Origin of the sequence: Exiguobacterium sp. s192 (assembly GCF_018618795.1) — a bacterium.
GTDB lineage: Bacteria > Bacillota > Bacilli > Exiguobacteriales > Exiguobacteriaceae > Exiguobacterium_A > Exiguobacterium_A undae.
Map to the genome: position 1 here is coordinate 56,910 of NZ_JACSMS010000010.1, position 57,222 is coordinate 114,131.

The window sequence follows — 57,222 nt, forward strand, 5'->3', positions numbered from 1 at the left end:
CGGCCATCGATCTCGTCAAACGTTACATGCGGTCACAGCTCGAAACCGGCACACCGTACATGTTCTTCCGCGATGCGGTAAACCGCGCTAACCCAAACAAACATGCGGGCATGATCTACTCGTCGAACCTCTGTTCAGAAATCATGCAAAACATGAGTCCGACGACAGTGACGGAAGAGTACACGGAAGACGGCAAGATCATCATCACCAAGACGCCAGGCGATTTCGTCGTCTGTAACTTGTCTTCGATCGCACTGGCGCGTGCCGTCCGCTCGGACGTCTTGGAACGGTTGATTCCGATTCAAATGCGGATGCTCGATAACGTCATCGATCTCAACACGATTGATGTGCCGCAAGCACAGATCACGAACCAGAAATACCGGGCAGTTGGACTCGGAACATTCGGCTGGCATCACCTGCTCGCACTCGAAGGCATCCGCTGGGAATCGGTCGAGGCTGTTCAGTACGCCGATCGTCTCTACGAAAAAATCGCTTACTTGACGATTGATGCATCGATGCAACTGGCGAAAGAAAAAGGGGCTTACCGTCTCTTTGAAGGGTCGGAGTGGCAAACAGGGGAGTACATCGCCCGCCGTCACTACAAAACGACTGCTGAACTCGATTGGGATCGCCTGCAAGCCGACATCACGGCACATGGAATGCGAAATGCCTACTTGATGGCAGTCGCACCGAACTCGTCGACGGCAATCATCGCCGGCAGTACGGCTTCGATTGATCCAATCTACAAAAAAGTTTATGCGGAAGAAAAGAAAAACTATAAGATTCCAGTGACCGTTCCCGACCTTACGCCGGAGACGAACTGGTTCTATAAATCAGCGTTTGAGATTGATCAACTGTGGAGCATCCGTCAAAATGCGTCACGTCAACGCCACATTGACCAGGCGATCAGTTTTAACCTTTACGTCAAAAACAGTATCAAAGCAAAAGAGTTACTCGAGATGCACATGGAAGCATGGCAGCTTGGTATGAAGACGATTTACTATACACGTTCGACGACTGTTGAAATCGATGAATGTGAGTCGTGTTCATCATAAGAGAAGGAGGACGATATCATGAAGGCAGCAATCGTATATGCGTCAATGAGCGGAAATACAGAGGAGGTTGCGGAACTGATCGCGAAAGCGTGTTCCGACATGCAGGTTGAACCGACGATGATCTTTGCCGATGACGTAACGACGTATCAGCTGGTCCCTTATGATATCGTCTATTTTGGTTCGTACACCTGGGGGGACGGTCAATTGCCGGATGAGATGCGGGACTGTCTGAAGCTGGTTCTAAAAGAAAGTCCGCACAAGATTCCACAGGCTGCCGTTTTTGGGACGGGCGACAAGATGTTCGTCAAATATTGCCGTGCCGTCGATGAGATGGCCTATCATCTCTCGAAATTTGGTGTCCCACTCGCAGGTGAACTACTCAAAATCGAACAATCCCCACGAAACCGGCCGCATCTGGTGAAGGAGTGGGCACGTCGAACGTTATTGCAATTACAGCAAGAGGGAGCCGAACAACATGGAACAACTACAAAAAATCAAACTGCTTGATGCCCGTCATCCAAATCGGGCGACCGCAATCATTGGCGGCGAAACGAGTTCGATCGTCAACTGGAACGATCTTGCCTATCCTCAGTTTTATTCCATCTATAAACAGCTATTATCGAACTTCTGGATTCCGGACGAGATCTCGATGTCAAAAGACATGCAACAATGGAATCAATTGAGCGAACGGGAACAGGATGCCTTTAAGCGGATCATCGGTCTGTTATCGATCCTTGATTCCGTCCAAACCCGCTATATTTTGGAATCAGCGATGTTTACATCAGACGCCTCGATTCATGCGATCCTCGCGATTGTAGCCCAGCAGGAAGTCGTGCATAACCAATCGTACAGCTACGTGCTGTCGAGTCTCGTGCCGCTGTCGGAACAAAACCGGATCTTCGACATCGCAAAAGATGACGAGATGGTCATGAAGCGGAATGCTTTTATTTTAGATCTGTACGAAGATTTCCAAAACGACCGGACGCCGGAAAACTTTGCGAAGTCACTCGTCGCTTCGATCGTTCTGGAAGGGATTAACTTCTATTCCGGATTTGCTTTCTTCTATAATTTAGCGCGTCATCAAAAAATGGTCGGTACCTCGACGATGATCAGTTACATCCAACGTGATGAACTGCAACACTCGTACTTCATCAGTCAATTGTTGCGTGCCGTTCTGACGGAACATCCATCCATCGACGCCGATGGTTCATTCACGAAGTTCGTCTACGCGACGTTCGAACGTGCCGTTGATCTTGAGATCGAGTGGAGTGAATACGTGTTACGTGACTTGGACGGACTTGATGTCAGCGAGATGCGTGACTATGTCAAATACCTGGCCAACAAACGTCTCCGTGTCATCGGACTTGACGACCTGTATGAAGGACATGATGAAGACGTCATGCCATGGATCCGGGCGTATTCCGACGACTCGATGAATGCGACGAAATCCGATTTCTTCGAGCAGAAATCACGGTCGTATGCGAAAGTAACGGATGCGAACGGATTTGACGATTTGTAAGTCGTCAACTACTCTTTAAATTTTTATTGCTTCAACATGTAATTTCCTTTACGCTAGGACAGGTGAGGTCCTGCTCGACTCTTGCGGAAAAACAAGCCAATCATGCCCCTGAAAGATGCATTCGCATCTGAAGCGGCATGATGGCTTGTCCGTAGAAAGTGAGCAGACCGGACCGGTCCTTTTTACATGTTTTTGTCTTTTTTCTCTCGTGAAAAGAGTAAGAAAACAAAAAAAGGGCCGGACTCGAAAAGTCCGGCAGAATCAGGGGGAATACTTGAAGTCTTGCTACTAATTTGTTCCCTTGTAAAATAAAAAATAAACAATTTGAAAAATATTTTTTACCATCCGTAAAAAGTATGTTATTATAAGTTGATGAATTTAGTTAGGGAGTGTATAAACTATGGCAAACTTTGAAAAAGACCAAGTTGTTACTGGTAAAGTAACTGGTATTCAAAACTTTGGTGCTTTCGTAGCACTTGACGAGCAAACACAAGGTCTCGTCCACATCTCAGAAATCTCACACGATTACGTAAAAGACATCAACGATTACGTAAAAGTTGGCGATGAAGTAACTGTTAAAGTTCTCGACATCGACGAAGCTAACAAAAAAATGAAGCTTTCGATCAAAGCAACACAAGAAGCTCCAAAACGCGAAGCACGCGCTAAAGGCCCACGCAAAAACGCTGGCCGTCGCGATGCAGGTCCTGCTTTCAAACAAGAAGAAGCTCCTGGCTTCAACGTGTTAAAAGGCAAATTGGAAGAATGGATTGAAAAATCAAACTTCCAAAAATAAGTTTTTGAAAGGGAATCGACATCGGTCGGTTCTCTTTTTTTTGCGTTATAAGCATTAAAATAGATGCAAAAGGGGAATGTGTGGATAATGTAAGGTGTTCATTACTTATCAAGGGGGCAACACACAATGGAAAACTTTGAATATCGTAATCCAACGAAACTTATTTTTGGTGACGGTCAAGTCAGCAAGATTAAAGACGAACTGAAAACATTAAATGCGAAAAAAGTCATGCTCGTCTTCGGCGGCGGCAGCATCAAGCGCAACGGCGTGTATGATGACGTAACGCGTGAATTAAACGAAGCCGGCATCGAATACGTCGAATGCGACGGCGTTGAACCAAACCCACGGATTGAAACAGCAGAGCGTGGCATTAAAATTGCTCGCGAAGCGGGTGTTGATGCATTGCTCGCACTTGGTGGCGGTTCCGTCATCGACTGCACGAAATTGATTGCAGCCGGTATCCCGTACGAAGGTGAAGCATGGGATCTCGTCATCGGGAAAGCAACACCAGAAACCGTCATCCCGTTCGGAACGGTCTTGACGCTTGCAGCAACCGGTTCAGAGATGAACGCAGGTTCTGTCATCACGAACTGGAAGACACAAGAAAAATACGGTTGGGGCAGCCCGTTAACGTTCCCGACATTCTCAATTCTTGATCCGAAGTACACGGTCAGCGTTCCGAAAGACCAAACGATTTATGGAATCGTCGATATGATGAGCCATTGCCTCGAGCAATATTTCCATACGGCACATGCACCGGTTCAAGAACGGATGACAGAAGGCGTCATGAAAGCAGTCGTCGAAGCAGCACCGAAACTCGTCAACGATCTTGAAAACGTCGAACTTCGCGGTACAATTCTCTTCGCAGGTACGATGGCACTCAACGGTGTCCTGCAAATGGGCGCACGTGGTGACTGGGCATCGCACAACATCGAGCATGCGGTCTCAGCAGTGCATGACATCCCGCACGCAGGTGGTCTGGCGATTCTCTTCCCGAACTGGATGCGCCACGTTCTCGACGAGTCAAATGCCCATCGTTTCGTCACACTCGGTGAAAACGTCTTTGACGTCGATACGACAGGAAAATCAGAGATGGAAGCGGCTCACGCGACAATTGATGCAATCAGCGCGTTCTGGACATCACTTGGTGCACCAAACCGTCTCGCGGACTATGATATCAAGGAAGATACAATCGATTCGATCGTGAAGTCAGCGATGACACGCGGAGACTTCGGTAACTTCAAATCACTTGGTAACGAAGATGTCCGTCAAATCGTAACGGCTGCTTTATAAGCGCCGTAACATTTGCTAATCTTTTCACAAAAGACTTGAACGACCTTCCTTCTTGCGTTTTAATGAAAAGGAAGGTCGCATTTGTTTGCGAATGAATAAGGAGGACGAGTGAATGACAACAGTACGTTTTGATTATTCGAAGGCCCTACAATTCGTAGGACAACATGAAGTGGACTATATGGCGGATACGGTAAAAACATTACACGGAGCGATTCACAACGGTACAGGTGCCGGCAGTGATTTCCTCGGCTGGGTCGACTTACCGACAAACTACGACAAAGCGGAATTTGAGAAAATTCAGGCGGCCGCAGAAAAAATCAAGTCGGATTCAGATGTCTTGTTAGTCGTCGGAATCGGCGGATCGTATCTTGGTGCACGTGCGGCAATCGAGATGCTTGGTCATTCGTTCCATAACTTGTTATCAAAAGAAGAACGGAAAGCACCACAAATCATTTATGCCGGACATAACATTTCTTCAACGTACTTACACGATTTGTTCCAAGTACTTGAAGGGAAAGATGTGTCGGTCAACATCATCTCGAAATCAGGCACGACGACAGAACCTGCGATTTCGTTCCGTCTCTTGAAAACGTTTATGGAAGACAAGTACGGAAAAGCCGGCGCGAAAGACCGGATTTACGCTACGACGGATAAAGCGCGTGGTGCCTTGAAGACGCTTGCGGATTCGGAAGGCTATCAAACGTTTGTCATTCCGGATGACGTCGGTGGACGTTTCTCTGTCTTGACGCCGGTTGGACTGTTACCGATTGCGGCGGCAGGCATCTCGATTGAAGAATTGATGGCTGGCGCACGTGACGCTCAAGTTCAGTTCTCAAACGAAAACTTGGCGGAGAACGAAGCGTACCAATACGCAGTCGTCCGTAACGCGTTATACGCGAAAGGGAAAACAATCGAACTCCTCGTCAACTACGAACCGGCCCTGCATTATGTTTCGGAATGGTGGAAACAGTTGTACGGTGAATCAGAAGGAAAAGACTTCAAAGGCATTTTCCCGGCAGCGGTTGATTTCTCAACGGATCTCCACTCGATGGGTCAATACGTGCAAGAAGGACGCCGTGACTTGTTTGAGACGGTCATTAAAGTCGGACAAGCACGTCATGCTTTGACGATCGAAAAGGATGCGCAAGACTTGGACGGTTTGAACTTCCTTGAAGGAAAATCGATTCAATTCGTTAATGATAAGGCAGCTGAAGGAACGCTACTTGCCCACACAGATGGACAAGTGCCGAACTTAACGGTTGAATTACCAGAAATGACGCCGTACCATCTTGGATTCTTGTTCTACTTCTTCGAAAAAGCGTGTGCGATGAGCGGTTACCTGCTTGGCGTGAACCCGTTTGATCAACCAGGAGTAGAAGCCTACAAGAAAAACATGTTCGCTCTACTGGGTAAACCAGGATTTGAAGCGGAAAAAGCAGAGCTCGAAGCTCGCTTGAAATAAGCATCTTGACATCTCTCGGATTCGAGAGATGTCTTTTTTTGTCATTCTGACAAATTCCTACGCACTTTCACTTTTAGAATGCTTTCGAAACAGGTAAAGTGAAGAGAGAAGAAGAAATGAGGTGCACGCACGTGATTACGTTTTTAGATTATTACCAAAATCGGGTTGAACTGAGTTTTGAGGACCATCCCTTCTCGATTCATCCGCTTCATGTCTGGGTCATTGCCGTGTACGAAGGGAAATGGTTGCTGACACATCATAAACAGCGCGGGTATGAGTTTCCGGGGGGGAAAGTCGAGCCCGGAGAGACAGCTGAGGAAGCGGCGTACCGAGAAGTGATGGAGGAGACCGGGGGACGGATTGAACGTCTCCAATACATTGGACAATACCGTGTTGAAGGACGGGGAGACACCATCATCAAAAACATTTATTTTGCCGAAATTAAGTCCCTTGTCCCGCATCTTGCAGTGGATGAAACAGACGGTGCTTACTTGCTGGACGACATCCCACCTCGTCTTGATACGAACCGTCAATACAGCTTCATGATGAAGGACCGCGTCCTTCCGGAGACATTGCGTGTACTCGCCGAACGCCGATTGGTTTGAATTGCCGCGGCAGGGACCGTTCCGGACGTTTCGGATTTTTTATGAGACATCTGACGGCGAACAGGTCGGTGCGTACGTCATCCTGCCGGTCCGTGCCAACGGTCAGGGATTGTTGTACTTGCGTGGTGGGACACGGAACATCGGAATGGTCCGACCGACGCGTCTGATGCAGTTTGCTCAAGCCGGCTACTTGGTCATGGCTCCCTTTTACCGGGGAAACCTGGGGGGGACGGGCAAAGAGGATTTTGGTCACCACGATATTCGTGACGCGATTTCGGCATTTGACTGGTTGGATGAACGAGTGGACCGGACGTCGGTCTTTGGTTTTTCCCGGGGGGGACAGATGGCGTTACTGCTTGCGCATCATCGTCCCGTCACCCGGACTGTTTCCTGGGCCGGGGTGACAAACCTTGTCTGGACGTATGAAGAGCAGCAGACGATGCGGAAGATGTTGCGACGCTTCACGGGTGGGTTGCCGGATCAACAAAAAGAAGCTTATCAAGTTCGTTCTCCGCTCTATTTTCCGCCGCAAGGCGATGTCTTGTTGATTCACGGCTTGTACGATCAAAATGTCCGATTGCGTCATGCGACGAATTACGCCGCCCGTTATCCAAAGCAGACGCATTTAAAAGTGTATCAATATGCCCATCAATTCCCGATTCGTCAAAAATTCGAAGTGACGGATGACGTCATCAACTGGATGATGACGTGACAGAATTTAATGTTGTAATCACCTCAATGCGTATCATTGAGGTGATTTTTTTCTTTAGATATTTGCAACATTGATATCTTTTAAAAAACTGATTTTTTAAGATAAATGGATATTTGATATACTGGAACATATAAAATTAGCCTGACTAACGGATCGAGAAGGGGAACATGAGATGGAAATCTTACTTGCACGACAACCAATCGTTGACCGGTTCGGTTCGATTGATGCTTTTGAATTACTCTATCGTTCAGTCGATGCACCGGCTGTTTTTGACGGCGACTTAGCGACGATGGATGTGTTGACCAACACACTTGTCCATCTCGGCGTAGACCGTGTGGCAGAAGGAAAACGATTGTTCATTAACTTTACGGGAGACTTGTTGCAGTCGGAGTTAATCGATCACTTGGATCCAACCCGTTTTGTGATTGAGGTCTTGGAGACCGTTCACATTGACAGCGCGATGTTACACACGCTGAAAAAATGGAAAGAAGCAGGATTCATGCTGGCACTCGATGATTTTGTCACAGATCTTCTGCGACATCATGGTGCTGAATTATTTGATTTGATTGATTTGATCAAAATCGATATCGAAGCCATCAATCCACGAGAACAAAGTGCCATTCTGCATATCCTGAAACGAAATTATCCCCACATGCGTTTTCTGGCGGAGCGGGTGGAAACCCATGAAGATCATACACGAAGCCTTGAAATGGGATACGACTGGTTTCAAGGATATTTTTATGCCAAACCGATGTTGATGAAAGGAAAGGCCGTCCCACCGCAATTACCGGTCTTGCTGAAGATGTTGAAATGGCTCGAAACAGATGAATATTATGACGAGGTCATCGATGAGATTGAACGAAACCCATACATCAGTGTTCAAGTCCTCCAATTGATCAATTCTCCCGGGATTGGCTTACGGAATACAGTCAGTTCGGTGCGGCAAGCCATTTCCTTGTTAGGCTTCTCTCAACTGAAAAGCTGGATTTCACTAATTGTTTTACGCGAGATGAAACTGGCCAGTCCGTATAAGTGGTCGGATGAATTATTGCGTTCGTCTTTACACTGTGCCAAGTTATGTGAACTATTTGCGACGGAAACAAAAACGTTAAAAGCAGAAAGTGCCTACATGATTGGATTACTTTCGCATATTGATGCCCTGTTATCGGTAGATATCGATGAAATCATCGATCAACTGCCGATTGAGCCTGCATTAAAACATGTCTTGCAAGGAGAGGATCATCCGTTTCGGGATTGTCTGCTGCTTGCGATCAGTGCAGATCGCGGCGAATTCGAACGGTTTGAGTTGCTCAGTAACCGGTTTGGTATTTCCGAACGACGTGCCTATGAGTTGCTGAAAGAAAGCCAAGAATGGTTGGCTCAAAAAGAATCACATCTACAAGACAAAACAGATTCGATTGTTTGAAGACAAAAAAAGTTGAGCCCCTCAGCAGAGGCTCAACTTTTTTTATCTTGGAGATGGCTTAAACACGAGGACCGGCTGATTTAATCGCATCGGTCGCACTGACGAAGCGGGTGAAGTTTTGTTTGAATTTATGCGCGAGAGCTGTTGCCTGCTCTGTATAAACAGCTGGATCTGCCCAAACTTTAACAGGATTCAGCAAGTCGCTTGGAACACCTGGTACTTCGATTGGCATGTGCAATCCGAAGATTGGGTGTTCTTCTGTCGGGATGTCTGCAAGCAGACCGTTGACGGCAGCGTTGACCATCGTGCGCGTATAGGCCAGTTTCATGCGGCTGCCTGTTCCGTAAGCGCCGCCGGTCCAACCGGTGTTGACGAGATAAACCGTCACGCCGTGGCGATCAATCAGTTCACCGAGCATCGTCGCATATTTTTCAGGAATCAACGGCAGGAACGGTGAGCCGAAGCATGTCGAGAACGTCGCTTCCGGTTCCGTGACACCCCGTTCTGTCCCAGCCAGTTTCGACGTGTAGCCGGACAAGAAGTGATACATCGCTTGCTCTTTCGTTAATTTACTGATCGGAGGCAACACACCGTATGCATCAGCCGTCAAGAAAACGATCGTTTTCGGATGGCCGGCACGTGACGGGATGGCAATGTTGTCAATTGCTGTGATCGGATAAGCCGCGCGTGTATTTTCAGTCAACGATGTATCGTCGTAATCCGGAGTCCGGGTGTCGTCGAGGACAACATTTTCAAGGACGGTGCCAAAACGGATCGCATCAAAGATTTGTGGTTCTTTTTCACGCGACAAGTTCACCGTCTTCGCATAGCAGCCGCCTTCGATATTGAAGACACCGTCATGAGACCAACCGTGCTCATCGTCCCCGATCAATTGACGACTGTCATCTGCCGATAAGGTGGTCTTACCAGTCCCGGAGAGTCCGAAGAACAAGGCGACGTCGCCGTCATGTCCGACATTGGCGGAACAGTGCATCGATAAAACATCTTGTTGCGGCAACAGATAGTTCATGACCGAGAAAATCGATTTCTTGATTTCTCCCGCATATTCCGTTCCGCCGATCAAGACGATACGATGTTCGAATGACATGGCGATGAACGTTTCCGAATTAGTGCCGTCAACAAGTGGATCGGCCTTGAAATGTGGTGCGTAGACGACCGTAAATGGTTCGAAGGCCGCAACCGTAGGATATTCACGTAAGAATAATTGTTTCGCAAACAGATTATGCCAAGCGTACTCTGTCACGACGCGTACCGGGAGGGTGAAATGTGTATCGGCACCAGCAGCTGCCTCTGTGTAGTAGAGTTGATCTGCTTCGTTCATATAACGAAGAACTTTTTGTAACAGTTGTTCGAATTTGTCCGACTCCATCGGCTGATTCACATGGCCCCAATCGATATGTGTCTCACATGATTGATCACGGACGATGAACTTGTCTTTCGGTGAACGACCTGTAAATTTCCCCGTTTCTACAGACAAAGCACCATTTTCTGCAAGAACTCCTTCGTTGTTGCGAATCGCATGTTCGACTAGTTCGGCAACAGATAGTTGTTTGAACACATGCTCCTTCTTGAGTAGTTCTTCGATATTCAGGACCGTCATCGGCATCCTGACCCCACCTTTCCCCTACGTTGGTTTTGGCTCTACAATTAGTATGACACATTCATTATATATGACATACTAAAGATAGGGCAATCATTTTTCGTGCGCTGATTTCTATTTATCTGGAAACGCTTTCAGCATAAACAGTTTAACATCTCTTTCGAAATTTTTCGACTAGAAATTAAAACGTTGCTTGACAGAGTGGGCACAAGTTTATATCATGTAATTCGTAACGGATACTCTTATTCTGAGCAGGTGGAGGGAACAAGGCCCGAAGAAACCCGGCAACCGTCTTATATTAGTTTCATCATTAATATAGGAAAAGGTGCTCTCCTGAAGCGAAGTAAACACTTCGAACGATAAGAGGGTAAAGGAAGAACGCACAACCTTTCCCTGACCATTTTTGGACATGGAAAGGTTTTTTTCATTTTACCGTCCCACTCAACTAGGGGAAATGAGTACACCGTCAAATTCTTTTTTGGGAGGGTCAAACATGACAAACCTTAATCGCCGACTATTTACGTCGGAATCAGTAACTGAAGGTCACCCGGATAAAATCTGTGACCAGATTTCGGATTCAATTTTGGATGCGATTCTTGCAGCGGATCCAAACGCACGTGTTGCGGCAGAAACTTCTGTCACGACAGGACTTGTTTTAGTCGCAGGAGAAATTACGACATCGACTTACGTGGATATCCCGAAAGTCGTTCGTGAAACCATTCGCGAAATCGGCTATACACGCGCTAAATACGGTTTCGATGCAGACACATGTGCTGTATTGACTTCAATCGATGAGCAGTCAGCAGACATCGCTCTTGGTGTCGACCAGGCGCTTGAAGCACGCGAAGGAAACATGTCAGATGAAGAAATCGATGCGATCGGAGCAGGAGACCAAGGTCTGATGTTCGGTTACGCAACGAAAGAAACACCTGAACTGATGCCACTTCCGATTTCACTTTCACACAAACTTGCCCGTCGTCTTGCAGAAGTCCGCAAGACAGGACAACTCGATTACCTCCGTCCGGATGGTAAAACGCAAGTTACGGTTGAATACAACGAGAACAATGAACCTGTTCGCGTCGATACAATCGTCATCTCAACACAACATGCAGAAGAAGTAACGCTTGAGCAAATTCAAGCTGATCTGAAAGAACACGTCATCGCTCCGGTCATCCCGACGGAATACATCGACGCTGAAACAAAATTCTTCATCAACCCGACTGGCCGTTTCGTCATCGGTGGACCACAAGGTGATGCTGGATTAACAGGTCGTAAAATCATCGTTGATACGTATGGCGGTTACGCACGCCACGGCGGTGGTGCATTCTCTGGTAAAGATCCAACCAAAGTTGACCGTTCTGCTGCGTACGCAGCACGTTACGTCGCGAAAAACCTTGTCGCATCTGGTCTTGCGGAAAAAGCAGAAGTTCAGCTTGCTTACGCAATCGGTGTTGCGCACCCGGTTTCAATCGCTGTCGATACGTTTGGAACAGGTAAGCTTCCAGAAGCTCAACTCGTCGAATTGATTGCAGAAAACTTTGATCTTCGTCCTGCAGGCATCATCAAGATGCTTGATCTCCGCCGTCCGATTTACCGTCAGACAGCAGCATATGGTCACTTCGGTCGTACAGACATCGAATTGCCATGGGAGCAAACGGATAAAGCTGCTACTCTTGAAGAGCAGGCAAAACGTTTCGCATAATCCTGAGTTCAGAAACGCCCTTTTGAAGGGTGTTTCTGAACTTTTTTTGTTTCTCCGGAACTTTGCAGGGAAACGACTGAAATTTCTAGAAAAGGGTAAAAGAAGATGAGTCTGTAAAAGGAAAAGGGGGATTTCGGTATGGAGATACGCGAAGCAGTTCCTGCTGATGCAGCACGCATTCATGATATTGCGCTCACGTCTTGGATGGATACGTACGAGGAAATCTATTCTGAGCGCTCGAAAGCCCATTTCGTTCAGGAAGCCTACCCGCAAGAAGAAGTCGTTCGGGCAATCCGGACAGCAGAAGAAGCGCGCGGAGAATATTTTAATGTAGGTCTGATCGATGGGGAGATTGTGGGATTCATTCATGCAATTGATGTCGACGGGACGTGGGAAATCGTCCGCCTCTATGTCCTGCCGAAATACCAACAGAACGGAATCGGGCGGCGACTGATTCGAGAGCTCGAGCGCCAAGGTGCTTCTCCCATCGAAGTGTACGTCGAATCACGCAATTATAAAGCCCGTCACTTTTTAACCTCGTTCGGCTTTAAAGAAGTCAGTGAAACGACGGAAGAAGTGTTTGGACAGGTGGAACCTGTGACGCGGCTGCAACGTATATATGAATAAGGAAAAGGAAATCCGACTTGAGGCGGTTTTGCTGAAGTCGGATTTATTGCATACTAAATGGATATCTGATGAAGAGGTGAGCGTGTGGTAGAACAACCAACCGGAGTGATTGTCCTTGTGTATCCACTCCAATTACGTGCCCGGCCGAGCGAAGCATTGATTCGCGTCTTGGAACGGGAATATGAAGTGCTTTTGGTCGATGCACCACGTCGTGTATCGTTTGAAGAACATCAGCAATTATTAAAAGAAGCGTTACGGGAAGCCGGTAAACGAAAGCTTCCGATTCATATCATCGCCTGCAGCATGGGAGCACTCGTCGTGAACCGGCTGTTGCAGGAATATGAATTGCCGATCGCCAGTCTGTCATTCATCTCGCCATTGTTTGATTGGCACAATTCGAAACAGCTCGGCGGCGTCAAACAAGTATTTGCGAGTGCGTTCGATCGTTTTCGCCCGGATGCACCGCTCGGGACGTTACCGTTTGGACAAAACAATGAAGATGCAGTCCGTCTCGGTGAGTTGACGTATGCACAGTATCGCGAGATTGAAGAAGAGATCGTGTTGCATGATGAAGAGCGGAAAAAATTACCGCGTGTCCATCTCGCCTGTTTTTATGCGCCGGACGATCAGTTTGCCGATGTCAAACTGACGCTTGAAGTGTGCCGGAAAATGGGAGGCGATCAGATTTATCTTCAGCGTCTGCACGGCTTCCCGCACTTTAGTTTCGAACGTTTGAACACACGGTTTGCCGAAAAATTACTATTGTTCCTCAAACTCGTCGAAGAGTAAGAAGCGAATTCAAAAAGGAGGATGCCGTCGCCCGCGACGGTATCCTCCTTTTTTTAGTCGATGATTTGTTTTTTAAGCTTTTTTTCGATGGCGACGATGAAAGGCGGATTGTTTTGTTGATTTAAAAAGCGGTATTGTAAGACGGCATAATCTTGCTGGGACAGGAGCGAAACATAGTCAAGGACGGCGTCGCGTTCTTTACGTCCTTCGATATGTCCGTGATAAATCACGAGGACGATCAATCCTCCAGGTACAAGGACAGGCAGAAGGGCGCCGAGCGCCTCTAACGTTTCTTCACCGGTCGTCGTGACTGATTTATCACTCCCCGGTAAGTAACCGAGATTAAAGACACCGGCGCGGATCGGACGCTGTTCTTCAAACAGGCGTGCTCCGACATGGATGTGACTTTCGTGATACAAATCGACCCATTCCGAGACATGAGCTGCTTGCAACCGGCGTTTCGTTTCCTCGATCGCCTGCTCCTGGACATCAAAAGCGATGACCCGACCGCTTGGTCCGACTTGTTCGGCAAGAAAGTGTGTATCATGACCGTTCCCGGCGGTCATATCGACGACACAATCCCCTTCGTGGATGACAGACTCCAGTAATTCTTTGGCGTAAGGTAATACTCGTGCAAGTGACATGGCATAAACTCCTCTTCCTGATAGCTGTTCTGTTTTTTCTAAGTACCCGCAAATCCGATCATTTAGTCAATTGTATCATTTTTCCGATTGTTCGTTTAAATCGAAGTTCCTTGACAGAGTGCGATGCAATTTCGTAAAGTGGCAAGGTTGGAAACTATATTGGAGGAAACTGATCATGCCGAAATTACCTCGTGCGGTCTGGATTCTGGTATTGGCGATGGCGATCAATACAACAGGATCCTCTTTTTTATGGCCGTTTAATACATTATACATTCATGAATATTTAGGCGAATCGATGACAAAAGCGGGGATGGCGTTGTTCGTCAACTCGGCGCTTGCCATCGTCGGAAACTATATTGGGGGAAAAGCGTTTGACCGGCTCGGTGGTAAACGGACACTCGTCATCAGTGTCGTCGGTCTTGTCCTGGCTTCGGTCGGATTATGGATGTTCCACCAGACCTTCACCGGATACGTTCTGATGCTTGGATTGATTGGATTTGTTGGCGGGATGGTTTTCCCGACGATTTATGCGTTGACAGGTGTCATCTGGCCGGAAGGTGGGAGACGCGCCTTTAATGCGATTTATGTCGCCCAAAATGTCGGCGTCGCGCTTGGGACGGCAATCAGTGGACAGATTGCGGCGATTGACATTCAATTTATTTTTATCGCAAACCTCGTGTTGTACCTGCTGTTTGCGCTGGTGTTACTCGTTGGTCTGAACTGGATTCAAGCGAATCCGCTGAAACGCCAGACGACGACGTCAGGGGACGAAGAACGTGAACCGTTATCGCGAGCTTCTGTCCGGACGATGCTGTACGTATCGATCGGTTACGCGTTGTTATGGTTCGTTTATGTCCAGTGGCAAGGAACATTTGCCGTCCATACAAAATCCCTTGGTGTTACGATTTCCGAGTATTCGATCCTCTGGACAATCAACGGAGCGTTGATCGTGTTTGCACAACCGTTGTTGACGCCTGTCTTGCGGTGGTTTGGAGATGATTTGAAGCGTCAGTTGTTGACGGGGACCGGTATCTTCCTGCTGTCTTATTTGATTGTGCCATTTGCCGGCGGCTTCAAGATGTTTTTAGTCGCGATGATCATCTTGACGATTGGGGAAATGTTCATCTGGCCGGCTGTTCCGGCAATGGCTGCACGCTTGGCACCGATCGGAAAAGAAGGGGAGTTCCAAGGATACGTCAATATCGCAGCATCGGCCGGACGGATGATCAGTCCGACCGTCGGTGGATTGATTTATGATGTCTCAGGAATGAATGCCGTCTTCTTGACGTTAATCGGACTGATTGTCGTAGCCGGATTTACATTCATCCGGGCCGTTCCCAAAAAAGTACAACCATGAACAAAGGGAGGAAAAGTGTAAGTTGCTTTTTCTCCCTTTTTATTATTCAAGAAAGCATAAAATGGATTAAATAGGGTAATTATTTTTTAAAAGGAAAAATTAATTAATTAACCAAATTAAAGGGAACGGTATTTTGTCCGGCGTGTCACGTGTTGGAGGTGAAAAAGATGAGGCAGTGTGTATTCATCGAAGATCAATCCACTTGGACGGCACTCATAAGAGGGAAGCCGCTCGACATTTTTTACAGTTATGAGTACGTCAAGTTGAACGCGCGTTCTGAAGAATCGGCTGGTTTGATTTATTTCGAAGGGCAGTCGGGCGAACTGTTTTATCCTTTTTTAAAACGGCGAATCTTTGATACACCCTACTTTGACATCATCACGCCTTACGGTTACGGCGGACCGGAAATTGTCGGGAAGTTGACGCCGCAGGAATTGGCACTGGCCAAAGGTTCATTTCGGCAATGGGCAAGACAGCACCATGTCGTCTCGGAACTGATCCGGTTTAATCCGTTGACTAAAAACGAACAACAAGTTCCGGAGTGGACAGGAAAAGAATTCATTCGACATACGACAAGCATCGATCTTCGCCCCTCTGTAGACGAAATCATACAGACCTTTCATAAAAAAAACCGGAGTATGATTCGCAAGTCCTTGGCGTCTGAACTGACGGTCCGTTGTGGAGGAAAAGAGGATTTACAGACGTTCATTCAACTGTATTATCAAACGATGGACCGAAAAGACGCTTCGTTACATTATTATTTTACGACAGACTACTTTGAACAATTGTTTCAGCCGACGGAACTTTGCCGGCCCGTCTTATTGATGGCCGAGTGGCGGGGGCAAACAATAGGAGCGTACTTCATATTATTAGGTCATGACTATGCGCACGGTCATCTGATTGGTTGTCAGCGGGACGAGCATAAACTGTTTCCCAACCAACGCCTTGAATATGAAGCGATTTTGTACTCAAAAGCTGCGGGAATGGTCGAACAGCATTTGGGTGGCGGTTATAAGGAACGCGACAGCCTGTTTGAAAGCAAATGCCGTTACACCGGGTACCGGATGTTTGAATACCATCAAGGAAAAACGGTTTTATTGCCGCAAATCTACGAACAATTATGTAAGCAGTACGGTCGGAATGAAGCAGCGAATTATTTTCCCGAGTACCGGTATCATGAGACCGTCGTCTCGACTTGAATGGACCTGACAGTCTGCGGACTGTCATTTTTTTTGGTACGCTATCGGTGGGAGGGAAAACAATGAAAAAAACTGGACTGATTTTTGATATGGATGGTGTCATCCTGGATAGTGAAATTCAATATTTTAAAGTGCATCAGCAGATGTTCCGGACATTAGCGATTCCACTCGATCGTGTTCAATACGCGACGTTCATGGGGAAAACAGGGGACGAAATGTGGCAGGAACTGATCACCCAACATGATTTGCCGCATTCGACGGAATCGTTGCTTGCACTTGAACATGAATTATTTCAACAGCATGCCAAGCCGGAAGAGTGTGGCTTAAAAGACGGTGTCCACGAGTTGATGGCGCTTGCGCGGACGGAAGGGTACAAGGTGGCCATTGCGTCGTCGAGTTCACTTGAAAAAATCAAACGCGTCATCACGCATTACGGATTGACGGTCGATGCGTACACGAGCGGATTTGAAGTCCCGCGGTCGAAGCCGGATCCGGCGATTTTCCGATTGGCGGCGCAACGGATTGATCAAGCGCCGGAGGCTTGTATCGTGATTGAAGATGCAGCGAACGGGATGATCGGGGCGAAGGAAGCGGGAATGGAAGTCATCGCCTTGCTGGATGAACGGATGCCGACACAAATCCTGCATCACGCGGACCACGTCGTCTCGTCGCATGCAGCAATCGGAGAAATTTTACGGAACCGTTGACGATAAGGGAAGATTCAGCTTACACTAACACATAGATAATCAATTGCGACGAACTGAAGTAGTAAGGGAGTCATTCCGTTTAGAGAGCTGGTGGTCGGTGCAAACCAGTCGGAATCGTCCGTGAACTCGTCAGGGAGCATGATTCGTGAACAGAAGTAGCGAATCCGGTCCTTCACACCGTTATCCGTGAATCAAGTGGTCTGTCTCGGCAGACAACGTGGGTGGTACCGCGGGAGACAAACCGGTCTTTCGTCCCTATTCTTAGGGGCGGAGACCGGTTTTTTGTATATTCAGAGGAGGAATAGAGATGCCGTACAATCATCGCGAGATCGAACCAAAATGGCAAGCGCGTTGGGAGCAAGACAATGCGTTCGTAACAACAGAAGATCCAGAAAAAGAAGGATTTTATGCGCTAGACATGTTTCCATATCCATCGGGAGCTGGACTGCATGTCGGACACCCGGAAGGATACACGGCAACGGATATCCTCGCCCGTATGAAACGCATGCAAGGTTATAACGTCCTTCACCCAATGGGATGGGATGCATTTGGTCTACCGGCGGAACAATACGCCCTTGATACGGGAAATGATCCGCGGGAGTTCACCGCTCAAAACATCGAGACGTTTAAACGTCAGTTAAAAGATTTAGGATTTTCTTACGATTGGGACCGTGAAATCAATACGACGGATCCGAAATACTACAAATGGACACAGTGGATATTTACGCAGTTGTATGAAAAAGGACTCGCGTTTGTCGATGAAGTAGCCGTCAACTGGTGCCCGGCACTCGGAACCGTGCTTGCGAACGAAGAAGTCATCGACGGCTTATCTGAACGTGGAAACCATCCGGTCGTCCGTGTCCCGATGCGTCAGTGGGTCTTGAAGATCACGGATTATGCCGAGCGGTTATTGGAAGATTTGGACGAGCTCGACTGGCCGGAATCCGTCAAGGAAATGCAACGGAACTGGATCGGTAAATCGGAAGGGGCGGAAATCGACTTTACGATTGACGGTCACAAAAAACAAGTGACGGTCTTCACGACGCGTCCGGATACCGTATTCGGAGCGACATACCTTGTCCTTGCGCCGGAGCATCCGTTTGTTTCGGATATCACGACAGCTGATCATGCGGAAGCCGTCAATACCTACATTGCGTCTGTTCAGACAAAATCTGATTTGGAACGGACGGATCTCGCCAAAGAAAAAACGGGTGTCTTCACAGGCGCATTTGCTGTCAATCCAATTTCTGGCGAACGTCTTCCGATTTGGATTGCAGACTATGTCTTGTCAACTTACGGCACAGGTGCCATCATGGCAGTTCCGGCACACGATGAGCGGGATCATGAGTTTGCGAAACAGTTTGACCTTCCGATCATTGAAGTCGTACAAGGCGGCAACGTTGAAGAAGCAGCGTATACGGGAGAAGGCGAACACGTCAACTCACAGATGCTCGACGGACTTTCGAAACAAGATGCGATCGACACGATCATCGCGGAACTGGAGACGAACCAAGTCGGTCGCAAGAAGATTACCTTCCGTCTACGGGACTGGTTGTTTAGCCGTCAACGGTACTGGGGCGAACCGATTCCGGTCGTCCATATGGAAGACGGAACGATGAAAACATTGGATAAATCGGAATTACCACTTGAGTTACCAATCATTCCTGAAATCAAGCCGTCGGGCACGGGAGAATCGCCGCTTGCGCTTGCTGAAGACTGGCTTGACTACACGGATCCCGTCACTGGACTCAAAGGGCGCCGTGAAACGAACACGATGCCGCAATGGGGCGGAAGCTGCTGGTACTACCTTCGTTTCATCGATCCGCATAACGAAGAAGCGATCGCGGACCCGGAGAAATTAAAGTATTGGTTACCGGTCGATATTTATATCGGTGGAGCAGAGCATGCCGTTCTTCACTTGCTGTACGCTCGCTTCTGGCATAAAGTCTTATACGACATCGGTGTCGTACCGACGAAGGAACCGTTCCAGAAACTATATAACCAAGGGATGATCCTTGGTGAAAACAACGAAAAGATGTCGAAATCACGCGGAAACGTCATCAATCCGGATGAAATCGTCAAATCACACGGAGCCGATACGCTTCGTTTATATGAAATGTTCATGGGACCACTTGATGCGTCCGTTTCGTGGTCTGAAAATGGACTCGATGGAGCACGCCGCTTCCTGGATCGTGTCTGGCGTCTGTTCGAACGGACGGCCGATATTCAAGACGTGACGACGGTTGATGCGGACTTTGAACGCGTTTACCATCAGACTGTCAAAAAAGTAACGGAAGACTTCACGAACATTCAATTCAACACAGGAATCTCGCAGTTGATGGTCTTCGTCAACGAAGCGAACAAACAACCTGTATTGCCGCGTCACTTCCTGCGTGGATTCGTTCAATTGTTGACACCGGTTGCACCGCACCTCGGTGAAGAGTTATGGGAACAACTTGGTTTTGAGGACACGTTGACGTATGCCGCTTGGCCGACGTTTGACGAGACGAAACTCGTGAGTGATACGATGGAATTCGTCATTCAAGTCAACGGAAAAGTCCGTTCGAAACTCGTCATCGGTATCGACGCAACAAAAGAAGAAATCGAAACACTTGCATTTGCGGATGAAAAAACGCAAGAGTGGATCGGCGATAAAACGGTTCGGAAAGTGATTGTCGTTCCGAAGAAATTGATTAACATCGTAGCGAACTAACGAAAAACCCCTCGTCTGAAGTATTCAGGATGAGGGGTTTTTGTCGATATCCGTCGCAAGTCCGCTTTTTTTTTAGGGCGCCTTCTGCTAAACTGAATCAGAAACCGAGACAGAAAGGCGATTTGTGTAAATGAAACGAACTTATATAGTCTATACAACGATTTTTGCCGTTGTCTCCGGTCTGATTCTTTGCGTGTTGCTCGTTTTCTCGAAACCGGAAACGGTGGCACAAATCCAAGAGACCTTTGCAAAAATTGAGACACAATCCAAACATCAGGCAGCAGTGAAACAAGTTCCGCCTAAAACACCTTCTTCGATTCCGAATCCGGAAGAACCGTTGATCAAAAATGTCCAGCAGATGTTATACGATGATTCGATCGGCTCGTATCTCGTCGTGACGGAAGATTATCGCTTTTTTGAAATCAGTGGAACCGGTGAACGGATCAATGCCTCTTTCCAAATTGAAGAGGATGGAAAGTTAATGTTGTCAGGACTGGACGGCATGACACTCGTCGACGGAGAAACTGTCGCCTTGCTGACTTCCAATCAGATTCTGGTGACTGTGAAGCGAGAAGACGGCGTCTGGAAGGAAGACAAACGGGAAAAAGTAGCCGGTACGACGATTCGGGACAGTTTTCACGGACTTGGTTACGATATGAAAGAAAAACAGTTTTATACGATCAACCATATTCGTTCCTTAAATCGAAGCGAGTTGACGTATTTTGCGACGAAGCAAGATGAACTTAAAATCGATCCGGATGCGACGGCCAAAGAAAAGCGGTTGCTAAAGAAAAAACAAAAACCACCGTATTTGACGGTCGTCGCCCGAAAACGCATCGATACGGCAGGCGGAATGCGCAGTGATGTCAAAAAAGCTTTTACGGAGAACTTCCGACCGATTGGTCTTGCCGAACGACAAGGTCGGATTTATACGCTTGATTCGGAAGCGTTATACCTGTATTCGATTGACACGAAGGATGTGACAATCACAGGAGAGTCAGCCAGCCCGAAAGTATACGGTGCGGAAGGAATATTTGTTCAGGACAATGAGTTATTTGCTCTGATTGAGACGGACAAGTTTTCGAGTCGTTCCTTTACGCCAATCGATTAAAAAGGCTAGCTCCCTGACGGAACTAGCCTTTTTTTATGTCGCTGTGAGGGCAGCGTTCGTTCCGGCGCAGTGTCCGGTCACGAAAGCAGCCGTGATGTTGTAACCACCGGTGTAGCCGTGGATATCTAAGATTTCACCGGCAAAAAACAATCCGTCGGCTTTCTTCGACATCATCGTTTTCGGTTGGATTTCCTTGATGGACACTCCGCCTCCCGTGACGAATGCTTTATCAAAGTCGAGTGTCCCGATGGCTTGAAGCGGGAACCGCTTAAGTGTCGCCAGAAACTCGGTGAAGTCTTGTTTTTTGATTTGAGTGCAGACTTCGTCACCAAAACCGATTCGGGCGAATAACAGATCGAGCAGCCGTTCCGGCACAAAACCTTTAAACGCATTGCGGACCGTTTTTTTCGGATTCGCCGACAGGGCAGCTTGGAAACGTTCGGTCAAAGCACCAATTGATTCTTCGGGGAACATGTCAATCGAAAGATGAACAACCCGTTCACCGGAGCGTTTTCGTTCCTTGATCGTATATTGACTGCAACGTAAAGCAATCGGACCACTCAGTCCAAAATGGGTGAACAGTAAGTCACCGGTATGCGTTTTGATCGGCTTGTCCTTTTTTCCGTGAACAGTCAAGGCGACGTCACGTAACGACAGACCTTGTAACGTTTTTTCCTGGATAAAAGAATCGTTTAGCAAGATCGGAACTTCCGTCGGAAAAAGCTCCGTAATCGTATGACCGGCTTTTTGTGCCCACGGATAACCGTCGCCGGTTGATCCCGTATGCGGCACCGATTGTCCGCCGACAGCGACGACACAGCTTTTGGCTTCAAGTCGGGTCCCGTCAGCCAATAAAACGGCTGCGAACGAACCGTCCGGATGGAAATCAAGGGTCGCGACTTCGGCATTGATCTGAATTTCTGCACCGTGTTGCCGGATTTGATCAATCAAAACGCGGACGACATCGGCCGCTTTATCGGAAACGGGAAACATCCGTCCGTTGTCTTCTTCTTTTAAGGCCACACCGAACCCTTCGAACAGTTCGATGATCGATTCATTATTGAACTGGGAAAAGGCGCTGTAGAGGAAACGGCCGTTTCCCGGAATCGATTGAACGAGTTCCTCGAGTGGTTTACGGTTCGTGACGTTACATCGACCGCCGCCGGAAATGGCAAGTTTCCGACCGAGTTTACTTCCTTTATCGAGCAAGAGCGTCTTTGCTCCTGCCTGTAACGAGGCGAGTGTTGCCATTAAGCCGCTGGGCCCGCCTCCGATTACGATTACATCATACATGTGGTCACCTCATTCGTTAGATTCTGCTTGTTCCACTTTAGCAGAAGTTTGTTCTGTAAACAAACCGTCTCTTTCTTTTATGGAAGCTGAGCGGTATAATGATTTGCAATTGTGCAAGAGAGAACTTGTATATTGAGACGTCGGTCGATTCAAGAAAAAATAGAAAGTGCGAGGAAGGTTATCATGTCCACTGTCAGCAAAAAACAAGAGACTTCATCAAGCAATACCGGCTTTGTTCGTGGAACGATGCTGCTGTCGGGCGCATCACTCATTTCACGAGCCCTTGGTTTGATCTATCTGTTTCCGTTCCAGTTCATGGTCGGAGCGACAGGTATCATGTTTTATACGTACGCCTATAACTATTATGCCATCATGATTGGTCTTGCGACGGCCGGTATCCCGGTTGCGGTCTCGAAGTTTGTCGCGAAGTACAATGCGATGGGGGAATATGATACGAGTGAACGGTTGTACCGTTCAGGACTGAAAATCATGTCCATTACCGGTGTGATTTCGTTCTTAGCCCTATTTCTACTGGCTCCGTATTTGGCCCACCGTGCGATCCCCGGAGGAGACGTCAATTCGGCAGCTTATATTGATGCCGTCACGATGACGATTCGTGGTGTCAGTTTCGCCTTGATACTGATTCCGGCAATGAGTATGACGCGTGGATATTTCCAAGGGTACCAATCGATGGGACCGACGGCGATTTCGCAAATTCTGGAACAGATTGTCCGCATCATCTTTTTACTGGCCGGTGTCAGCATCGCGATTTATTTGTTTGATTCAGATGCGGCCTGGGCCGCGACGATTGCGACGTTCAGTGCCTTCATCGGTGCAATCGGCAGTGTCGCCGTGCTTGTCTACTACTTCCGCAAACGGGCACCCGGTCTGAAAGCCATGCGTGACGGTCAAATGGTCGTGTCACCTGACCGTCCGCTGTCCGGTCTGTATAAAGAGTTGTTGACCTATGCGATTCCGATCGTCATGGTCGGCTTATCAACACCGCTCTATCAGGTCATCGATCAAAATACGATGAATGCGGCCTTACAAAGCATCGGTTATACGTTGGAAGCAGCAGGAAATGCGACGGCCTATCTGATTGCAGATAGTCATAAAATCGTCTTGATTCCGGTGTCGGTTGCAACCGGGTTGTCGTTATCGGCGACACCTCTGTTGACGGCATCTTTTACACAAGGCGATATGCGAAAAGTCCGGAAACAGATTTCGCAAATTTACCAGCTGGCCTTTTTCGTCACAATTCCGGCTGTCGTCGGGATGATCTTATTAAGTGAAGAAACATTCCGCGTCCTGTTCCCGAAAGATCAAGCAGCGTGGGTCTATCTGTTGAGTTATGCACCAAGTGCATTGTTCCTTGCACTTTATTCGGTCACGGCGGCTGTCCTGCAAGGGATCAACCGACAATATTTTACGATTGTCGCGACGCTTGCCGGTCTGCTGACGAAATATCTGCTCAATGCACCGTTGATTCATTGGGTGGGCGACGGAACGGGTGCCGGATATGCAACGATACTCGGGTACCTCGTCGCAACAGGATTAATGTTCTTCCGCATCACGCAAACGGTCAAATTCCCGTTCAGCACGGTCTTGCGACGGACGTCGCTCATCATGATTCTCAGTGCCATCATGGGAGCGAGTGTCGCGCTTGTCAAATGGGGCTTAACGAGTTGGCTGCCTGAAACGATGCTTGGTTCGCTGACAGTTTTGATTGTCGGTGCAGGTGTCGGAATCGGTGTATTCGCCGGGCTGGCGATTTGGAGTGGACTGGCCGAAGCTGTACTTGGACGAAAATTTTCAATGAAACGAGGACGAGGAAATGCGTCTAGATAAATTACTCTCAAACATGGGAGCCGGATCGCGCAAAGAAGTAAAACAATTACTCAAATCCGGTGCGATTCAAGTTGACGGAGAAATCGTGTACGATCCGAAGCAACATGTCGATACGGAACAGCAACACGTACTTTTATACGGGGAACCGGTCACGTATCAAAAGTTCATCTATTTGATGATGAACAAACCACCGGGTGTGATCAGTGCAACAGAAGACAAGCGGGATCAAACCGTCATCGATCTATTATTCGAAGATGTCACCTACTTCAAACCGTTTCCGGTTGGTCGACTCGACAAGGACACGGAAGGGTTATTGTTGCTGACGAACGATGGTTCATTCAACCATGCATTGATGTCGCCGAAAAAGCATGTTGAAAAAGTCTACTATGCCGAAGTCATCGGTATGTTGACGGAAGACGACATCGAGGAAGTGGCAGAAGGTGTGACACTTGAAGATGGATACAAAACGAAACCGGGTAAGCTGGTCATTCTGGAAGCGACGGAAGACACGTCAACACTCGAGTTGACGATTACGGAAGGCAAGTTCCATCAGGTTAAACGGATGATGCTTGCGCTCGGAAAAGAAGTGACGTATCTGAAGCGTTTGTCGATTGGGCAGTTACCGCTTGATCCGACGCTTGAAGCAGGGGAATACCGTGAATTGACACGAGGCGAGTTGGCCTTGTTTGACTGGAAACCGGAATGAAAAAAGGACGCTCTTCTTAATGGAAGAGCGTCCTTTGTCGAATATTCGATTATTGGTTGCGAAGTGCTTCAGCGATCGGGAATGGACCACTTAATACTTCGAACTGACGGGTTTGTGTCGGGTGATCGATCAACGTCACGAAAAGTGCTGCGACGTCGTCACGCGGAACTTCACGTCCTTCATAAGACTCAAAATGTTCTTTTGTCTCAATCGTACCGGTCGGCTCATCATAGCTGAGTGGACCCGGACGGACGATTGTATAATCAAGACCACTATCTTTTAAATGGCGGTCCGCTGCACCTTTTGATTCAAGATAAACTTTTAAATCACCTTGCGGATGATCGGCACCAACTGAACTGAGCATCAAGAAGCGTTCAATGCCGTTTGCTTTTGCCGCATCGATGACTTTGATGGCGCCATCCTGATCGACAGCACGTGTTAATTCTTCAGAAGCACCACCGGCACCGGCTGCGAAAATCACAACGTCGGCATCTTTGACGACTCCTGTAACGTCCTTCGTCAAATCACCGAGGCGGACTTCAGAAGCACCCAGTGCGATCAAATCATTGATTTGATTTTCTTCCCGTACGACGGCAATGGCTTGATGCTGTCCCTGTTTGCCGATCAATTCCACCATTTTTCGACCTGTTGTTCCGTTTGCTCCAATAATTAAAATATTCATAAGCTCATCTCCTTCTCAAACTAGATATACCCTGCTTGAAAAAAAAATAACAAAAAAAGACGCGAAGGATTCGCGTCGTAACAGAAAATAGTGTGATGAAACATCTTAATCAGCCGGCTTGTCGTTGTTTTTTACTTGATGTCCAAGTACCGCGTCTTGGGCTTACAATGAGGTTGTTATATTCGAGCACATTCAAGTCACGCTGGACGGTTCTTGACGTAATGCCGAACTCTTCAACCAAGTCTGCTGTCGTAGTAGCTCCGTTCTCATTAATATAGAGATAAATCGATTTAATCCGGGTCAACATACGGTCTGTAGAATCTTTCATTGGTATAACCACTCCCCCAATGGATAGAATAGTGTTCTAAAGCTTCGGGTGACAAAAGACGATGATTCATTAAGTTGTTTCGCCTTTAGTATAACGCTTTTGCTATAGAATGCAAGTAATTTAACCGAACGTTTTCAAAAAACACACATTCAATCAATACTCATTAACGAATGAATAGTCTTTTTTATGACGTTAATGTTCGTTTAAAAGCTAATGACAAAAGATTTAGTATTTTGGATGTTCGTAAATGTCAATTTTTCGCTATACTTAGAGATGAACGAATTAGCGGATAAGGGAGAGAAGTCAAATGGTTAATTGGAAAGAAGAAGTATTGGCTCGACGCGAAGATCTTTTAACCGATTTAAAAGACCTGTTGCGGATTCCAAGTATCCTCGATGAGACGACGATTCAAGAAGGGGCACCGTTTGGGGGAGAAGTCAAACGTGCACTCGATTGGATGCTTGCGCTCGGAGAACGGGATGGATTCATCACGAAAAATGTCGACGGTTATGCCGGACATCTTGAATACGGTCAAGGACAGGAATTACTCGGGATTTTATGTCACTTGGACGTCGTCCCTGCCGGAGGCGATAACTGGACGTATGGACCGTTTAATCCGACGCTTTCAGATGGAAAGTTGTACGCTCGGGGAGCAATCGATGATAAAGGACCGACGATGGCGGCGTATTACGCGTTGAAAATCGTTAAGGAATTAGGTTTGCCTCTTTCCAAACGAATTCGCTTGATTGCAGGCGGAGATGAAGAAAGCGAATGGCGTTGTGTGAACCATTACTTCAAACATGAAGAAATGCCGACGCTTGGATTTGCACCGGACGCCGATTTCCCGATCATCAATGCGGAAAAAGGATTGTACGATGGTTTGCTGACACAGGGTAAACCCGTTCAAGCAGCGGACACCGGCTACCAACTCGTCCGTTTTGAAGGCGGAGAACGTCCGAATATGGTTCCGGGACATGCGACGGCGACTGTACATGTTGCCGAGTATGGCACGATTGAAGATTCATTCCATCAGCATCTGGAAGAACAAGGATTGACGGGAACCGTGAAGCAGACGGCAGAAGGACTCGTCTTTGAGGTAATCGGAGTCGCGGCGCATGCGATGGAGCCGGACAACGGTAAAAATGCAGCGCTCCATTTGGCGCGTTTCTTAAGTACGCTTCATCTGGATTACAACGGTCGCCGTTACATCGAGATGGCGATGCATATGTTCCGTGATTCCCGTGGTGTTGCGCTGGGGGTTGCGGCATCGGACGAAACGGGGGACTTGACGATCAACGGAGGTGTGTTCCGTTACGAAAACGGTCAAGGAACAGCTTCGATCAACATTCGTTATCCATACAGTGCCGATTTTACGGAACGGTTGCAACTGATCAAAGAAGCTGCGATCGCATACGGCTTTGAATTACAAACACGCACACATATGACACCGCACCATGTCGATCCGGATCATGAACTGGTTCGCACGCTGAGTGCCGTCTATGAACGGCAGACCAACCAAAAAGCAGACTTGATCGCCATCGGTGGCGGCACATACGCCCGTTCGCTGACGGCTGGAGTTGCTTTTGGACCGGTCTTCCCGGGTGGACCAGAAGTGGCGCACCAAGTCGATGAATATGTCGATTTCGAAGAGTTGCTGTTAGCAGTCGCCATTTACGCAGAAGCGATTTACGAGTTGGCGAAATGACGTCAACAAGCACCAACCGGACGTTTGTCTGTCCGTGAATTTGATATGAAATGAATCCCCCGCATCCATCGTGATAGGGGGATTGATTCTTAAAAGGGAGTCGATTGTGATTCATCGTCAAAAATATCATTTCCAAGCACTCTATTTTTTCATCTTTTTTGCGCAAGGTGCACTTATTCCGTATTTAACACTTTATTTTTCAAATGATGCGTTTCAGTTATCGGCTTCCGAAATTGGAACGATTGTCGCAATCGGTCCAATCCTGTCGATTGTCCTGCAACCGTTATGGGGAATGGCAGCCGATCGGTTTGGTCGTCCGAAACGATTGTTGCTTGTCGCTTTGCTTGCGGCCGGTGTTTTGACGCTCAGTTATTTGCTGACATCCGTGTATCTCTTGTTGCTGTTGATCGCTTCTCTGTGGGCACTGTTCCAATGTGCCCACATTCCGCTCGTCGACACGTTGGCGATTGAATTCTCGAAACGGAAGTCAGTGGATTACGGGGCCTTACGCTTGTTTGGTTCTGCCGGTTTTGCACTTGCTGTGTTCATTTTAGGGCAGGTGACGGAACAGGGGACACTCGGTGCCATCTTTTACGCGAGTGGAGCAGCCATGGTCCTCGGCTTTCTGGTCCTGATCGGAATCGAAGAAGAAACGGTCGAGTCCGTCACGCGCGAGCACGTACCGTTAGCTAAACTGTTTTCGAATAAACGGTTTTTGCTTTTTTTAGCCGGGGGAAGTCTGATTTTCGGTCCGATTTTCGCGAATAACTATTATTTTGGAAGCTACGTGACGATTCGCGGCGAATCGACGGCACTCGTCGGCACGTTATTTTTTGTGGCAGTCTTATGTGAAATTCCGTTCATGCGTATTGCGACACGGGTGATGATGCGGGTTGGTCCGATCCCTGTCCTGGTGTTCGTCTCTTTATTATCGGCCTTACGAACCGGTATCTTGGCACTGGAACCACCCATTTATACGTTATGGCTACTCGCTGCCCTGCAAGGACTGATCATCGGATTACTGATTCCTGTTGCGCTCGACTACGTGCGCTCGCTTGTCCCGCCTTCGACGGTCGCGACGGCAGTCAGTACCTATATGGCGACAACGACAGGTCTTGCGACTGCTTTGTTTAACTTAATGAGCGGGATTGTTTTTGATCAAAGCACCATCTATGCGGTATTTTGGGTATATACAGGTAGTAGCTTGTTAGGTGCTGGTTTGTATTTGATCAGCGCAAAAATCAAGGAGTGATCCGCGTGGAACAACATTATTTCATTGCTCTTTCGACAGCGGACGAAACGCTGACACAGTATGCGTCCGCATTAAAATTGCATGATTACTACAAGACGGTGTACGAACCGGATGAATATCATCTGACCCTTCGATTTTTGGGTGCACTGACAGAGTCAGAGCTACTGAATTGGCGACAACGACTGGCAGAAATCGCTCAAACGATTTCTCCTTTTACATTAGAAGTGGATCATCTCGAACGGTTTGGTCTGGCGGAACGACCTCGTGTGTTTGCCGTTGGTCCGCGGCGTGAAGAAACGTTAGTTCAACTCGCGGCTCAATTGGATCCCGAGCCTTCTAAACCGTTTGTTCCGCACATCACCCTGGCGAAAAAGTGGAATCAAGAAGTGTCCCTGCTTCCACCGGAACAAACTCCTTCTTTCAGCATATCCGTGAAAGAAATCGTTCTCTATAAAATTTGCCCCGCCGATCGACCGCGTTATCAGGCTGATACACGGTTTCGAATCGGGAAGAAACAATGAGGTGACACGATGGCATTATTGATGAAACTGTATGATTTGGAAAGCCGTTATGAACGAAATCCGTTGGAAGTCTCAAAACGTTTTAAGGAACAACAGATTGTGGATCATGCAAACGTCTTAAAAAAATGGGAGACCGGTGAACTGTTTCCGGGTGAAACCATCGTCCGTCCTAAGAAATGGTGGCAACCCTTTAAAAAAGCGGAAGTGTTTCAAGTCCCCGGAAAACAAATTTCAAAGTCGGCTTTTGAGAAATGGTATAAAAAACGAGTGGAAGTCCAAAAGCTGATTTATGTCGCCGGTGGTGCGACGGAAGAAGACATTTGGCGGTTACCGTTAAGACGGCATCTGGATTTTTATCAAATGCTGCATCTGCTGAATGATCAGTACGGAATGTTTTATCGTGCCGTCATTCATTATCAGCAAGGTGAAGTCGAACTCAGTCCCTTTATCGTCGGTCCGTCGGCAATCTATGTGCTCGATTGGCTGGACGGGGAAGAAAGTATCTATCATATCAAACGAAGCAAACTTTGGCGGGAACAGCCTTTTAAAGCCTCTCCGAAAAATATCGTCAACCCGTTGATCAGCTTGAAACGGACGGAAGATGTCCTGCGAACGATTCTTGGGGTGGACTTTATGTTACCGATCGAACGCGTCGTCATCGCTTCGCAAGGGTACTTTGATCAAATCCCGAAGGAAACGACAACGACCTATGTCAGTAAAGTGGATTTCACGGAGTGGTTGCGGAAAATGAACGCGTCCGCGCCGCACACAAAAGCGTTTCAAATGCGGGTCTGTGAACAAATATTAAAGGAAACGGCGTCCATTACTTTTCAGATGGCACTTAACAGTCAGGAAAACGAACGGATTCGGGAATGAGGAGGGAAGCGACAAGATCGCCGATTGTCGCGCGAACAGATGATAAACAGTGAATCGGGAACACAACAAATCAAACTCATCTCAGCCGAGTTCATGACATTTCAAACCATCTCGATGGAGACGACGACATGGTTTTCGCAAGAAGACTTTGTTTTGATATCCGACGGACAGCCGATCGACTACCAAATCAGCAATCAGGAAGAACGGGACGGGCGCGTCACATTGACACTGATGCTTGATCGTTCCGTTGACATAGAGCGTTGTTATGAAGTTGTATTTATGAATCAGGAGCGGTACCGTGTCCTTCCGAGTCGAATCGTCCGAACGTTGTTATTTGACAGCAGATACAGTTACGAAGGTCCTTTAGGGTTGGTCATGCAGAAAGAAACCATGACATTGCATGTCTGGTCGCCGCTGGCAGAACAGATTGAGTGTGTTCTGTACACGCCGGAAGAAGAAGAACTGGAAAAAATTGAGCTGGTTCGAGCAGAGCGGGGCGTACACCGTTTAGTGTTGCCGCGTCAACGCGAACATTGCTTGTACCGTTACCGCGTCACGACGTACCTCGGAACGACGGAAATCGTCGATCCTTATGCCAAAGCAATCAGTGTCAACGGACGTTTTGGCGTGTTGCTTGATGTAGAACATGAAATTCGACAACGTTTTCCGAAACGACAAAAGCGACCGATCCTGATCAAACCGACGGATGCGATTGTTTATGAAGCTCATATTCGTGATTTTACGATTGATCCGTCGTCAGGTTCAACACACCCGGGACAATATGTAGGGGTCTCGGAGTCGGGAACTGTTTCACCGGAAGGGCGGACGACAGGACTGGATTATTTACTTGAGCTCGGCGTGACGCACATGCAATTGCTTCCGGTTCATTTTTTTTCAACGACAGAAGAAAAAAGCCGTCTTCCGTATAACTGGGGATATGATCCTGAGCAGTGGTTCGCACTGGCGGGAAGTTATGCGAGCGATCCGTCTGATCCTACGGTCCGGATTTTGGAGTACGTCGAGATGATCGAGCGATTGCATGCGGCAGGAATCCGGGTGACGTTTGATGTCGTCATGAATCACGTGTACATCCGTGAACGATCGGCACTGGAACACCTGGTGCCGGGTTATTACTTCCGGTATGAACTGGACGGTACGCTCGCGAACGGAACGGGCGTCGGAAACGATACAGCATCGGAGCGCTTTATGATGAGGCGACTGATCGTAGACTGTTTGACGTACTTCGCTGAAGTCTTCCGGATTGATGCCTTCCGATTTGATTTGATGGGGATTCACGACATCGAAACGATGAATGCCGTTCGTTCTGCACTGGATGTCATCGATCCGACCATTCTCGTATACGGAGAAGGATGGGATTTGGCGACGCCGTTGCCATATCGTCAAAAAGCAATCAGTTCCTTGGCGTCACAGATGCCGGGTATTGCCCATTTTAACGATGTCTTCCGTGATGCTTTAAAGGGATCGACATTTAGCGAAACCGATCGGGGATTCATCTCCGGTGACGGTTGGCGGGAAGGGGAGGTTCGAAACGGGATGGCGGGCAGTGTCACGATTGACCACCAGACAGACGGGCGTTTTCCGGAACCAACCTATTCGATCAATTACGTTGAGGCGCACGATAACCATACGTTGTATGACAAATTGCTCCTTTCAAGACCGGATCTCGAGGAAACGACCCGTTTGCGGATGAGTCGACTTGCCCAAACAATCATTTTTCTATCAGCGGGGATTCCGTTTATTCATGCCGGACAGGAGTTCGGACGGACCAAACAAGGGGTCGAGAACAGCTACAATGCCCCGGATGCCATCAATCGACTGGACTGGACGTTACGCGATAAGCATTTTGAAATGGTCGAGTACCTCAAAAACATCCTACAAATCCGCCGGATGCATGGTGGGTTCCGCCTTCATCGCGCCAACCAAATTCAAGAACTGTTTCATTTCTTGCCGATGCGTCCGGGTGTCATCGCCTACGAAGTGGAAGCGGTCCATTCCTATGATGCCTGGCAACGGACGTTGGTCGTGCACAATGTGACGATGGAGCCGGTTGAGGTGGCACTCGATCACAGCAGGTGGAACGTACATGTTCAGGGTGACTATGCCTCCGTCACACCGATTGAGAAAGGTGTAGCGCAGATCACGGTCCTTCCGTTGTCAACAACGATCGCAACATGTTAAGATAAACTTTGTGCCCTCAGGCAAATCTACTAAAAAGTTGAGCGGATTATAATGGAATTAGATATTTTAGATGCGCTTGGCGAAGGCTGGACCCTTACGCCAGCAGGTGGAATCACGGGAGAAGCCTACATCGCTTCGACCGGCCAATCGAAACTCTTTTTAAAACGAAACTCCTCGCCTTTTCTGGCGATTTTATCAGCAGACGGCATCGTACCGAAGCTGCTTTGGACAAAACGAATTTACAGCGGCGATGTCATCAGCGCGCAACAATTCATCGAAGGACAGGAACTTGAGCCGGAGATGATGGAACGACCGGAAGTCGCCCGATTGCTCGGTAAGATTCATGATTCCAAAGAGTTGTTGTTTATGTTGCAACAACTGGATCAACGACCAATCGAGCCGGATGAACTGTTGCGGCAGTGTCGTTTATACTTCCAACCAAACGATCTCGCACAACCGCAACTCATTGAGCAGGCGATCGATTATTTATCCGATCAGTTGCCATACGTCAGAACGGATGAACAAGTCGTCTGCCACTCGGATTTGAACCATAACAATTGGTTAATCGGGACAGATGGTCATTTGTATCTAAATGATTGGGATGATGCCATCATCGCCGACCGGGCGTATGATCTCGGAATGATGTTGTACAGTTATGTGGATGAGGAATTTTGGCCGGAATGGTTCGCAAGTTACGGTCATCCCCTAACGGCTGAATTAAAACAACGGATGCACTGGTACGTTGTTGCCCAAGCCGTGTTGTCGATTTATTGGTATGAAGATACGGCGCATCCTGATGCTGAAGACAGTTATCTTTTTTTAGAACAGTTACTTGAACCGGATCAAGGATGAGTATTGATTGACTCTTTTGGGACCGGATCACGAAAAAACGTGTGGACACAACATCACTGTGTCCACACGTTTTTTTTAGCCTTCTGCAATTTTGATTTCTTTTTCCATATCGTGACTTTCGAGATCCGCCTCGCGGTAAGCAGTTGTCGTCGGCAGTCGAAGGTCGAGCCGTGGTTTCTCCTCGAACGTGACCGTCACGCGATTGACCGTATAGTCAAACACGTGGCCGCCGCCACTTCGTTCCTTGTCGATGAAGTGAAGGTGATAACCGGCGACGGCGATACCGTGACCAAACCGGGGCGTGTAATAGCCGGCCAGTGTGCCTTCCGTCTGCTCGAACGTCCGGGCACTTTGCGTGGCCACGGCTTCCGTAATCGGACGGAACGGTTTTTCTTGGCGGGCGACCGTCCGTGTCTTGACTTCACTGAACTGTCCTTCGATCCGGACAGCATAAAAACTGTTGATTGTACCGAGTTGTTCACTCAACCACTGTTCAAAATCCTGTTTTGTCATTTCCTGATTGACGGACAGTGTCTGTTCCGGCGTGAACCGTGTCAGTGAACAAAAGGGAGTGGTCGTCTCCGGATCAAGAGGACGTGCGCTGCCGTCCGACCGGAGTTGATAGAAGGAACCGTCAAAACCAATCATTTCACCATCGAGGTGATCAAACGTTCCGATTCCAAAGTCGTGTCCTTCGAGAATGGAGGCATAACTCGTTTCGCTCTCAAAAACACCATCGAGCAAGGCCATCATCGTCGAGATTTGAAGTAAGGTGTCCTCACGCTGCATCGTATCCATCTCCTATCAGTTGAGTTGATCCAAGTGTACTTCTTTACCGAGTGTAATGTTATCGCTGTAATCGATTGGAACATCAACGATGACCGGACCTTCTGTTTGCCACGCTTCTTCCATGACGGCGATGAGTTCAGACGGATGATTGACACGCAAGCCTTTTGCACCAAAGCTTTCAGCATATTTCACAAGATCCACTTCACCAAACGACGTGCCGGATTTTCGTTTGTATTTCATCTCTTGTTGGAAAGCCACCATGTCAAAGCCGCTGTCACGCCAAACGAAATGGACGAGCGGGGCATTCAACCGGACAGCTGTCTCAAGCTCCATCGCTGAAAAGAGGAAACCACCATCACCTGAGATCGAGACGGCTTTTTTACCTGGACGAACCAGTGTTGCGGCAATCGCCCAGGGCAATGCGACACCTAACGTCTGCATCCCGTTACTGAACAGTAAGTGACGTGGTTCGTAAGACCGGAAATGACGTGCCATCCAGATGTAGTGCGAACCGACGTCGACCGTAACCGTCACATCGTCAGCGATTTGTTCCCGTAAGGTTTTCATGAAGTAGAGCGGATGCGTTAACGGTGAATCCTTGACGATCGGTGGGATGTCCCGCTCCTCGAGACGTTGTTGTAAACCGCGTAAAAATTCCGTCGAACCGGTTGGCAGGCTCAGCGGATTGAGTCGATCAGCCAATGCGTCGATGGTTGCAGCGACATCCCCGACGAGTTCACGGTCCGGACGATAGAAATGATCGATTTCAGCCCGCATTTGATCCAAGTGAATCAAAGTCCGTTCGTGGGACGGTTGATTCCAGAACTTCGGATCGTAACCGATCGGGTCATATCCGACGGCTAACACAAGATCGGCTTCGGCGAGCAAGGCATCTCCCGGTTGATTGCGGAACAAACCGACACGTCCATAAAAATTCGATTCGAGCTCCCGTGACAATGTTCCGGCTGCCTGGAACGTCTGGACGACCGGAATCGAAACGCGTTTCAACAGCGCACGGATAGCTTGAACGACATGAGGTTGACTGGAACGCATGCCGAGTAACAAGACGGGTAATTGTGCTTTTTCAATCAGATTTGCTGTCTCGTTGATCCATTCTTCGGGTGCGATGCCGAGTTTTGGTGTCGGGACTGCTTTAAAGGAAGTGACGTTTGATTCACTGAGACCAACGTCTTGCGGAATGCTGACGAAAGCAGCGCCGGATGTTGTTTCGGCAGTTCGGAATGCATTCGAAAGGACTTCCGGGATGTTATCTGCATCTTGAACTTCGGCACTGAAATTCGTGATTGGTGTGAAGAGAGCTTGATTGTCCATCGATTGATGGGTCCGTTTCAAACGATCGGCACGCGTCACGGCACCGGCAATCGCGACAACAGGGTCACCTTCCGAATTGGCCGTCACTAGTCCGGTTGCGAGGTTCGAAGCCCCTGGACCGGAAGTTACGAGGACCACACCCGGTTTATCAGTCAAGCGGCCGATGGCTTGTGCCATGAAGGCGGCGTTTTGTTCGTGGCGTGCGACAATCAATTCTGGTCCGCGATCTTGCAGGACGTTGAAGACGGAGTCAATCTTTGCTCCCGGGATACCAAAAATATAGTCGACCCCTTGTTCAATCAGTGTGTCGACGACTAAATCGGCACCTGTTTTCTTCTGTACTAGAATTTCTTTTTCGCTGTTTTGTTTTTCTGTCATTACAATTCTCCTTCTTTACCAATAGTTTTGGTTGTTCGATAGCTGTAATAAAAAAACTGTTTCACAGGAAGTATACAACTGTTTTAGTGATAATCCAAGGTGAATCGTTCAGAAAGTAAAAAAGACACCTTGTGATGAACACAAGATGTCTGATGCGGTATCGGTTATTCTGCGTTGACTTTACCAAACGTCGCCCAGACGAAGAGGGCGGTTACCCCCATGACGAGAACGATCGGAGAAGCCCAAGTAATTAAGAAGTCATCCAACATTAAAACCTCCTTTTAGGAACCTTTGTACTGTAAGTGTAGTAGATTGCTCAGTCATTCTCAAGTGACGATCTGCTGAACTTTCTTTTTGGTGTGAAACAAGAACATCTTATATATTTACCCAAATCATGATAAACTTATCTGCGGATAATTTAAGAATTGAAAGGATGAGCAGTATGCGTTTACGCCACAAACCGTGGGCACTGGATTATATGAAAGAACAATCCTCCATCTATATAGCAGACCCATCGACATTAAAAGGCAATTGGTCGAACGAATTCAAGAATGACAATCCTATCTACATTGAGGTCGGTTCGGGAAAAGGGGCTTTCATCACCGGGATGGCCATCCAGTATCCGGACGTCAACTTCGTTGCCATTGAATTATTTGAAAGCGTCGCGGTCGCAATCGTTCAAAAATTGGTTGAAGAACCGCTTGCAAACGTTCGGGTTCTGACAGTTGATGCCAAAGATTTATGTGATTTCTTTGAAAAAGGTGAAGTCGCCCGCGTCTATCTGAACTTTTCGGATCCTTGGCCGAAATCACGTCACGCGAAACGCCGCTTGACGTACAAAACATTCCTTTCGACATACGAAGACATTTTACCGGATAAAGGACAGATTCATTTTAAGACGGATAACCGGAAATTATTTGAATCAAGTCTGATGACGATGTCTGCCTACGGGATGACGTTTGATTGGATGTCGCTTGATTTACATGCCAACGAGCCGGAAAATAACGTCAGAACGGAATACGAAGCACGATTCTCAGCACTTGGTCAACCGATTTATCGGATGGAAGCGACATACGATAATTAATTTAGACAAAAAGTTTTCTTATTTTCCTAGCATTTCTTTCACACTTTTTTCTTATTAATTGGTACAATGTTGTTGACTGAAGAACTGTATTTACAGGTAAAGGGGGAATTTGGGGATGTGGAAAAAAAGCTTAGCCTTCGTAACGGCACTCTTTTTCGCATTGAGTATCGGACAATCGGTATTCGCTGCGATTGATACGTCAGCTATGGAAAAAGCACTTGACGAGGATTTGAAGAGTACGCATTACGATTATAAAAAAGGTTCTGTAGAAGTTGAAGATCCAAAAACATTCACTGGTGAAAAAGGTGAACAGGTAATCGGCGGAATCGCTGTAATTGAAACGGTCCGTGATGGCATCTTTATTACAATTAAACGTGAGATCCATTTCTTTAACGCAGACAGCGGCAAATTACTTACGAGTGCAGATGCGGCTAAAATCGATGGCGTCAAAGGATACATCGACAGTAATTCCGATAACCTGCAACAAAAAGTAGTCTACTGGTTACCGATGTTACTGATGATCTTATTGATTGCTGTACCAGCTGTCATCTTGTATGTCGTCGTACCACGCTTGTATTCGACTACGGAATACATGAACCCGATCTATGAGCGCAATGACAATCCGCGTTGATCAAAACACAGCAAAACACCCGCTGTGAGCCAAGTGCTCGCATCGGGTGTTTTTTCATTTAACCAAACAAAACGAGTAAAAAAGCGATGATTGCAGGTAAACCTTGTTTCCAGAGAATCGAAAGGTTGGCTGTCGCGGCTCCGTAAAGCGCGGCAATGATGACGCAGGCGAGGAAAAACAGTTGAACGGCGGATGAACCGAGAATTAATCCGAAAATCAAACCGGCGGCAAGAAAACCGTTGTACAACCCTTGATTGGCGAACAGCGTCTTGATGCGTGGATCCGAGGCGGCTTCTTTCGTTAAATTAAATGTGCGTAAAGCAGGACGAGACGATAAGAAAAACATCTCGAGCGCCAGAATATAAAAGTGTTCTAATGCGACGATGAGTACAAAAATCGTGGCGAGCGTCTCCATTGGGAACTTCTCCTCCTCAAAAAAAGACCACACTTCGTCAATCGAAGCATGGTCCACTTATTATGCGTATTCGAGTAAAGCACCTGTTTCCGCATCAACTGTGAATTGATACGTCTTTTCGTCGTCACCTTCAAGGACCGAGATGCCACCTTTGTAGCTCTGGTAGTCACGTGACTCATATGCGTACGCCTCTGGTGTTGCAGAGATCCATGCACCTTGGACACGTCCTTTTGCTGAAAATGTGCGTTTCGTGATTTCGAGCGCTTCCTCGGCAGATAATTGTTTGTTGTCGACAGCCTTCTTGACTGCGAAAGCGGCAACGACAGCTGCTGCAAGACCGATAATCCAATAGCGTTTTTTCATTAAAATTCCCCTCCTTACAGGTTCTATTCCTACTGTACCAAATAAATCGTCCAGTGAGAAACAAAAGGTTAAGTGATTGAAGCAAAATTTTGTATAATGAATGAACAGGAGGCGATACATATGAATGAAAACACAAGAGAGTTGTTTCGAACATTAACGGAACTGAACGGTGCACCGGGCTTTGAACATGATGTCAGACGGTTCGTCAAAGGACGGATCACACCGGTGACGGATGAGATCGTGATGGATGGTCTGGGATCGATTTTTGGAAAACGGACAGGGCAGGCGGACGGTCCGAAGGTCATGGTTGCCGGTCACATGGACGAGGTGGCATTCATGGTGACGCAAATCACGAAAAACGGGATGCTCCGCATTCAACCGCTTGGTGGTTGGTGGAGTCAGGTCTTACTCGCACAACGCTTCTCGATTTGTGGAGACAACGGCATCATTCCTGGCGTTATCGCGTCAACTCCGCCCCATCTGTTGACAGATGAGGTTCGGAATAAGCCGATGGCGATCAAAGACATGTTCATCGATGTCGGCGCAGATTCAAAAGAAGAAGCCGAGTCGTTTGGCATTCGTCCGGGTATTCCGGCGGTTCCGTTCTTCCCATTCACTCCGATGGCGAACCCGAAGAAAATCATGGCTAAAGCATGGGACAACCGGTATGGTGTCGGAATGGCAGTCGAGTTATTGGAGGAAACGACAGCATCGGATCATCCGAACGTCTTATTCTCAGGTGCAACGGTCCAAGAAGAAGTGGGATTACGCGGCGCCCAAACAGCAACGAACTTGATTGATCCTGACGTCGCCTTTGTCGTCGACGCGTCACCGGCAAATGATGCTTCAGGGGATAAAACGGAATTCGGACAGCTGGGACAAGGACCGCTGTTGCGGATTAAGGACAGTGTCATGATCTTATCCAAAGAAATGACGGAGTACGTCTTGGATACAGCGGAATCAAACAACATTCCGTACCAATACTATGTTGGGGCAGGCGGAACGGACGGCGGAGTCATTCATCGTTCGAACAACGGCATCCCGACAACTGTCGTAGGTCTGCCGGCACGTTACATCCACACGCATGCATCGATCATGCATACGGATGATTATGATGCGGCCAAAGAGTTACTCAAAAAACTCGTTACACAGCTTGATGCAACGACACTGGCTACTTTACAAGTGAAGTAAGGAGAGACTGAAGAGGGATTTCGAAGTTCCTCTTCGGTTTTTTTATTGGACTTTTAGTTGTCTTGTCAGATGATGAACAATTGTATGATCTTTTTTCTGGATGGTTTGTTATAATGAATTTGATTTTAATTCAGAAGGAAGTGGCATTTTGTTAAAACAGAAAAATATCTTACTCAGCCCGAAAATATACTTCATCACGGTTTTGAGCTATATGGCGTTAGGACTCTTCAGTTCATTGATCATGGGACTAATTTTAAAAACGATAGGTGAAGGGTTGATCACGAACGGAGTCAATGCATCGTTTTTAGTTACCGTCGGAGAGCAAGCCATTGCGTTGACCGGACCGGCGATCGGCGTAGCAGTGGCATTTGCATTAGAAGCGCCGCCACTCGTCCTGTTTTCAGCGGTTGCCGTCGGTGCCTTTGGATATGAAGCCGGAGGTCCGGCCGGCAGTTATGTAGCAGCAGTCATCGCGACTGAAATCGGTAAATTGATTTCAAAAACGACGCGGCTCGATATCATTTTGACACCGTTCGTGACCTTATTGATTGGTTTTGTAAGTGGAAAGTACGTCGGCGCCTGGATCGGAACGTTGATGACGGATTTAGGAGAGGTCATCCGTTGGGGGACAGAACGGGAACCGCTGATCATGGGGATTTTTGTGGCGACCGTGATGGGTCTGGCATTGACGGCCCCAATCTCAAGTGCTGCACTTGGCATCATGCTAGGACTTGACGGGCTGGCGGCAGGAGCGGCGACGATTGGATGTGCCGCCCAGATGATTGGTTTTGGTGTCATCAGTTACCGGGATAATGGGATTGGCGGATTCATTGCACAAGGGATTGGAACATCGATGTTACAGGTCGGGAATATCATCCGGAATCCCTGGACGATAGTTCCGCCGACACTTGCGGGGGCACTGCTCGCTCCTTTTGCAACGGTCTTGTTGACGCTTGAAAGTAACCCGGAAGGATCCGGCATGGGAACGAGTGGACTCGTCGGTCCGTTGATGATGCTGAAAACGATGGGGTTCGAGGCAGAATATTATTTAGCCGTTTTCGTCTTATGTTTCTTGGCACCGGCTTTGATCAGTTATTTGATTTACCGAGCACTTCACCGCATGGGGCGGATTAAAGATGGAGACTTAAAGATCGAGTACTAAAAATGAAATGCCCATCGGTGTTGAAAACAAAAAAGAAGCAGTGGACAAGTCCGCTGCTTCTTTTTGGTGGAGAAAAAGATTTCGTTGGGTCAACCTTCATTGTGTACAAAATATGATTCTGGTGTTCTAAAGAGAAAAACCAAACGAACTGGAGTAAAAGCTCGTAAAGAAGACATACAAGTAGAGTACATAAAGAGGAAGCAAGTAGCGCATCCGAACGATTGGCAATTTTCGGGCAAGACGTTTACCGACGGCTTCAAGCAACATGATGAGCGCAAAACCGACGACCAGCAACATCAGAATCTGCGGTAAGCTCCGCTCAGAATCAATAAATGAATACCCGTACCGGAGGCAACTCGTCATACCAACAAAACCGATGAATCGTTCAAAGGGATGTTTGATGGGTTGATCAGTCATAATGATTTCCTTTCGAGACATTTTCTAGTTGCAGTATAGCAAACGGAGCACGAAAACGCACAGAAACATTCGAATATGCTATGATGAAGCCAATGAAAACAGCTTGTACTAAAGGAGTCGATAGGGATGAAGAAGTTAGAATCCAAACAACAGTTTGATGAAGCAAAACAAGGAAAGGCAGTCTTTTTATTCTCCGCCAACTGGTGTCCTGATTGCCGGTTTTTAGATCCGTTCATGCCGGAGATGGAAAGCACGTTCAACGAATTCGATTTTTATTACGTCGATCGTGACGAGCACATTGAAATTGCCCAGGAAATGGACATCTTCGGGATTCCGAGTTTCGTGGCTTACCGCGATAATGCGGAAACAGGTCGTTATGTCGGGAAAGAACGAAAAACACCGGAGCAAGTCACGGCATTTTTAGAAACAGTCTGACATCAAAGCGAGCGCTGTCTCGCTTTTTTTAATAGGAAAGGATGAAAAAGAGCCATGGAACTACAACAAATTCGTCGGATGGTGACGGAAGCATTCGAAACTTCACGCTACAGCACGTATTTTGATCGTGAAAAATCGGTATTGCGCATCGAACGGAAACAGGACCGGACAGGTGTCGATTTAGGTCTGAATCCATTGGTCGCAAAAGCGAAGCGACGTGGTGTGATTGCAGTCGAAGAAACGATTGAATACATCAAAGCGGTCTTGGAACAAACGGAATCGGTCTCATTAACCGGACACGAACAGCAGGTTTTCCCGGTCATCCGTGCGAAATCTTTTGCCGATGAGACAAAAGATGGAAAGAAAATCATCAGTACACCGCACACAGGGGAAACAAAAATCATGTATGCCCTTGATCTGGGTGCCACGTATCGTCTGATTGATGAAGAATTGTTAGCGCAGGCCGGATGGACGGCGGAACATTTGTCTGAAGCAGCCCGCTTTAACTTGAAGACACTCGAAGCCCCTTTTAAGACAGACGAAGTGGCGGGGAACGTATTTTATTTCTTGAGCACGGGTGATGGTTACGAGGCGAGCCGGGTCTTGAACAAACAGTTGTTAAGCGATTATGCTGAGCGTGTGACGGGTGAATTTGCAGTCGGAATTCCCCACCAAGATGTCTTGATTTTCGCTGATATTCGAAATGATGCCGGCTATGATGTATTGCAACAGTTGATGTTTGATTTCTTTACCAATGGACGTGTACCGGTCACGGCCCTCCCGTTCGTCTACGACGACGGAAATCTCGAACCGGTCTTTGTCCTTGCAAAAAACAAGCATCCGAAAAGTTAAATAATCTGCTACAATAGGCATTGTGAGAAAGTTTGAAGGGAGTCATGGATTGAATGAATGTTTTTTATAATAAAGAAGGTGTCGGTGACGTTTTAATGGTCATCTTAGCAGACGCTCCGCGCGCTGAAATCACAGCTGAACGAAAAGGACGTGTCGCGACGATTTTCCATGGCACAGACGTCATTGGTTACAATATTTTTGAAGCTTCGGAAAAGTTTGACCTGAGCACTGTTGGACCGGTTGATCTGACACCGGAACTCGTTCAAACGATCCAGGAAGTCTTGGCAGAAGAAGGGATTACATTCGTTGCGGATGACGTCGATTATTCACCGAAATTCGTCGTTGGATTCGTTGCTTCTGCTGAAAAACATCCGGATGCTGATAAATTATCGGTCTGTCAAGTTGATGTCGACGGAAACACGTTACAAATCGTCTGTGGAGCACCGAATGTCGAAGCAGGACAAAAAGTGGTCGTGGCGAAGCCGGGCGCAGTTATGCCTTCAGGTTTGATCATTCGTCCGTCCGCACTGCGCGGAGTCGCCTCAAGCGGTATGCTCTGTTCGGCACGTGAACTCGGTCTCGCAGATGCACCGCAAGTCAAAGGGATTCTTGTGTTGGATGAAACAGCGCAAACAGGAGAGGCATTTTTAATCGGTCGATAATTCGACCGATTTTTTAACAAGATGGAGGGGTGAAGGAATGAGCAATCGTTATGAGCAGTCGTTAAAGGAACAGGCAGCACGAATTCGACGGGAATTAGCAGGCGAAAAAGAAACGAAGCCTGTTGAACGTCCGAAAAAAGAAGAACGGGAAGATCGCTTCGTGTTGACGGATGTTCCATCGCCTATTTACGGATTCCAGCGACCTAAAAAGCAACGGTCGATCCAAGAAGAGGGAATTTCAGACGAATCAGAAGTTGAGGTTTCAAGTGAGCTTAAAGAGGAAAAAACGGAAGAGTCGCTTGTAGATGCTACGGATGAGACGAATGAAACATCAGAGATCGAGACGATGGAACAGACGGATTCGACTGAAGCAGATGCGGGTCTAGTCCCGACGACTGATTCTGATTTACTTGTTCCTGAACCAATCATCGAACAAGTGCCGGAAGAACGCGTAGAAGAAATGCAACCGGAAATCGTACATGTCGTCGCGACAGAAGAAAACGAAGTCCGTGTGGAAGAAGCAACGGATGAGACGAATGAAACATCAGAAATCGAGACGATGGAGCAGACGGATTCGACTGAAGCAGATGCCGGTCTGGTCCCGACGACTGATTCTGATCTACTTGTTCCTGAACCGGTCATTGAACAAGTGCCGGAAAATCGTGTAGAAGAAATGCAACCGGAAATCGTACATGTCGCAGCGGCAGAAGAAAACGAACTCCGGTTGGAAGAAGACCGTGAATCAGAACCGGTATTCCAAACAACAGATGAAAATGCGGCGAACGTTTCCTTGACCACCATCGAAGAAACGCCAGAAAAACCGGCTGAAGAAACGGTGATCTCGCAAGCGGAACAGGTGTCGATCAAAAAGCCGGTCGGACCACCTGTAAACGTTGTGATGACAACAAAAGATTTAATGGCGATGTATCGTGCACGACGGGAACAAAATAATTTACATGGTAAAAAATAAGTCGGTTTGCTATAATGGTACAGGTTTTGTACCCAAGCCCGATGGTACGGACCGGAACGTGAATTGGAGGGCTCATATATGACAAATTATCATTTTGTTGGGATTAAAGGGACTGGCATGAGTGCACTTGCCCAAGTACTGCATGAAATGAATCATCAAGTACAAGGTTCTGATATTGAAAAGCATATTTTTACAGAAGACGCTTTACGGGCAAAAGGGATTCCATTTTTCCCGTTTAATGCGGACAACATTAAAGACGATCAAGTCATCATCCAAGGGAATGCTTTTGGGGATGATCATCCAGAAATTGCTCGGGCAAAGGAACTGGATTTAACAATTTATCACTACTATGATTTCTTAGGGTATTTGGCAAATGAATATCGTTCGGTTGCCATCACGGGCTCACACGGCAAGACATCGACGACAGGCTTGTTGTCACACGTCTTAAGTGGCATCACACCGACGGCATTCTTGATCGGTGACGGAACCGGTGCTGGTGTTGAGGACGCAAAGGCGTTTGTCTTTGAAGCGTGTGAATACAAACGACATTTCTTATACTACAAACCAGATTATGCGATCATGACGAACATCGATTTCGATCATTCGGATTACTTCACGGGCATTGACGATGTCGTATCGGCCTTCCAAGAGATGGCGATGCAAGTCAAACAAGCGATCGTCGCTTGCGGTGATGATGAGCACCTTCAAAACATTCAGGCCAATGTGCCTGTCTTGTATTATGGTTTTGGAGAAAACAACGATTTCCGGGCAGAAAATGCAACATCAACTCCGGATGGTACATCGTTTGATGTTTATCTACGGGATGATTTCTACGGCACGTTCTTGATTCCTGGATTTGGACAACACCATGTGTTAAATGCGTTGTCTGTCATTGCAATCTGTCAGTACGAAGGATTAAGCAAAGAAGATGTTGCAGAGCGTCTTGCTTCGTTTGGTGGAGTCAAACGTCGTTTCAGTGAATCGAATTTCGGATCACAGATCTTGGTGGATGATTATGCCCATCACCCGAAAGAAATCAGCGCAACCATCGAATCCGCACGTAAGAAGTATCCGGACCGGGAAGTCATCGCGATTTTCCAACCGCATACGTATACACGCTTAAAATCATTCATGGATGATTTTGCGACATCACTGCGTGAAGCAGATGCCAGTTATTTGTGCGAAATCTTTGGATCAGCTCGCGAACAAGAAGGGCAAGTTCGTGTAGAAGATTTACAAGAAAAAGTGCCGGGGTCGGATATTCTGACACGGGACAACGTATCGATTTTAAGTAAACATGAGAATGCCGTATTGCTCTTCATGGGAGCAGGGGATATTCAAACGTATCAGAAGCAGTACGAAGGTACAAAGTGAATAAAAACAAGAAGAGATAGACGCTGACGAATTTCTGTCAGCGTCTTTTTTTGTCGGTTTCGTGAACCACAAAAAACCGGAGCGATTATTGATTAAAAAGTGGTTAATTTTTCATTGCATCTTGAATTGATTTTTGGAATAGTGGGTGTATGTTATTTAGAAAGGAAAGAGGTCATGGGACAGATTTTACTCATTTTATTATTACAACTGATTTACGTGCCTGTCTTGACGTTGCGGACGATCATGCTCGTCAAAGGAAGAACCGTCATTGCAGGGGCGCTAGGAACAGTTGAGACGTTGATTTATATCTTTGCACTGGGGGTCGTCTTCCAGGATTTGACGACGCTTGGGATGATCGTTTATGCACTCGGCTTCGGCTTCGGAATCTTGATCGGAGGATTTATTGAGCGGAAACTTGCCATTGGTTACAATATGATTCAAGTCCACACACAGGAATTTCCGGCTGAATTGATCCAAGTCATCCGCGATAATGGATTTGGTGTGACGCATTATCAGGGGCAAGGACGTGATGGAATCCGTTACCGACTGGATGTGCTCGCTGCACGGACACGGATGAAGGTCTTGCGGAATCTGGTGGAAGAATACGAACCAAAAGCCTTTTTAGTGGCGTTTGATTCCGTTGATTTTAAAGGCGGTTACATGTTAAAAGGATTAAAGCGTCCTTGATTCGACGTGGTTGAAGTAAAAAAAGTCAAAAGCCGTTCAATGAATCTCCTCTGAAATCATGTTTAACCTTTGTTATTTAAGGATAAAGATGATATAGAACAATACACAGTTTTGTGAGAGGAGAAATCGAAAATGATTAGTAATCATGCTAAAACTGCTTTAAATCAACAGGTAGCAAACTATGGTGTCCTATTCGTCAAACTTCATAATTATCACTGGTATATCAAAGGACCAGATTTCTTAACGTTGCACGTCAAACTGGAAGAACTGTACACATGGGTGTCCGAACAGTATGACGTCGTCGCTGAACGTCTGCTCATGAACAACGGAGCACCTTCTGCCACATTAAAGGAATACCTGGAACAAACGACGCTTGAAGAAGCAAAATCAGGTTTGTCGGCGGATGAGATGGTCGAATCGGTCATCAGTGACTTCCAACAAATCCGTAAGGAAATGCTGGATGCCATCGAGCATCTAGAAACACAAGATGTGACGGTAGAGGACGATTTATTGGCACAAGCCAAAGAAATCGAAAAACAAATTTGGATGTTGCGGGCAACGCTAAAAAAATAAGCCCGAAAAAAAACGGATGGCTACATCCTGAAACAGGAATGAGCCGTCCGTTTGTCCTTATTTAAGATTTTCTGGATTCAACACGTCGAGTTCAGGAAGAACGAACCGGCCATCTTTACGAATCAAGACATCATCGAACCAGATTTCGCCGCCGCCATAATCGGGGCGTTGGATGTTAACCAGGTCCCAATGGACAGAAGAATCATTCCCGTTATAGGCTTCTGCATAGGCTTGACCCGGTGTGAAATGGAAGCTGCCGTCAATCTTCTCATCGAACAAGATATCCTTCATCGGATGTTGGATGAACGGGTTGACACCAATCGCAAACTCACCCACATAGCGGGCACCGGCATCTGTGTCAAACACTTGATTGATGCGTTCCGTATCATTTGCCGTCGCTTCGACGATCTTTCCGTCTTTGAATGTCAACGTGACATTTTCGAACGTGAATCCTTGATACGGTGATGGTGTGTTGTATGCAATCGTTCCATTGATGGAATCCTTGACCGGAGCAGTAAAGACTTCACCGTCTGGGATGTTGGCATTACCGGCACATTTGATTGCCGGAATGTCCTTGATGGAGAACGATAAATCTGTTCCAGGACCAACGAGGCGGACGCGGTCTGTCCGATTCATCAAATCAACAAGCGGTGTCATCGCTTCGCCCATTTTGGCATAATCCAATGTACAAACGTCGAAATAGAAATCTTCGAAGGCTTCCGTCGATTGATTGGCCAGTTGCGCCATCGAAGCGGTCGGGAAACGCAGAACGACCCATTTCGTACCTTTGACACGATCTTCCGTATGCATTTTGCCTAACGTCTGGCCGTACAGTTTCATCTTGTCAGACGGCACATCAGACAATTCGTTGATGTTGTTCCCGGCACGTAAACCGATATAGGCATCCATTGCCTGCATTTGTTTTTGTTCCACATCCGCCATCAATTGAAGTTGATCTTCCGAAGCATTACGATACAACTTTCGTAAAATGCGGTTGTCTTTCAATAAAACGAACGGAAGACCGCCTGCTTCATAGGCCGCATCGACCAATGCTTCGACGAGTTCACGTTCGATTCCAAAATTTTCGATTAATACTTTTTCACCAGGAGCAAGTGCAACCGAATAATTTATTAAATTCGCTGCAAGTTGGGTAAGACGTGGATCACGCATAAAAAAGTTCCTCCTCAAATGATGTATGTAGGTTTCATTTATCATTGTAACGGAAATAAACCATTTGGAGTAGCAGGAACGACTGTGTCAACGTCGAACTATCAACAAGACACTAGCAAAAGAAAATGGAGGCACGAATCATGGAAATCACATTAGGCGGCATCGCCGGATTAGTAGCTGCGATTGCTTTCGTAGTACTTGTCATCTTTCTTGCCCGCGTCTTGAGCGCAGCAAGCAAGACACTCAATAACGTAGCCGATACGACGGCAGGATTAGAACGTCAATTAGACGGCATCATGATGGAGACGACAGCGTTGTTACATAAAACGAATCGTCTTGTCGATACGATTGAAGAAAAAACAGAATTGCTTGCACCAGTCGCCAACTCGATCGAAGAGTTAGGCACATCACTCAATAAAGTGACGGATTCTGTCCGAACGGTTTCGGATACAGTCGCAGGTGCTGCCGATACGAATAAAGAGCAGATTGCGCAAGCAGTCCGCTGGGGTTCAGTTGCGGTTGAACTCTTCAAGAAAAACAAACCAGAACCGGGTCAAGATGTCTCTTCTTCAACGACTGCTACCACAACAGTTGAAAAGAAACCACGCCGCCGTTTCCGTAAAAAATCAGAAACACCAGTGACGCCGGAAGTCGTTTCTGTACCAGATGTCGAAAGTATTCCAGATGAGTTGAAGGGAGATCGTACGCAATGACAAAACAACACCCATACCAGACACAAGATACTTCAAAAGGTGGCGGATTCCTCGCCGGGATTATCGTAGGAGGATTGCTTGGGGCGGCGGCAGCATTGCTGTCGAGTCCAAAATCAGGTCGTGAAATGCGCGGTATGCTCGACGAGCGCACAGCGCCGGCACGTCAACGTCTGAATGAACAAACACAAGTCGTTCGTGAAAAAGCAGAACCGCTCGTAGGTGAGTGGATTCAATTAGCAAAAGACAAAGCAGCTCCTGTCATTGAAAAAGCAAAGAAAAATCCAACGGTCCAAGAAGCAGCGGAATATGCTGGATTCGAAAAAGATCAATCGAGCATCGATGCAGCACTCGCTGAAGCAGAACAACTTGTCCGCGATATCGAACGTGAAATCGGAGATGAGGTAGACGGTGCTTCAGTGGCTGAACAACTCGATACGGAAACCGTTGCCGAGTTATCTGAATTACGGGAAGATCTCGAAGGCGAAGAGAACGAAGAAGATACAGAAGACGAGGACAATGATCCCCAGTCAAAATTAAGTCATGAAAAACAACCTAAAAAATAAGTAATCCGAGCGTACTCACTGACTTTAAATAGTGAGTACGTTTTATTTATGTACAATTTCACAAGAGTTCGCTATAATTAGTTGCTATTACGAGCTATATGCTGATTAGGGAGTGGTAGAAGAATGGATCAACATGCAGAATTAAAACGCTTACGTGATGAACTCGACCTGGTAAATGCAGAATTACTTGGATTAATCAATAAACGGGGCGAGATAGCGGTTGAAATCGGTAAAGTAAAACGGGCGCAAGGAATCGATCGGTATGATCCGGTTCGTGAACGCCAGATGCTTGAATCGATTGCAGCAAGTAATCATGGTCCATTTGAAACAGGACGCCTACAGCACGTATTTAAAGAAATTTTCAAAGCCTCTTTGGAACTGCAAGGAGAAGACCGGACGCGCAAGTTGCTTGTGTCGCGTAAACAAAAGCCGACGAATACCATCATCCGGATCGGAGATGACGTCATCGGTGACGGCTCGCAACAGTTAATTGCTGGTCCTTGTGCCGTCGAAAGTGAGGAGCAGGTCTTTGAAGTGGCCGAGCAACTCGCGAAGCATGGTGTACGCTTCATGCGGGGTGGAGCTTACAAACCACGGACATCACCATACGATTTCCAGGGTCTCGGTCTAGAAGGATTGAAGATGCTGAAAAAGGCAGCTGATGCCCATGGTCTTCATGTCATCACAGAAATCATGACGCCGAGTGCAGTTGAGTCGGCTTTACCATACGTGGACATCATTCAAGTCGGTGCCCGCAATATGCAAAACTTCGATCTTTTGAAAGAAGTCGGCCGAACGGACAAACCGGTTCTGTTGAAACGTGGTTTGTCAGCGACGCTCGAAGAATTCATGTACGCAGCAGAGTACATCATGGCAAGCGGGAATGAGCAGGTCATCTTGTGTGAACGCGGGATTCGGACATACGAACGTGCGACACGAAACACATTGGATATCTCAGCTGTTCCGATTTTGAAGCAAGAAACACATTTGCCTGTCATGGTCGATGTAACGCATTCGACGGGTCGTAAAGACTTGCTCCTGCCGACAGCGAAAGCGGCATACGCAATCGGTGCAGATGCCGTCATGGTAGAAGTCCATCCATTCCCTGCGCTTGCGCTCTCAGATGCGAACCAACAACTAGATTTTAATGAGTTTGATTCGTTCATCGAGAATCTGACTTCCACTTTTCCGGCACTAAACGTTCAATGATTTTCTAAAAAGGGTAACCTATAGCGAATGAAAACGTTTTACAATGAGGGAAGAACGGGAAAAGAAACATATCTTTTCCTGTCTTCCTTTCGTGTTGCCTAAAAATGAAAATAAAAATGAAAACGAAATCGAAATGATCGCCTAAAATAAGGAGGAATTTGTTTTGAACAGTAATATAACGATTTATGATGTCGCACGGGAAGCCGCCGTGTCGATGGCAACCGTCTCACGTGTGGTGAATGGTAATCCCAATGTCAAACCGTCGACTCGCAAAAAAGTCCAGGATGCGATCGATCAGCTCGGATACCGTCCGAATGCCGTTGCACGAGGACTTGCCAGTAAAAAAACAACGACGGTGGGTGTCATCGTACCGGATATCTCAAACATCTTCTTTGCGGATTTAGCACGCGGGATTGAAGATGTCGCGACGATGTATAAATACAACATCATCTTATGTAACTCGGATCAAAATCCTGAAAAAGAAATTCATTTATTGAATACCTTACTCGGAAAACAAGTGGACGGTATCATCTTCATGGGCGGACGTCTGCACGAGGATCTTGTACGTGAATTCAAAACGTCTCCGGTTCCGATTGTACTCGCTGCAACGTTAAATCAAGACTATGACCTTCCAGCGGTCAACATCGACTATGAAAGTGCTGCGCACGATGCCGTCAAGTCATTGATTGACCACGGTCACAAACGAATTGGTTTCATCACGGGACCACTCGAACAGCAGATTAACGGAGAAAAGAAATTTGCAGGATACCGCAGTGCGTTAGAAGAGGCGAACTTGCCGTTTGATGAGCAAAACGTCGTTCTCGGAAACTATACGTATGATTCAGGAATGAAAGCGATGAATCAATTGCTTGAATTAGGAGCGGATTGCCCCCGTGCAATCTTTGCCGGAACCGACGAGATGGCACTAGGTGTCATTCATGCGTTACAGGATGCAGGTCATCAGGTGCCGCAAGATTTCGAAGTCATCGGGCATGACAACACGCGTCTCGCAACGATGATTCGTCCGAAACTGACGACTGTCGTCCAGCCGATGTATGATATCGGAGCGGTTTCGATGCGTTTGTTGACAAAAATTTTGAATAAAGAAGAAATCGAAACAAATGATGTCACGTTACCGCACCGGATTGAGGAACGCGACTCGACTCGTTCTTCGTGAAAACAACAAATCCCCTTTGCTTTTCCAAAGTGTTAACGGAAAAGCGAAGGGGATTTTGTATGATTATTTCTTAACGGTAACGAGTTGATCCTGATGATGATGCAATTGGTCATTTTCGACATGAAGACGAACTGTTGCAGTACCGGGATGAGTAAGGGATACCTCACCCACGTATTGATCCGCTTGTTTCGTCAAAGGAATGTACGTATGTTTCTCGACGCCTGGTTCAATGACTTCGATTTGAACATCGGCCTGTAGAGGTTTGCCATCGAGAAAGACATGAAAGGCAATCGGAAGTTTTGCTCCGACCATTGTCTTTTTTGCACCCATGTAGTGGACGGTTAAGCCATCTGCAGCCGCGTGCTCATGCTCATGTGCCGGCTTTGCTGTTTTTTTTTCATGTGAGTGATTCATGACGACAAAAGAAATCTTGTCCATGTGATGAAGTCCTTTTTTATCATTGATATGATAAAGTCCTTCATATTCACCTTCCGCAAGCTTCGCTTCCGCTTGATAGGTACCGGTTTTCTTTAAAGTTGCTTTGATTTTTTTATGTGCAGCTTCTTTTTCATCTGCTTTCCAGACTTCAAACGTCACGTCTTCGACGTTCACTGCTTTTTTGTTCTCAAGTGCGGTCGCTTGGAAGACGACTTTTTGATTCTCCATTGTTTTTGCCGGAACCTCGACCTTGACGTCAACAGCTGGTTTTCCAGACCCTTGCATCGTGTCGTGATCCATCGCTTGTTTCTCACTGCCGCATCCGACGAGTAACAAACCACTTGCTAAAAATACCCCCGTTAAACCAATCGTTGTTTTCTTCATCTTTTGTTCCCCCAATTGTTCGTTTACTAAGTAAAGTAATGAGACCTTATTCAGTATACCAAGAACTTGTGAAGTCCCAACGAACTAATTGTGAAAAGAACAAGACGTTTTTCCTTATTTGGAGTAGGGGGAGTGTGCCGACAAGTGTTCTTTTTTGGTGTCGTCCACAAACGGCCAAAGCAGCCGTTTGACCGTCTCCCAGTTCTTCTCCTCGATTTCAGGACGCCTTGGAATCGTCGGATAGAGCGGAAAGCGATCCCGCCAGGTTTTCGGTACGTCCGGACTTTCGGTCTGCCAGCGTGTGACCCACGAAGCGGGAAGATCGCCTTTAAAAGGTGGACGATTCGTCAAAGCAGCAAAGACTTGGCTCCAGGCACGGGGCACGACACGATACCAGTCATACCCACCGCCACCTAAAGCGACGATTCGGCCATCTGTGTAACGGTTCGCCGCCTCGACGGCGATTTGAGGAATCTGTTCATAACTCTCCATCGTCAAAGACAGGTGGGTCAACGGATCGAGGGCATGGGCGTCTGCACCGTTTTGTGTAATGATTAAATCCGGTTTAAACAATTCACAGGCTTCAAATAACACCGTCCGGTAGGCATCCAGGAATGAACCGTCTTCCGTAAATGCATCAAATGGAATATTCCAGCTGAATCCATAACCTTCTTCGGCACCACGCTCCGTGACCATCCCTGTCCCCGGAAACAGATAACGGCCGGTCTCGTGAAGGGATAGGGTCATGGCATCCGCCCGGTTATAAAACGCCCATTGCACGCCATCGCCATGATGCGCATCCGTATCGACATATAAAATCCGACAGTTATATTTTTGAATCATCGCCGCCATAGCGACCGCCGTATCATTATAAATGCAGAATCCGGAAGCCCGTCCCCGGAAGCCGTGGTGCAACCCGCCCCCGATATGAAATGTCCGGCGATATTGGCCCGATAAGACAAGGTCACATGCTTCGATGGTTCCGCCGACGAGCAGCGCCGCACTTTCATGCATATTCGTAAATAAAGGTGTATCCTCCGTCCCGAGACCATACATCTGGGCTTTCATTGGGGAAAGCTCGCCGTGTCCTGCGAGTTTTACCGCCTGTATGTAGTCCGGGTCATGAATCAGTAACAGTTCCTCGTCCGTCGCCGGTCGAGGAGCACGACAGTCTACCGTATCAAGCACGCCCATTGCTTCAAGCAGAGAGACCGTCAACTCCAACCGGATGGGATTGAAAGGATGGGTGTCCGAAAAACGATAGTGTGCTTCTTCTTGACTGTACACATAGGCAAAGTCCTTCATCGACTGACATCCGGACCAAGTACATCAAATCCTTCCTTTCGTAATTTTTCAATGATACGAATCGGATTCATTGTCTGGACACGAAAGGCAACGATGCGGACGTAAGGATCTTTTGTAGGATAGACGAGAACATTTAGGATGTTGACGTTGGTCTTAGCGAGCAGACCAGCAATCTTTGCGAGTGTACCGGCAGTGTTCTCGACCCGGATTTCGATTTGCGAACTCGGCTCCAAAGCCCCGGTCAATTGGACGAACGTCCGCAGCAAGTCCGTTTCTGTAATCAGTCCGACCAGCCGGCGACCACGTACAATCGGCAGGCAAGATAACCGGTATTCGTAAAATAAAACGGCGGCATCTTCGATGAAATCAAGCGGATGTGCAGTCATCGGGTTGCGTTGCATGATGCTGGAAACCGGATTTTGCTGATCCGTTAAAAAGGTATCCGGATGAAAGATGCTGCTGGCGCTTTGAAGTTCAGTCAGTCCGATCAGACCAAGCAGTTCATGGCGGGCATTTGTGACCGGCAGATGACGAATCTGGTGACGGCGCATCAGCTCAGCCGCATGGGCGATCGAATTGGTGGGTTGAATCGTGATGCAATGTGTTTTCATGATTTGTTCGATTAACATGCGATCCCTCCTTAATCGTACATGAAGCGTCGGCGGAGGCGTAACGCATCAAAATGCGCCACGACTTCCGGCGCCACGTGTGTACCGATTCGTGCCATCAAACAATTGGCGGGGTGGGAAGCAATTTCCGGATCGTCTGTCGGGAAAAAAACAAGTCCGCCATGATTCATCATTTTTTCCATGATTTTGCGGTAATCCCAAACGGAGAGACCACTCCCCTTTAAGTCCCAATGCCAATAATATTCAGTCGTTAAAATCAAGTAGTGCTCCATTGCCGGATCGAGCATCGAAACTTCAAGCAGTTTCTTGCCGATTTGCTGGCCGCGAAAACGAGCGGCTACTTCGATGGCACCGAGCTCTAGAATATACGGGTTGTTGCCTTCACTCCATGTTTCATAGGGATCTGGGTAAAGGAACGTGACATAACCGATGATGTCCGTTCCTTGTCGTGCGATAATGATGCGTCCCTCTTCCAAGGCGGCGATTTCGACAAGGGCCTGATGTTGTTCGAGTGGTTGTCTGAAAGCCGTTAATCCTGGATCTAACGTGTACGTAGACAGAATCTGACTGGTAACCGGTCCCTCGATTTCGACCGGACCAAGCGATGTTTCATGAGTACGATGATTGAATTGTTTTTCAAACATGTAAGCGTCACCACCTTCTTGTTTATTATAGTCGAAAGCAGGTGGTGAAAGAGAGGGATTTTTTAACAAATTGGCGGCAAATGGATTGAACTACACGATAACTAGCTTATAATGTAAGAGAGAACAGAGAAGGGGAGGAACGAGACATGAAAGTTTTGAAAGCGCTTCCGGGGAAGCATTGGTTATCTGAATATGACGGGTCAGATTCATACGATTGGCAAGAAGCGGAACAATATTTTTCTTGGGCAACGACGGGGAAAATCAATATGGCCCACGAAGCAATTGATCGTCATGCTGAAGGTGAACGAGCTGATAAAAAAGCATTAATCTACTTTGACGGGACGACTGAACAAAGCTTCACTTATGCGGATATGAAACGGTTGACGAACAAGGCGGCAAACGTCCTGACAGATGCGGGAATCCAAGCAGGAGATCGAATTTTCATCTTCATGCCACGTTCACCAGAACTGTATTTTGCGTTACTTGGTGCACTCAAAGTCGGGGCAATCGTTGGTCCGTTGTTTGAAGCCTTCATGGAGCAGGCTGTCCGGGACCGGCTGCTTGATTCCGAAGCGAAGATGCTGATTACGACAAAAGCTTTGTTACCTCGTGTGCCGGTAGAGGAGTTGACTTCACTCGAACAGATTTTCCTTGTGGATGAAGGGGTCGAAACAGATGAGAAAATTTCTGATTTCCGGATTGCTTTTGAACAAGCCTCAGAGTCGTTTGAGCCAGTCTGGCTGGACCGAGAAGATGGACTGATCCTACACTATACATCTGGTTCGACCGGAAAACCTAAAGGAGTCCTTCACGTTCAAAATGCGATGATTCAACACATGATGACGGGACGTTGGGTCCTCGATTTGCAGGAACAGGATGTCTACTGGTGTACAGCCGATCCGGGTTGGGTGACGGGAACGAGTTACGGCATCTTTGCTCCATTCTTAAACGGTGCAACGAATGTCGTCGTTGGCGGTCGCTTTAATCCCGACTTCTGGTACAGCGTCATCGAAAAGTATAAAGTGACGGTCTGGTACAGTGCGCCGACCGCATTCCGGATGTTGATGGGGGCCGGGGCGGAAGTGGCAAACACGCATGATTTGTCGAGTTTGCGTCATGTCCTGTCTGTTGGGGAACCTTTGAACCCGGAAGTCATCCGTTGGGGAAAAGAAGCTTTTGATCAACGGATTCACGATACATGGTGGATGACGGAGACAGGGGCGATGATGATTTGTAACTATAAATCGATGGACATCAAACCGGGATCGATGGGGAAACCGATCCCTGGCACCAAAGCAGCCATCGTTGATGATCAAGGCAATGAGCTGCCACCTTTCCGGATGGGGAATTTAGCGCTTAAAACACCATGGCCGTCGATGATGCGTCAAATTTGGAACAATCCGCAAAAATACGAGTCTTACTTCTTTAAAGGATGGTACGTTTCAGGAGATTCGGCTTACATGGATGATGAAGGATACTTCTGGTTCCAAGGACGCGTTGATGACGTCATCATGACAGCTGGAGAACGTGTGGGTCCTTTTGAAGTCGAAAGCCGCCTTGTCGAGCATCCAGCTGTAGCGGAAGCAGGGGTCATCGGGAAACCGGATCCGGTTCGTGGTGAAATCATCAAAGCCTTCATCTCTTTACGCGATGGGTATGAACCGACGGAAGAACTGAAACAAGAAATTCAAACGTTTGTCAAAGAAGGTCTTGCAGCACATGCTGCGCCGCGGGAAATCGATTTCCGCGATAAGCTTCCGAAAACGCGGAGCGGTAAAATCATGCGTCGTGTCTTAAAAGCATGGGAACTTAATCTCGAAGCAGGCGATCTTTCGACGATGGAAGATTGAAGATAGAAAAATAGGCATAAATCATACAAATAACCCGCTTCCGGCGTAAGTTCGGAAGCGGGTTATTTACATGAAAAAACACTGATCCTTTCAGATCAGTGTTCAGATCGTAGACAAACCCTCATTTCAACGTTGAAATGAGGGTTTGTCTTATGTAGTCGTATAAAGTGATGTGAAAAATAAGGATTCCCACCGGAATCCCATGACCAGTTCGCTAATTTTTTGAGG

At 47.4% G+C, this 57,222-nt stretch carries 57 protein-coding genes, 1 riboswitch and 1 other annotated feature (1 of these 59 cut by a window edge); of the genes, 41 read left to right on the forward strand and 16 right to left on the reverse strand.

What is annotated here, in order from left to right; genetic code table 11:
* The 9 genes from KNP87_RS13925 to KNP87_RS13965 form a co-directional block, all read left to right on the forward strand.
* Window positions 1–1,055, forward strand: partial view of a ribonucleoside-diphosphate reductase subunit alpha gene (locus KNP87_RS13925; RefSeq protein ID WP_035387579.1) — the 3' portion only. It extends 1,213 nt beyond the left edge of the window; 1,055 of the gene's 2,268 nt are visible here — the last part of the coding sequence; the start codon falls outside the window, past its left edge; it ends in the stop codon at window positions 1,053–1,055.
* Between the two features lie 18 nt (window positions 1,056–1,073).
* The gene (locus tag KNP87_RS13930; protein ID WP_026832264.1) at window positions 1,074–1,562 is read left to right on the forward strand and encodes a flavodoxin domain-containing protein; all 489 of its coding nucleotides are present in this window, start codon (window positions 1,074–1,076) and stop codon (window positions 1,560–1,562) included.
* Complete coding sequence (locus tag KNP87_RS13935; RefSeq protein ID WP_026832265.1) at window positions 1,531–2,574, forward strand: ribonucleotide-diphosphate reductase subunit beta; 1,044 nt, start codon at window positions 1,531–1,533, stop codon at window positions 2,572–2,574. The genes KNP87_RS13930 and KNP87_RS13935 overlap by 32 nt, the downstream gene beginning before the upstream one ends.
* 400 nt (window positions 2,575–2,974) lie before the next feature.
* The gene (yugI, locus tag KNP87_RS13940; RefSeq protein WP_012371159.1) at window positions 2,975–3,367 is read left to right on the forward strand and encodes a S1 domain-containing post-transcriptional regulator GSP13; all 393 of its coding nucleotides are present in this window, start codon (window positions 2,975–2,977) and stop codon (window positions 3,365–3,367) included.
* Between the two features lie 126 nt (window positions 3,368–3,493).
* Window positions 3,494–4,660: an iron-containing alcohol dehydrogenase gene (locus tag KNP87_RS13945; RefSeq protein WP_214722065.1), complete on the forward strand. Its 1,167-nt coding sequence runs from the start codon at window positions 3,494–3,496 to the stop codon at window positions 4,658–4,660.
* Window positions 4,661–4,772: 112 nt separating this feature from the next.
* Complete coding sequence (locus KNP87_RS13950; protein WP_012371157.1) at window positions 4,773–6,122, forward strand: glucose-6-phosphate isomerase; 1,350 nt, start codon at window positions 4,773–4,775, stop codon at window positions 6,120–6,122.
* Between the two features lie 131 nt (window positions 6,123–6,253).
* Entirely contained in the window at window positions 6,254–6,727 is a 474-nt protein-coding gene (gene ytkD, locus KNP87_RS13955) for an RNA deprotection pyrophosphohydrolase (protein ID WP_026832268.1), read from the forward strand.
* Window positions 6,699–7,439: an alpha/beta hydrolase family protein gene (locus tag KNP87_RS13960; RefSeq protein WP_051524794.1), complete on the forward strand. Its 741-nt coding sequence runs from the start codon at window positions 6,699–6,701 to the stop codon at window positions 7,437–7,439. Before ytkD ends, KNP87_RS13960 begins: the two co-directional genes overlap by 29 nt.
* A gap of 172 nt (window positions 7,440–7,611) precedes the next feature.
* The gene (locus KNP87_RS13965; protein WP_214722066.1) at window positions 7,612–8,865 is read left to right on the forward strand and encodes an EAL and HDOD domain-containing protein; all 1,254 of its coding nucleotides are present in this window, start codon (window positions 7,612–7,614) and stop codon (window positions 8,863–8,865) included.
* A gap of 58 nt (window positions 8,866–8,923) precedes the next feature.
* Here KNP87_RS13965 and pckA read toward each other — a convergent pair whose 3' ends face one another.
* Complete coding sequence (gene pckA, locus KNP87_RS13970; protein ID WP_214722067.1) at window positions 8,924–10,492, reverse strand: phosphoenolpyruvate carboxykinase (ATP); 1,569 nt, start codon at window positions 10,490–10,492, stop codon at window positions 8,924–8,926.
* A gap of 233 nt (window positions 10,493–10,725) precedes the next feature.
* Window positions 10,726–10,852, forward strand: a riboswitch (SAM riboswitch).
* A 127-nt stretch (window positions 10,853–10,979) separates the two neighbouring features.
* Between pckA and metK the strand changes: the two genes are divergently transcribed.
* The 3 genes from metK (at window position 10,980) to KNP87_RS13985 (ending at window position 13,604) form a co-directional block, all read left to right on the forward strand.
* Window positions 10,980–12,188, forward strand: a complete 1,209-nt coding sequence (gene metK / locus KNP87_RS13975) for a methionine adenosyltransferase (protein WP_028105833.1) — start codon at window positions 10,980–10,982, stop codon at window positions 12,186–12,188.
* Between the two features lie 138 nt (window positions 12,189–12,326).
* Window positions 12,327–12,815 carry a GNAT family N-acetyltransferase gene (locus KNP87_RS13980; protein ID WP_026832273.1) on the forward strand — a complete coding sequence of 163 codons (489 nt, stop codon included), beginning with the start codon at window positions 12,327–12,329 and terminating at the stop codon, window positions 12,813–12,815.
* An 84-nt stretch (window positions 12,816–12,899) separates the two neighbouring features.
* Window positions 12,900–13,604, forward strand: coding sequence for an alpha/beta fold hydrolase (locus KNP87_RS13985; protein ID WP_028105834.1), 705 nt, complete (start codon window positions 12,900–12,902; stop codon window positions 13,602–13,604).
* Window positions 13,605–13,657: 53 nt separating this feature from the next.
* On the opposite strand, the gene mnmM is transcribed toward KNP87_RS13985, so the two are convergent.
* Window positions 13,658–14,248 carry a tRNA 5-(aminomethyl)-2-thiouridylate-methyltransferase MnmM gene (gene mnmM, locus KNP87_RS13990; RefSeq protein ID WP_026832275.1) on the reverse strand — a complete coding sequence of 197 codons (591 nt, stop codon included), beginning with the start codon at window positions 14,246–14,248 and terminating at the stop codon, window positions 13,658–13,660.
* A 175-nt stretch (window positions 14,249–14,423) separates the two neighbouring features.
* Between mnmM and KNP87_RS13995 the strand changes: the two genes are divergently transcribed.
* The 5 genes from KNP87_RS13995 (at window position 14,424) to KNP87_RS14015 (ending at window position 21,335) form a co-directional block, all read left to right on the forward strand.
* Window positions 14,424–15,605: an MDR family MFS transporter gene (locus KNP87_RS13995; protein WP_214722068.1), complete on the forward strand. Its 1,182-nt coding sequence runs from the start codon at window positions 14,424–14,426 to the stop codon at window positions 15,603–15,605.
* A gap of 167 nt (window positions 15,606–15,772) precedes the next feature.
* A complete protein-coding gene (locus KNP87_RS14000; RefSeq protein WP_214722069.1) occupies window positions 15,773–16,804 on the forward strand; it encodes a peptidoglycan bridge formation glycyltransferase FemA/FemB family protein in 1,032 nt (343 codons plus the stop codon).
* A 62-nt stretch (window positions 16,805–16,866) separates the two neighbouring features.
* Window positions 16,867–17,511, forward strand: coding sequence for an HAD family hydrolase (locus KNP87_RS14005; RefSeq protein ID WP_214722070.1), 645 nt, complete (start codon window positions 16,867–16,869; stop codon window positions 17,509–17,511).
* Between the two features lie 39 nt (window positions 17,512–17,550).
* Window positions 17,551–17,771 (forward strand) — a binding site (T-box leader).
* A gap of 47 nt (window positions 17,772–17,818) precedes the next feature.
* Window positions 17,819–20,224, forward strand: coding sequence for a leucine--tRNA ligase (gene leuS / locus KNP87_RS14010; RefSeq protein WP_214722071.1), 2,406 nt, complete (start codon window positions 17,819–17,821; stop codon window positions 20,222–20,224).
* Between the two features lie 130 nt (window positions 20,225–20,354).
* Window positions 20,355–21,335 carry a hypothetical protein gene (locus KNP87_RS14015; RefSeq protein WP_026832280.1) on the forward strand — a complete coding sequence of 327 codons (981 nt, stop codon included), beginning with the start codon at window positions 20,355–20,357 and terminating at the stop codon, window positions 21,333–21,335.
* Window positions 21,336–21,368: 33 nt separating this feature from the next.
* On the opposite strand, the gene KNP87_RS14020 is transcribed toward KNP87_RS14015, so the two are convergent.
* Entirely contained in the window at window positions 21,369–22,628 is a 1,260-nt protein-coding gene (locus KNP87_RS14020) for a BaiN/RdsA family NAD(P)/FAD-dependent oxidoreductase (RefSeq protein WP_119923329.1), read from the reverse strand.
* A gap of 183 nt (window positions 22,629–22,811) precedes the next feature.
* On the opposite strand from KNP87_RS14020, the gene KNP87_RS14025 reads away from it, so the two are divergent.
* Window positions 22,812–24,476 carry a putative polysaccharide biosynthesis protein gene (locus KNP87_RS14025; protein WP_214722072.1) on the forward strand — a complete coding sequence of 555 codons (1,665 nt, stop codon included), beginning with the start codon at window positions 22,812–22,814 and terminating at the stop codon, window positions 24,474–24,476.
* Entirely contained in the window at window positions 24,463–25,182 is a 720-nt protein-coding gene (locus tag KNP87_RS14030) for a pseudouridine synthase (protein WP_028105842.1), read from the forward strand. Before KNP87_RS14025 ends, KNP87_RS14030 begins: the two co-directional genes overlap by 14 nt.
* Window positions 25,183–25,231: 49 nt before the next feature.
* Here KNP87_RS14030 and KNP87_RS14035 read toward each other — a convergent pair whose 3' ends face one another.
* Together KNP87_RS14035 and KNP87_RS14040 are read right to left on the reverse strand one after the other, a co-directional pair.
* Window positions 25,232–25,864, reverse strand: coding sequence for an SDR family oxidoreductase (locus KNP87_RS14035; protein WP_119923327.1), 633 nt, complete (start codon window positions 25,862–25,864; stop codon window positions 25,232–25,234).
* 109 nt (window positions 25,865–25,973) lie between these two features.
* On the reverse strand, window positions 25,974–26,192 hold the full coding sequence (locus tag KNP87_RS14040; protein WP_012371138.1) for a DeoR family transcriptional regulator: 219 nt from the start codon (window positions 26,190–26,192) through the stop codon (window positions 25,974–25,976).
* Between the two features lie 307 nt (window positions 26,193–26,499).
* Between KNP87_RS14040 and pepV the strand changes: the two genes are divergently transcribed.
* The 6 genes from pepV to KNP87_RS14070 all read left to right on the forward strand — a co-directional run bounded on the left by pepV (window position 26,500) and on the right by KNP87_RS14070 (window position 33,597).
* The gene (gene pepV / locus KNP87_RS14045; protein WP_214722073.1) at window positions 26,500–27,897 is read left to right on the forward strand and encodes a dipeptidase PepV; all 1,398 of its coding nucleotides are present in this window, start codon (window positions 26,500–26,502) and stop codon (window positions 27,895–27,897) included.
* A 106-nt stretch (window positions 27,898–28,003) separates the two neighbouring features.
* On the forward strand, window positions 28,004–29,149 hold the full coding sequence (locus KNP87_RS14050) for an MFS transporter (protein ID WP_028105845.1): 1,146 nt from the start codon (window positions 28,004–28,006) through the stop codon (window positions 29,147–29,149).
* Window positions 29,150–29,154: 5 nt separating this feature from the next.
* Window positions 29,155–29,670, forward strand: a complete 516-nt coding sequence (gene thpR / locus KNP87_RS14055; protein WP_119923324.1) for an RNA 2',3'-cyclic phosphodiesterase — start codon at window positions 29,155–29,157, stop codon at window positions 29,668–29,670.
* A gap of 9 nt (window positions 29,671–29,679) precedes the next feature.
* Window positions 29,680–30,546, forward strand: a complete 867-nt coding sequence (locus KNP87_RS14060) for a hypothetical protein (RefSeq protein ID WP_214722074.1) — start codon at window positions 29,680–29,682, stop codon at window positions 30,544–30,546.
* 39 nt (window positions 30,547–30,585) lie between these two features.
* The gene (pulA, locus tag KNP87_RS14065; RefSeq protein ID WP_214722075.1) at window positions 30,586–32,745 is read left to right on the forward strand and encodes a type I pullulanase; all 2,160 of its coding nucleotides are present in this window, start codon (window positions 30,586–30,588) and stop codon (window positions 32,743–32,745) included.
* Between the two features lie 51 nt (window positions 32,746–32,796).
* Entirely contained in the window at window positions 32,797–33,597 is an 801-nt protein-coding gene (locus tag KNP87_RS14070) for a phosphotransferase family protein (protein WP_026832289.1), read from the forward strand.
* Between the two features lie 75 nt (window positions 33,598–33,672).
* Here KNP87_RS14070 and budA read toward each other — a convergent pair whose 3' ends face one another.
* From budA to cydS, 3 genes are all read right to left on the reverse strand, one after another.
* Window positions 33,673–34,386, reverse strand: a complete 714-nt coding sequence (gene budA / locus KNP87_RS14075; RefSeq protein WP_214722076.1) for an acetolactate decarboxylase — start codon at window positions 34,384–34,386, stop codon at window positions 33,673–33,675.
* Window positions 34,387–34,401: 15 nt separating this feature from the next.
* Window positions 34,402–36,096 carry an acetolactate synthase AlsS gene (gene alsS, locus KNP87_RS14080; protein WP_026832291.1) on the reverse strand — a complete coding sequence of 565 codons (1,695 nt, stop codon included), beginning with the start codon at window positions 36,094–36,096 and terminating at the stop codon, window positions 34,402–34,404.
* A gap of 164 nt (window positions 36,097–36,260) precedes the next feature.
* Entirely contained in the window at window positions 36,261–36,362 is a 102-nt protein-coding gene (gene cydS / locus KNP87_RS17465) for a cytochrome bd oxidase small subunit CydS family protein (RefSeq protein ID WP_404274631.1), read from the reverse strand.
* A 176-nt stretch (window positions 36,363–36,538) separates the two neighbouring features.
* On the opposite strand from cydS, the gene trmB reads away from it, so the two are divergent.
* On the forward strand, window positions 36,539–37,180 hold the full coding sequence (trmB, locus tag KNP87_RS14085; protein WP_214722077.1) for a tRNA (guanosine(46)-N7)-methyltransferase TrmB: 642 nt from the start codon (window positions 36,539–36,541) through the stop codon (window positions 37,178–37,180).
* 115 nt (window positions 37,181–37,295) lie between these two features.
* The gene (locus KNP87_RS14090) at window positions 37,296–37,811 is read left to right on the forward strand and encodes a hypothetical protein (protein ID WP_026832293.1); all 516 of its coding nucleotides are present in this window, start codon (window positions 37,296–37,298) and stop codon (window positions 37,809–37,811) included.
* Between the two features lie 58 nt (window positions 37,812–37,869).
* Here KNP87_RS14090 and KNP87_RS14095 read toward each other — a convergent pair whose 3' ends face one another.
* Both KNP87_RS14095 and KNP87_RS14100 read right to left on the reverse strand, forming a co-directional pair.
* Window positions 37,870–38,226: a DUF1304 domain-containing protein gene (locus KNP87_RS14095; protein WP_026832294.1), complete on the reverse strand. Its 357-nt coding sequence runs from the start codon at window positions 38,224–38,226 to the stop codon at window positions 37,870–37,872.
* Window positions 38,227–38,286: 60 nt separating this feature from the next.
* The gene (locus KNP87_RS14100) at window positions 38,287–38,589 is read right to left on the reverse strand and encodes a PepSY domain-containing protein (RefSeq protein ID WP_012371126.1); all 303 of its coding nucleotides are present in this window, start codon (window positions 38,587–38,589) and stop codon (window positions 38,287–38,289) included.
* Window positions 38,590–38,709: 120 nt separating this feature from the next.
* Between KNP87_RS14100 and KNP87_RS14105 the strand changes: the two genes are divergently transcribed.
* Complete coding sequence (locus KNP87_RS14105; RefSeq protein WP_214722078.1) at window positions 38,710–39,780, forward strand: M42 family metallopeptidase; 1,071 nt, start codon at window positions 38,710–38,712, stop codon at window positions 39,778–39,780.
* Window positions 39,781–39,928: 148 nt separating this feature from the next.
* Window positions 39,929–40,942 carry a PTS sugar transporter subunit IIC gene (locus KNP87_RS14110; RefSeq protein WP_214722079.1) on the forward strand — a complete coding sequence of 338 codons (1,014 nt, stop codon included), beginning with the start codon at window positions 39,929–39,931 and terminating at the stop codon, window positions 40,940–40,942.
* Window positions 40,943–41,068: 126 nt separating this feature from the next.
* Here KNP87_RS14110 and KNP87_RS14115 read toward each other — a convergent pair whose 3' ends face one another.
* Window positions 41,069–41,359 (reverse strand): hypothetical protein, encoded by a 291-nt coding sequence (locus KNP87_RS14115; RefSeq protein ID WP_214722080.1) that lies wholly within the window; start codon window positions 41,357–41,359, stop codon window positions 41,069–41,071.
* 126 nt (window positions 41,360–41,485) lie between these two features.
* Here KNP87_RS14115 and KNP87_RS14120 point away from each other — a divergent pair, with 126 nt between their 5' ends.
* The 7 genes from KNP87_RS14120 to KNP87_RS14150 all read left to right on the forward strand — a co-directional run bounded on the left by KNP87_RS14120 (window position 41,486) and on the right by KNP87_RS14150 (window position 46,912).
* The gene (locus tag KNP87_RS14120; protein WP_026832298.1) at window positions 41,486–41,794 is read left to right on the forward strand and encodes a thioredoxin family protein; all 309 of its coding nucleotides are present in this window, start codon (window positions 41,486–41,488) and stop codon (window positions 41,792–41,794) included.
* A 54-nt stretch (window positions 41,795–41,848) separates the two neighbouring features.
* Window positions 41,849–42,646, forward strand: coding sequence for a DUF1444 domain-containing protein (locus KNP87_RS14125; protein WP_026832299.1), 798 nt, complete (start codon window positions 41,849–41,851; stop codon window positions 42,644–42,646).
* 53 nt (window positions 42,647–42,699) lie between these two features.
* Window positions 42,700–43,308: a YtpR family tRNA-binding protein gene (gene ytpR, locus KNP87_RS14130; RefSeq protein WP_026832300.1), complete on the forward strand. Its 609-nt coding sequence runs from the start codon at window positions 42,700–42,702 to the stop codon at window positions 43,306–43,308.
* 37 nt (window positions 43,309–43,345) lie between these two features.
* Window positions 43,346–44,278 carry a hypothetical protein gene (locus KNP87_RS14135; RefSeq protein ID WP_214722081.1) on the forward strand — a complete coding sequence of 311 codons (933 nt, stop codon included), beginning with the start codon at window positions 43,346–43,348 and terminating at the stop codon, window positions 44,276–44,278.
* Window positions 44,279–44,356: 78 nt separating this feature from the next.
* Window positions 44,357–45,652, forward strand: coding sequence for a UDP-N-acetylmuramate--L-alanine ligase (gene murC, locus KNP87_RS14140; protein WP_214722082.1), 1,296 nt, complete (start codon window positions 44,357–44,359; stop codon window positions 45,650–45,652).
* Window positions 45,653–45,826: 174 nt separating this feature from the next.
* Window positions 45,827–46,339: a DUF2179 domain-containing protein gene (locus KNP87_RS14145; RefSeq protein WP_214722083.1), complete on the forward strand. Its 513-nt coding sequence runs from the start codon at window positions 45,827–45,829 to the stop codon at window positions 46,337–46,339.
* A gap of 132 nt (window positions 46,340–46,471) precedes the next feature.
* Window positions 46,472–46,912 (forward strand): Dps family protein, encoded by a 441-nt coding sequence (locus KNP87_RS14150; RefSeq protein ID WP_026832304.1) that lies wholly within the window; start codon window positions 46,472–46,474, stop codon window positions 46,910–46,912.
* 57 nt (window positions 46,913–46,969) lie between these two features.
* Here KNP87_RS14150 and KNP87_RS14155 read toward each other — a convergent pair whose 3' ends face one another.
* Window positions 46,970–48,082 (reverse strand): aminopeptidase, encoded by a 1,113-nt coding sequence (locus KNP87_RS14155; RefSeq protein ID WP_214722084.1) that lies wholly within the window; start codon window positions 48,080–48,082, stop codon window positions 46,970–46,972.
* A 140-nt stretch (window positions 48,083–48,222) separates the two neighbouring features.
* Between KNP87_RS14155 and KNP87_RS14160 the strand changes: the two genes are divergently transcribed.
* The 4 genes from KNP87_RS14160 (at window position 48,223) to ccpA (ending at window position 51,744) form a co-directional block, all read left to right on the forward strand.
* On the forward strand, window positions 48,223–48,795 hold the full coding sequence (locus KNP87_RS14160) for a DUF948 domain-containing protein (RefSeq protein WP_026832306.1): 573 nt from the start codon (window positions 48,223–48,225) through the stop codon (window positions 48,793–48,795).
* The gene (locus KNP87_RS14165) at window positions 48,792–49,358 is read left to right on the forward strand and encodes a YtxH domain-containing protein (protein ID WP_214722085.1); all 567 of its coding nucleotides are present in this window, start codon (window positions 48,792–48,794) and stop codon (window positions 49,356–49,358) included. Before KNP87_RS14160 ends, KNP87_RS14165 begins: the two co-directional genes overlap by 4 nt.
* Window positions 49,359–49,481: 123 nt before the next feature.
* Window positions 49,482–50,567, forward strand: coding sequence for a bifunctional 3-deoxy-7-phosphoheptulonate synthase/chorismate mutase (locus KNP87_RS14170; protein ID WP_026832308.1), 1,086 nt, complete (start codon window positions 49,482–49,484; stop codon window positions 50,565–50,567).
* Between the two features lie 163 nt (window positions 50,568–50,730).
* Complete coding sequence (gene ccpA / locus KNP87_RS14175; protein WP_026832309.1) at window positions 50,731–51,744, forward strand: catabolite control protein A; 1,014 nt, start codon at window positions 50,731–50,733, stop codon at window positions 51,742–51,744.
* Window positions 51,745–51,807: 63 nt separating this feature from the next.
* Here the strand turns inward: ccpA and KNP87_RS14180 are convergent, their stop codons facing one another.
* From KNP87_RS14180 to KNP87_RS14195, 4 genes are all read right to left on the reverse strand, one after another.
* On the reverse strand, window positions 51,808–52,566 hold the full coding sequence (locus KNP87_RS14180) for a FixH family protein (RefSeq protein WP_214722086.1): 759 nt from the start codon (window positions 52,564–52,566) through the stop codon (window positions 51,808–51,810).
* Window positions 52,567–52,680: 114 nt separating this feature from the next.
* The gene (locus KNP87_RS14185) at window positions 52,681–53,871 is read right to left on the reverse strand and encodes an acetoin utilization protein AcuC (protein ID WP_214722087.1); all 1,191 of its coding nucleotides are present in this window, start codon (window positions 53,869–53,871) and stop codon (window positions 52,681–52,683) included.
* Window positions 53,868–54,500 (reverse strand): acetoin utilization AcuB family protein, encoded by a 633-nt coding sequence (locus KNP87_RS14190; RefSeq protein WP_214722088.1) that lies wholly within the window; start codon window positions 54,498–54,500, stop codon window positions 53,868–53,870. The genes KNP87_RS14185 and KNP87_RS14190 overlap by 4 nt, the downstream gene beginning before the upstream one ends.
* A gap of 11 nt (window positions 54,501–54,511) precedes the next feature.
* Window positions 54,512–55,144, reverse strand: a complete 633-nt coding sequence (locus KNP87_RS14195; protein ID WP_026832313.1) for a GNAT family N-acetyltransferase — start codon at window positions 55,142–55,144, stop codon at window positions 54,512–54,514.
* A 146-nt stretch (window positions 55,145–55,290) separates the two neighbouring features.
* On the opposite strand from KNP87_RS14195, the gene acsA reads away from it, so the two are divergent.
* A complete protein-coding gene (gene acsA / locus KNP87_RS14200; RefSeq protein WP_214722089.1) occupies window positions 55,291–56,994 on the forward strand; it encodes an acetate--CoA ligase in 1,704 nt (567 codons plus the stop codon).
* Window positions 56,995–57,222 lie beyond the last annotated feature (228 nt).

Bases quoted from the DNA above. Each gene is read 5' to 3' on its own strand.
- KNP87_RS14095 (WP_026832294.1), bottom strand. From the start codon at position 38,226: ATGGAGACGCTCGCCACGATTTTTGTACTCATCGTCGCATTAGAACAC.
- KNP87_RS14030 (WP_028105842.1), top strand. From the start codon at position 24,463: ATGCGTCTAGATAAATTACTCTCAAACATGGGAGCCGGATCGCGCAAA.
- KNP87_RS14025 (WP_214722072.1), top strand. From the start codon at position 22,812: ATGTCCACTGTCAGCAAAAAACAAGAGACTTCATCAAGCAATACCGGC.
- murC (WP_214722082.1), top strand. From the start codon at position 44,357: ATGACAAATTATCATTTTGTTGGGATTAAAGGGACTGGCATGAGTGCA.
- KNP87_RS13945 (WP_214722065.1), top strand. From the start codon at position 3,494: ATGGAAAACTTTGAATATCGTAATCCAACGAAACTTATTTTTGGTGAC.
- metK (WP_028105833.1), top strand. From the start codon at position 10,980: ATGACAAACCTTAATCGCCGACTATTTACGTCGGAATCAGTAACTGAA.
- yugI (WP_012371159.1), top strand. From the start codon at position 2,975: ATGGCAAACTTTGAAAAAGACCAAGTTGTTACTGGTAAAGTAACTGGT.
- KNP87_RS14005 (WP_214722070.1), top strand. From the start codon at position 16,867: ATGAAAAAAACTGGACTGATTTTTGATATGGATGGTGTCATCCTGGAT.
- KNP87_RS14015 (WP_026832280.1), top strand. From the start codon at position 20,355: ATGAAACGAACTTATATAGTCTATACAACGATTTTTGCCGTTGTCTCC.
- pckA (WP_214722067.1), bottom strand. From the start codon at position 10,492: ATGCCGATGACGGTCCTGAATATCGAAGAACTACTCAAGAAGGAGCAT.
- alsS (WP_026832291.1), bottom strand. From the start codon at position 36,096: ATGACAGAAAAACAAAACAGCGAAAAAGAAATTCTAGTACAGAAGAAA.
- KNP87_RS14035 (WP_119923327.1), bottom strand. From the start codon at position 25,864: ATGAATATTTTAATTATTGGAGCAAACGGAACAACAGGTCGAAAAATG.
- budA (WP_214722076.1), bottom strand. From the start codon at position 34,386: ATGCAGCGTGAGGACACCTTACTTCAAATCTCGACGATGATGGCCTTG.
- KNP87_RS14040 (WP_012371138.1), bottom strand. From the start codon at position 26,192: ATGAAAGATTCTACAGACCGTATGTTGACCCGGATTAAATCGATTTAT.
- KNP87_RS13935 (WP_026832265.1), top strand. From the start codon at position 1,531: ATGGAACAACTACAAAAAATCAAACTGCTTGATGCCCGTCATCCAAAT.
- trmB (WP_214722077.1), top strand. From the start codon at position 36,539: ATGCGTTTACGCCACAAACCGTGGGCACTGGATTATATGAAAGAACAA.
- KNP87_RS14070 (WP_026832289.1), top strand. From the start codon at position 32,797: ATGGAATTAGATATTTTAGATGCGCTTGGCGAAGGCTGGACCCTTACG.
- ytpR (WP_026832300.1), top strand. From the start codon at position 42,700: ATGAATGTTTTTTATAATAAAGAAGGTGTCGGTGACGTTTTAATGGTC.
- KNP87_RS14115 (WP_214722080.1), bottom strand. From the start codon at position 41,359: ATGACTGATCAACCCATCAAACATCCCTTTGAACGATTCATCGGTTTT.
- KNP87_RS14185 (WP_214722087.1), bottom strand. From the start codon at position 53,871: ATGAAGGACTTTGCCTATGTGTACAGTCAAGAAGAAGCACACTATCGT.
- KNP87_RS14125 (WP_026832299.1), top strand. From the start codon at position 41,849: ATGGAACTACAACAAATTCGTCGGATGGTGACGGAAGCATTCGAAACT.
- KNP87_RS14160 (WP_026832306.1), top strand. From the start codon at position 48,223: ATGGAAATCACATTAGGCGGCATCGCCGGATTAGTAGCTGCGATTGCT.
- mnmM (WP_026832275.1), bottom strand. From the start codon at position 14,248: ATGTCACTTGCACGAGTATTACCTTACGCCAAAGAATTACTGGAGTCT.
- KNP87_RS14000 (WP_214722069.1), top strand. From the start codon at position 15,773: ATGAGGCAGTGTGTATTCATCGAAGATCAATCCACTTGGACGGCACTC.
- acsA (WP_214722089.1), top strand. From the start codon at position 55,291: ATGAAAGTTTTGAAAGCGCTTCCGGGGAAGCATTGGTTATCTGAATAT.
- KNP87_RS14180 (WP_214722086.1), bottom strand. From the start codon at position 52,566: ATGAAGAAAACAACGATTGGTTTAACGGGGGTATTTTTAGCAAGTGGT.
- KNP87_RS14165 (WP_214722085.1), top strand. From the start codon at position 48,792: ATGACAAAACAACACCCATACCAGACACAAGATACTTCAAAAGGTGGC.
- KNP87_RS14020 (WP_119923329.1), bottom strand. From the start codon at position 22,628: ATGTATGATGTAATCGTAATCGGAGGCGGGCCCAGCGGCTTAATGGCA.
- leuS (WP_214722071.1), top strand. From the start codon at position 17,819: ATGCCGTACAATCATCGCGAGATCGAACCAAAATGGCAAGCGCGTTGG.
- KNP87_RS13965 (WP_214722066.1), top strand. From the start codon at position 7,612: ATGGAAATCTTACTTGCACGACAACCAATCGTTGACCGGTTCGGTTCG.
- KNP87_RS13930 (WP_026832264.1), top strand. From the start codon at position 1,074: ATGAAGGCAGCAATCGTATATGCGTCAATGAGCGGAAATACAGAGGAG.
- KNP87_RS14195 (WP_026832313.1), bottom strand. From the start codon at position 55,144: ATGTTTGAAAAACAATTCAATCATCGTACTCATGAAACATCGCTTGGT.
- KNP87_RS14190 (WP_214722088.1), bottom strand. From the start codon at position 54,500: ATGTTAATCGAACAAATCATGAAAACACATTGCATCACGATTCAACCC.
- KNP87_RS13950 (WP_012371157.1), top strand. From the start codon at position 4,773: ATGACAACAGTACGTTTTGATTATTCGAAGGCCCTACAATTCGTAGGA.
- KNP87_RS14100 (WP_012371126.1), bottom strand. From the start codon at position 38,589: ATGAAAAAACGCTATTGGATTATCGGTCTTGCAGCAGCTGTCGTTGCC.
- KNP87_RS14060 (WP_214722074.1), top strand. From the start codon at position 29,680: ATGGCATTATTGATGAAACTGTATGATTTGGAAAGCCGTTATGAACGA.
- KNP87_RS14135 (WP_214722081.1), top strand. From the start codon at position 43,346: ATGAGCAATCGTTATGAGCAGTCGTTAAAGGAACAGGCAGCACGAATT.
- pulA (WP_214722075.1), top strand. From the start codon at position 30,586: ATGATAAACAGTGAATCGGGAACACAACAAATCAAACTCATCTCAGCC.
- KNP87_RS14090 (WP_026832293.1), top strand. From the start codon at position 37,296: ATGTGGAAAAAAAGCTTAGCCTTCGTAACGGCACTCTTTTTCGCATTG.
- KNP87_RS13980 (WP_026832273.1), top strand. From the start codon at position 12,327: ATGGAGATACGCGAAGCAGTTCCTGCTGATGCAGCACGCATTCATGAT.
- KNP87_RS14150 (WP_026832304.1), top strand. From the start codon at position 46,472: ATGATTAGTAATCATGCTAAAACTGCTTTAAATCAACAGGTAGCAAAC.
- KNP87_RS14170 (WP_026832308.1), top strand. From the start codon at position 49,482: ATGGATCAACATGCAGAATTAAAACGCTTACGTGATGAACTCGACCTG.
- KNP87_RS14120 (WP_026832298.1), top strand. From the start codon at position 41,486: ATGAAGAAGTTAGAATCCAAACAACAGTTTGATGAAGCAAAACAAGGA.
- KNP87_RS14145 (WP_214722083.1), top strand. From the start codon at position 45,827: ATGGGACAGATTTTACTCATTTTATTATTACAACTGATTTACGTGCCT.
- pepV (WP_214722073.1), top strand. From the start codon at position 26,500: ATGGTTAATTGGAAAGAAGAAGTATTGGCTCGACGCGAAGATCTTTTA.
- KNP87_RS13995 (WP_214722068.1), top strand. From the start codon at position 14,424: ATGCCGAAATTACCTCGTGCGGTCTGGATTCTGGTATTGGCGATGGCG.
- KNP87_RS14155 (WP_214722084.1), bottom strand. From the start codon at position 48,082: ATGCGTGATCCACGTCTTACCCAACTTGCAGCGAATTTAATAAATTAT.
- KNP87_RS14105 (WP_214722078.1), top strand. From the start codon at position 38,710: ATGAATGAAAACACAAGAGAGTTGTTTCGAACATTAACGGAACTGAAC.